Annotated in this window: 53 protein-coding genes and 2 pseudogenes (1 of these 55 cut by a window edge); 28 read left to right on the top strand and 27 right to left on the bottom strand. The window is 62.0% G+C overall.

The window, feature by feature from the left end; translation table 11 throughout:
* From ACTJKM_RS17995 to ACTJKM_RS17980, 4 genes and pseudogenes are all read left to right on the top strand, one after another.
* Positions 1–821, top strand: the 3' portion of a protein-coding gene (locus ACTJKM_RS17995; RefSeq protein ID WP_113514953.1) for an acyl-CoA dehydrogenase family protein. The gene continues 424 nt to the left of window position 1, outside the view; the window shows 821 of its 1,245 coding nt (coding positions 425–1,245); the start codon falls outside the window, past its left edge; the stop codon is at positions 819–821.
* Between the two features lie 138 nt (positions 822–959).
* Positions 960–1,976: a helix-turn-helix transcriptional regulator gene (locus ACTJKM_RS17990; RefSeq protein ID WP_058327997.1), complete on the top strand. Its 1,017-nt coding sequence runs from the start codon at positions 960–962 to the stop codon at positions 1,974–1,976.
* Between the two features lie 111 nt (positions 1,977–2,087).
* The gene (locus tag ACTJKM_RS17985) at positions 2,088–3,590 is read left to right on the top strand and encodes an aldehyde dehydrogenase family protein (RefSeq protein ID WP_082663583.1); all 1,503 of its coding nucleotides are present in this window, start codon (positions 2,088–2,090) and stop codon (positions 3,588–3,590) included.
* Positions 3,535–3,807 (top strand): annotated as a pseudogene (locus ACTJKM_RS17980) (hypothetical protein); the annotation flags it as partial. The gene ACTJKM_RS17985 and the pseudogene ACTJKM_RS17980, both read left to right, overlap by 56 nt.
* Before the next feature lie 56 nt (positions 3,808–3,863).
* Here the strand turns inward: ACTJKM_RS17980 and ACTJKM_RS17975 are convergent.
* Entirely contained in the window at positions 3,864–4,628 is a 765-nt protein-coding gene (locus ACTJKM_RS17975) for an SDR family NAD(P)-dependent oxidoreductase (RefSeq protein ID WP_058327996.1), read from the bottom strand.
* Between the two features lie 235 nt (positions 4,629–4,863).
* A complete protein-coding gene (locus ACTJKM_RS17970; protein WP_058324441.1) occupies positions 4,864–5,904 on the bottom strand; it encodes a LacI family DNA-binding transcriptional regulator in 1,041 nt (346 codons plus the stop codon).
* A gap of 253 nt (positions 5,905–6,157) precedes the next feature.
* On the opposite strand from ACTJKM_RS17970, the gene ACTJKM_RS17965 reads away from it, so the two are divergent.
* From ACTJKM_RS17965 to ACTJKM_RS17870, 20 genes are all read left to right on the top strand, one after another.
* Positions 6,158–7,441 carry an amino acid ABC transporter substrate-binding protein gene (locus tag ACTJKM_RS17965; protein ID WP_058327995.1) on the top strand — a complete coding sequence of 428 codons (1,284 nt, stop codon included), beginning with the start codon at positions 6,158–6,160 and terminating at the stop codon, positions 7,439–7,441.
* Between the two features lie 97 nt (positions 7,442–7,538).
* Positions 7,539–8,285, top strand: coding sequence for an ABC transporter ATP-binding protein (locus ACTJKM_RS17960; protein ID WP_058327994.1), 747 nt, complete (start codon positions 7,539–7,541; stop codon positions 8,283–8,285).
* Positions 8,285–9,013, top strand: a complete 729-nt coding sequence (locus ACTJKM_RS17955) for an ABC transporter ATP-binding protein (RefSeq protein ID WP_058327993.1) — start codon at positions 8,285–8,287, stop codon at positions 9,011–9,013. Before ACTJKM_RS17960 ends, ACTJKM_RS17955 begins: the two co-directional genes overlap by 1 nt.
* Positions 9,014–9,024: 11 nt before the next feature.
* Positions 9,025–9,903: a branched-chain amino acid ABC transporter permease gene (locus ACTJKM_RS17950; protein ID WP_058324445.1), complete on the top strand. Its 879-nt coding sequence runs from the start codon at positions 9,025–9,027 to the stop codon at positions 9,901–9,903.
* Positions 9,903–10,946, top strand: coding sequence for a branched-chain amino acid ABC transporter permease (locus tag ACTJKM_RS17945; RefSeq protein ID WP_058327992.1), 1,044 nt, complete (start codon positions 9,903–9,905; stop codon positions 10,944–10,946). The genes ACTJKM_RS17950 and ACTJKM_RS17945 overlap by 1 nt, the downstream gene beginning before the upstream one ends.
* Positions 10,947–10,957: 11 nt before the next feature.
* Entirely contained in the window at positions 10,958–11,743 is a 786-nt protein-coding gene (locus tag ACTJKM_RS17940) for a glutathione S-transferase family protein (RefSeq protein WP_058328014.1), read from the top strand.
* A 19-nt stretch (positions 11,744–11,762) separates the two neighbouring features.
* Positions 11,763–12,704, top strand: coding sequence for a dioxygenase family protein (locus ACTJKM_RS17935; RefSeq protein WP_082641173.1), 942 nt, complete (start codon positions 11,763–11,765; stop codon positions 12,702–12,704).
* 39 nt (positions 12,705–12,743) lie between these two features.
* A complete protein-coding gene (locus ACTJKM_RS17930; protein ID WP_058327991.1) occupies positions 12,744–13,622 on the top strand; it encodes a 3-keto-5-aminohexanoate cleavage protein in 879 nt (292 codons plus the stop codon).
* 27 nt (positions 13,623–13,649) lie between these two features.
* A complete protein-coding gene (locus ACTJKM_RS17925) occupies positions 13,650–14,654 on the top strand; it encodes a quinone oxidoreductase family protein (protein ID WP_058327990.1) in 1,005 nt (334 codons plus the stop codon).
* Between the two features lie 10 nt (positions 14,655–14,664).
* Positions 14,665–14,997, top strand: coding sequence for a cupin domain-containing protein (locus ACTJKM_RS17920; RefSeq protein ID WP_057251147.1), 333 nt, complete (start codon positions 14,665–14,667; stop codon positions 14,995–14,997).
* Positions 14,998–15,161: 164 nt separating this feature from the next.
* The gene (locus tag ACTJKM_RS17915) at positions 15,162–16,214 is read left to right on the top strand and encodes an alpha/beta hydrolase family protein (RefSeq protein WP_058327989.1); all 1,053 of its coding nucleotides are present in this window, start codon (positions 15,162–15,164) and stop codon (positions 16,212–16,214) included.
* Positions 16,215–16,955: 741 nt separating this feature from the next.
* A complete protein-coding gene (locus ACTJKM_RS17910; protein ID WP_082663582.1) occupies positions 16,956–17,990 on the top strand; it encodes a LysR family transcriptional regulator in 1,035 nt (344 codons plus the stop codon).
* Positions 17,991–18,013: 23 nt separating this feature from the next.
* A complete protein-coding gene (locus tag ACTJKM_RS17905; RefSeq protein WP_058327988.1) occupies positions 18,014–19,114 on the top strand; it encodes an extracellular solute-binding protein in 1,101 nt (366 codons plus the stop codon).
* Between the two features lie 76 nt (positions 19,115–19,190).
* The gene (locus tag ACTJKM_RS17900; RefSeq protein ID WP_058327987.1) at positions 19,191–20,171 is read left to right on the top strand and encodes an ABC transporter permease; all 981 of its coding nucleotides are present in this window, start codon (positions 19,191–19,193) and stop codon (positions 20,169–20,171) included.
* Positions 20,172–20,181: 10 nt separating this feature from the next.
* A complete protein-coding gene (locus ACTJKM_RS17895; protein ID WP_058327986.1) occupies positions 20,182–20,973 on the top strand; it encodes an ABC transporter permease in 792 nt (263 codons plus the stop codon).
* A 5-nt stretch (positions 20,974–20,978) separates the two neighbouring features.
* Positions 20,979–22,049, top strand: coding sequence for an ABC transporter ATP-binding protein (locus ACTJKM_RS17890; RefSeq protein ID WP_058327985.1), 1,071 nt, complete (start codon positions 20,979–20,981; stop codon positions 22,047–22,049).
* A gap of 13 nt (positions 22,050–22,062) precedes the next feature.
* A complete protein-coding gene (locus ACTJKM_RS17885; RefSeq protein ID WP_058327984.1) occupies positions 22,063–23,535 on the top strand; it encodes an NAD(P)-binding domain-containing protein in 1,473 nt (490 codons plus the stop codon).
* Between the two features lie 33 nt (positions 23,536–23,568).
* Positions 23,569–24,075 carry a CMD domain-containing protein gene (locus ACTJKM_RS17880; protein WP_058327983.1) on the top strand — a complete coding sequence of 169 codons (507 nt, stop codon included), beginning with the start codon at positions 23,569–23,571 and terminating at the stop codon, positions 24,073–24,075.
* A gap of 1 nt (position 24,076) precedes the next feature.
* Positions 24,077–24,655 (top strand): peroxidase-related enzyme, encoded by a 579-nt coding sequence (locus ACTJKM_RS17875; RefSeq protein ID WP_058327982.1) that lies wholly within the window; start codon positions 24,077–24,079, stop codon positions 24,653–24,655.
* Positions 24,656–26,014: an MATE family efflux transporter gene (locus ACTJKM_RS17870; protein ID WP_440638873.1), complete on the top strand. Its 1,359-nt coding sequence runs from the start codon at positions 24,656–24,658 to the stop codon at positions 26,012–26,014. It abuts the gene before it with no gap.
* Positions 26,015–26,136: 122 nt separating this feature from the next.
* On the opposite strand, the gene ACTJKM_RS17865 is transcribed toward ACTJKM_RS17870, so the two are convergent.
* On the bottom strand, positions 26,137–26,619 hold the full coding sequence (locus tag ACTJKM_RS17865; protein WP_058327981.1) for a RidA family protein: 483 nt from the start codon (positions 26,617–26,619) through the stop codon (positions 26,137–26,139).
* A 192-nt stretch (positions 26,620–26,811) separates the two neighbouring features.
* Here ACTJKM_RS17865 and ACTJKM_RS17860 point away from each other — a divergent pair, with 192 nt between their 5' ends.
* On the top strand, positions 26,812–27,510 hold the full coding sequence (locus ACTJKM_RS17860) for a TetR/AcrR family transcriptional regulator (RefSeq protein WP_058328013.1): 699 nt from the start codon (positions 26,812–26,814) through the stop codon (positions 27,508–27,510).
* Between the two features lie 250 nt (positions 27,511–27,760).
* Here the strand turns inward: ACTJKM_RS17860 and ACTJKM_RS17855 are convergent.
* From ACTJKM_RS17855 to ACTJKM_RS17780, 16 genes and pseudogenes are all read right to left on the bottom strand, one after another.
* A pseudogene (locus tag ACTJKM_RS17855) lies at positions 27,761–27,940 on the bottom strand (helix-turn-helix domain-containing protein); the annotation flags it as partial.
* A gap of 755 nt (positions 27,941–28,695) precedes the next feature.
* The gene (locus ACTJKM_RS17850; RefSeq protein ID WP_058329180.1) at positions 28,696–29,742 is read right to left on the bottom strand and encodes an ABC transporter ATP-binding protein; all 1,047 of its coding nucleotides are present in this window, start codon (positions 29,740–29,742) and stop codon (positions 28,696–28,698) included.
* Between the two features lie 12 nt (positions 29,743–29,754).
* Positions 29,755–31,461, bottom strand: coding sequence for a GH32 C-terminal domain-containing protein (locus ACTJKM_RS17845; protein WP_440660701.1), 1,707 nt, complete (start codon positions 31,459–31,461; stop codon positions 29,755–29,757).
* 2 nt (positions 31,462–31,463) lie between these two features.
* Entirely contained in the window at positions 31,464–32,357 is an 894-nt protein-coding gene (locus ACTJKM_RS17840; protein ID WP_440638866.1) for a carbohydrate ABC transporter permease, read from the bottom strand.
* Complete coding sequence (locus ACTJKM_RS17835) at positions 32,350–33,282, bottom strand: carbohydrate ABC transporter permease (RefSeq protein WP_058329177.1); 933 nt, start codon at positions 33,280–33,282, stop codon at positions 32,350–32,352. The genes ACTJKM_RS17840 and ACTJKM_RS17835 overlap by 8 nt, the downstream gene beginning before the upstream one ends.
* Positions 33,283–33,354: 72 nt before the next feature.
* Positions 33,355–34,647 carry an ABC transporter substrate-binding protein gene (locus tag ACTJKM_RS17830; protein ID WP_440660712.1) on the bottom strand — a complete coding sequence of 431 codons (1,293 nt, stop codon included), beginning with the start codon at positions 34,645–34,647 and terminating at the stop codon, positions 33,355–33,357.
* 51 nt (positions 34,648–34,698) lie between these two features.
* Positions 34,699–35,694, bottom strand: a complete 996-nt coding sequence (locus tag ACTJKM_RS17825; protein ID WP_058329176.1) for a LacI family DNA-binding transcriptional regulator — start codon at positions 35,692–35,694, stop codon at positions 34,699–34,701.
* Between the two features lie 62 nt (positions 35,695–35,756).
* Positions 35,757–36,182, bottom strand: a complete 426-nt coding sequence (locus ACTJKM_RS17820; RefSeq protein ID WP_440660699.1) for a hypothetical protein — start codon at positions 36,180–36,182, stop codon at positions 35,757–35,759.
* A 270-nt stretch (positions 36,183–36,452) separates the two neighbouring features.
* Positions 36,453–37,961 carry an amidohydrolase gene (locus ACTJKM_RS17815; protein WP_113514997.1) on the bottom strand — a complete coding sequence of 503 codons (1,509 nt, stop codon included), beginning with the start codon at positions 37,959–37,961 and terminating at the stop codon, positions 36,453–36,455.
* Between the two features lie 58 nt (positions 37,962–38,019).
* Positions 38,020–38,913 (bottom strand): ABC transporter permease, encoded by an 894-nt coding sequence (locus tag ACTJKM_RS17810; protein WP_440660698.1) that lies wholly within the window; start codon positions 38,911–38,913, stop codon positions 38,020–38,022.
* Positions 38,910–39,947 (bottom strand): ABC transporter permease, encoded by a 1,038-nt coding sequence (locus ACTJKM_RS17805; protein ID WP_113514979.1) that lies wholly within the window; start codon positions 39,945–39,947, stop codon positions 38,910–38,912. The genes ACTJKM_RS17810 and ACTJKM_RS17805 overlap by 4 nt, the downstream gene beginning before the upstream one ends.
* Positions 39,944–41,524, bottom strand: a complete 1,581-nt coding sequence (locus ACTJKM_RS17800; protein WP_440660697.1) for an ABC transporter ATP-binding protein — start codon at positions 41,522–41,524, stop codon at positions 39,944–39,946. The genes ACTJKM_RS17805 and ACTJKM_RS17800 overlap by 4 nt, the downstream gene beginning before the upstream one ends.
* 148 nt (positions 41,525–41,672) lie before the next feature.
* Positions 41,673–42,698 (bottom strand): BMP family ABC transporter substrate-binding protein, encoded by a 1,026-nt coding sequence (locus ACTJKM_RS17795; protein WP_113514999.1) that lies wholly within the window; start codon positions 42,696–42,698, stop codon positions 41,673–41,675.
* A gap of 111 nt (positions 42,699–42,809) precedes the next feature.
* Positions 42,810–43,130 carry an NIPSNAP family protein gene (locus ACTJKM_RS17790; RefSeq protein WP_057251125.1) on the bottom strand — a complete coding sequence of 107 codons (321 nt, stop codon included), beginning with the start codon at positions 43,128–43,130 and terminating at the stop codon, positions 42,810–42,812.
* 11 nt (positions 43,131–43,141) lie between these two features.
* Positions 43,142–44,767: a choline dehydrogenase gene (locus ACTJKM_RS17785; protein WP_113514983.1), complete on the bottom strand. Its 1,626-nt coding sequence runs from the start codon at positions 44,765–44,767 to the stop codon at positions 43,142–43,144.
* 3 nt (positions 44,768–44,770) lie between these two features.
* Positions 44,771–45,598: a uracil-DNA glycosylase gene (locus ACTJKM_RS17780; RefSeq protein WP_113514985.1), complete on the bottom strand. Its 828-nt coding sequence runs from the start codon at positions 45,596–45,598 to the stop codon at positions 44,771–44,773.
* A 257-nt stretch (positions 45,599–45,855) separates the two neighbouring features.
* On the opposite strand from ACTJKM_RS17780, the gene ACTJKM_RS17775 reads away from it, so the two are divergent.
* On the top strand, positions 45,856–46,488 hold the full coding sequence (locus ACTJKM_RS17775; RefSeq protein WP_058329168.1) for a TetR family transcriptional regulator C-terminal domain-containing protein: 633 nt from the start codon (positions 45,856–45,858) through the stop codon (positions 46,486–46,488).
* Positions 46,489–46,738: 250 nt separating this feature from the next.
* Positions 46,739–47,077 carry a ferredoxin gene (gene fdxA, locus ACTJKM_RS17770; RefSeq protein ID WP_057251122.1) on the top strand — a complete coding sequence of 113 codons (339 nt, stop codon included), beginning with the start codon at positions 46,739–46,741 and terminating at the stop codon, positions 47,075–47,077.
* A 152-nt stretch (positions 47,078–47,229) separates the two neighbouring features.
* On the opposite strand, the gene ACTJKM_RS17765 is transcribed toward fdxA, so the two are convergent.
* The 8 genes from ACTJKM_RS17765 to ACTJKM_RS17730 form a co-directional block, all read right to left on the bottom strand.
* A complete protein-coding gene (locus tag ACTJKM_RS17765) occupies positions 47,230–48,552 on the bottom strand; it encodes an amidohydrolase family protein (RefSeq protein ID WP_440660711.1) in 1,323 nt (440 codons plus the stop codon).
* A gap of 71 nt (positions 48,553–48,623) precedes the next feature.
* The gene (locus ACTJKM_RS17760; RefSeq protein ID WP_057251120.1) at positions 48,624–49,547 is read right to left on the bottom strand and encodes a LysR family transcriptional regulator; all 924 of its coding nucleotides are present in this window, start codon (positions 49,545–49,547) and stop codon (positions 48,624–48,626) included.
* Between the two features lie 44 nt (positions 49,548–49,591).
* Positions 49,592–50,365 carry an enoyl-CoA hydratase-related protein gene (locus tag ACTJKM_RS17755; protein WP_440660696.1) on the bottom strand — a complete coding sequence of 258 codons (774 nt, stop codon included), beginning with the start codon at positions 50,363–50,365 and terminating at the stop codon, positions 49,592–49,594.
* The gene (locus ACTJKM_RS17750) at positions 50,362–51,519 is read right to left on the bottom strand and encodes a CaiB/BaiF CoA transferase family protein (RefSeq protein ID WP_058329165.1); all 1,158 of its coding nucleotides are present in this window, start codon (positions 51,517–51,519) and stop codon (positions 50,362–50,364) included. The genes ACTJKM_RS17755 and ACTJKM_RS17750 overlap by 4 nt, the downstream gene beginning before the upstream one ends.
* Complete coding sequence (locus tag ACTJKM_RS17745; protein WP_245296250.1) at positions 51,516–52,871, bottom strand: FAD-dependent oxidoreductase; 1,356 nt, start codon at positions 52,869–52,871, stop codon at positions 51,516–51,518. Before ACTJKM_RS17745 ends, ACTJKM_RS17750 begins: the two co-directional genes overlap by 4 nt.
* Positions 52,872–52,983: 112 nt before the next feature.
* Positions 52,984–53,820 (bottom strand): ABC transporter permease, encoded by an 837-nt coding sequence (locus ACTJKM_RS17740; protein ID WP_058329164.1) that lies wholly within the window; start codon positions 53,818–53,820, stop codon positions 52,984–52,986.
* Positions 53,820–54,623 carry an ABC transporter ATP-binding protein gene (locus ACTJKM_RS17735; RefSeq protein WP_058324407.1) on the bottom strand — a complete coding sequence of 268 codons (804 nt, stop codon included), beginning with the start codon at positions 54,621–54,623 and terminating at the stop codon, positions 53,820–53,822. The genes ACTJKM_RS17740 and ACTJKM_RS17735 overlap by 1 nt, the downstream gene beginning before the upstream one ends.
* Before the next feature lie 4 nt (positions 54,624–54,627).
* Positions 54,628–55,662, bottom strand: a complete 1,035-nt coding sequence (locus ACTJKM_RS17730; protein ID WP_058329162.1) for an ABC transporter substrate-binding protein — start codon at positions 55,660–55,662, stop codon at positions 54,628–54,630.
* Between the two features lie 217 nt (positions 55,663–55,879).
* Here ACTJKM_RS17730 and ACTJKM_RS17725 point away from each other — a divergent pair.
* Positions 55,880–57,030, top strand: a 1,151-nt coding sequence (locus tag ACTJKM_RS17725) for an aldehyde dehydrogenase family protein (RefSeq protein WP_440660694.1), incomplete at its 3' end; no start/stop codon positions are given.

The raw sequence follows: 57,030 nt of genomic DNA, 5'->3' as shown, positions 1-57,030 counted from the left end.
AGCCGCGCGGGGCGTCGGATCGCTGGCTCCCCTACAATGTGCCCGAGGCGGCGATGCACACGAAAGCCGTGCTCAAGGACGGGCACTGGGTGATCAACGGCCGCAAACAGTTCATTTCAAACGGCTTCGATGCGAGCCTCTACGTCGTCTATGCGAACACGGACTCCTCCGTCGGCATGCTGCAGGGAACATCGAGTTTCCTCGTGCCGCGCGACACGCCCGGCCTCGCGGTGACGAAGTGCAACGAAACCATGGGCTGCCGCTTCATGAACAACGGCGAACTGGTGTTCGAGGACTGCCGCGTGCCGGCGGATCATCTTCTCGTCCAGAACACGGCGCTCGGAAGCGCCGGGCAGTATTTCCGTGCAGGCAAGATCATCCAGGCGGCCAAGAACCTCGGCGTCGGAGTCGCCTGTTTCGAACGCACCGCTGACTATGTCCAGAACTATGTGCAGGGCGGTCGCATCCTCATCAAGCACCAGGCTGTGGCCCTGCGGCTTGCCGACATGGCGACCCGGATCGAGGCGGTGCGCGCACTGATCGAAAGGGCTTCCAAGGCCGTCGATGAGGGTCATCCGGACATGGATGTTCTCTGCAACATGGCCAAGGTCTACGCCTCGGAAGAGATCATGAAGGTCGCCACCCATGCGCTGGAACTGCATGGCGGCAACGGCGCTATGCTGGAGTTCGGCATCGAGAAGCTGTTCCGCGACGCTGCCATCTTTCTGCACATGGACGCAACCGTCGATGTCAGCCGGATGAAGATCATCAAGACCATGTTTCCGGCGACCGCCGGCAAATACGCGGGCCCCGAAAACTAGGGCCCGACGGAGGAGATGGCGGGCTCGAGAGCGATGGTCTTGTTGCCGATCTCTTCGAGGCCGTTCCCGAATTGAGGGGAACGCTCGGCAACGCGACATGAAGCGGGTGGCTTCGGCGCAGTGGCAAGGGGAGGAAAGATGACGAGAACAGACAGACAACCGGACGGTGATCCCGATCAGGATGTGGATGATACCCTGTCGGCGCCCTTCCGCTCCTATGCGCTCGAACGGGCCGATGCGCCCCGTTTCCATATCCGCCTTGTCGAGAAGACCCAAAGGCTCTACCCGGCGCACAAGCACGATTACTTTCAGATCGTCTACTACATGAGCGAGGCGCCGACGGCGCGCATCGGTCTCAAATCCTACAGGCCGCAGCCGGGCTCGATCTATTTCATCGCGCCGATGACCCCGCATCAGACGCGTTTCAGCAGGGTGTCACGATGCGTCGTGATCTATTTCGACCTTGATTTCCTTCGGCCCGGGATCACGCGTTCCTATCCGATTTCCGAACTCGTGCGGATAGCGCCCGAACTCACGCCCTTCGCCTGGCAGGGGCATGTCGACTTCAACCTGGATGAGGCGCAATCGGCGCGCGTGGAAGAGACCTGCCGGGCGATGATCCTCGAACATTCCGCGGATCGGATCTGTGCCGGAGAGATCATTCGCGCAGAATTGACGCTCATGCTCGGCCGGGTGTGTCGGGCCTACGAGGATCGCTTCGACGAATTGTCGCCGGTTCTGCCGGCGATCGGCCGCGACAGCGGGCATATGCGCAGGATTTCCGATTTCATCGCGGAGAACTACCTTCGCTCTCCGACACTCGATCAGGCGGCGGCCTATGCCAGGCTTTCCCGTAGCCGCCTCTGCGCGCTCCTGCGGCAGCATACGGGCACCAGCTTCAATGCGCTCATTCGCGAAATGCGCATCGATGATGCGCGCGAGCGCCTGATGCTGACCGACGAACCGATCGGCCAGATCGCCTATGCCGTTGGGTACAACGACGAGAAGTACTTCCTGCGGGCCTTTCGAAAATCGGTCGGAATGACGCCAACGGCCTATCGGGCGAAGCGGCTGAGTGACCTGACTGTGCCCGCGACATCCCGGCGCGGCCTCACCGCGCAGGCCACGGGCCTCCTGCAAAGGGGCAGGAGCTAGATGGGGTCAGCAGAAACTATGCCGGACAACGGATTGTCCATTGGAGCCAGGAGCGCCTGATCGAAGTCCGGTCCGGCATTTGCGGTTGATTGCAACATGGGAGGAGTAGCAATGCTTAAAAATGTCGAGGAGCAGGCGCATGCGCCGCTCAGAGTGTCCGGCCTGTTCGTGGGCGGGCAATTTCTGGATGATGGCAGCGCCACCACATTCAGCGTCGAAGAGCCGGCAACCGGCGCGACCATCGCGCATGTGACCAATGCTTCTGAGGCCGACGTCGACCGTGCGGTCAGAGGCGCGCGCGACGCCTTCCAGGCGTGGCGTGATCGTTCCCCACGTGAGCGCGGCCAGATCCTGCGCGAGGTCGCCGCTCACATCCGCAAGCACGTGGACGAACTTGCCGAGATCGAGGCGCGCGAAGTGGGCAAGCCGCGTCGCGATGCCCTGCGCTTCGACCTCTCGTTCTGCCACGCCTGCTTCGACTACTTCGGCGGCCTTGCCGATACGATACACGGAGAGATCCTGGACCAGGGGCCAATCGAGGCGCGCATCAGCTACGAGCCCTATGGCGTGGTTGCAGCGATCCTGCCCTTCAACTGGCCGCCGATCCATTTCTCCAAGAAGTGCGCACCGGCGCTCGCCGCGGGCAATACCGTTGTCATCAAGCCCGGTGAACAGGCGCCGTTGACCGTCCTTCGCCTCGTCGAACTTGCCAACGAGATCTTGCCGCCCGGCGTTCTGAACGCGGTCGCCGGATTGCCGTCCGGCGCGGCGCTTGCCTCCCATCCGCTGGTCGAGCGCATCACCTTCACCGGTTCGACGATGACGGGACGGCGCGTGCTTCAGTCGGCCGCCCAGAACCTCACCTATGCGACGATGGAACTTGGCGGAAAGAACGCGCTGATCGTGCTTCCCGATGCCGATCTCGATGTTGCGATCGATGTCGCGCTCGAGGGCATGTTCTACAACCAGGGCGAGGCATGCACGTCGACGTCACGCATACTCGTGCACGATGCGCTCCATGACGAGTTCCTCGAGCGTTTTGCACGTGCGACCGAGAAGCTGGTCGTCGGTGACGGCCTTGATCCCGCGACAGATATCGGGGCCATGGTCGATGCGAAGCACCGTGACAAGGTGCTGGCCTATCTCGATATCGCGCTGAAGGAAGGGGCCCGCTTGGTGACCCAAGGCAAATTGCCGACCGAGGATCGCCTGAAAGGCGGCTACTGGGTCGCCCCCACGGTCCTTGCCGACGTGACACCCGACATGACCGCGGCGCGCGAAGAGATGTTCGGCCCGATCGCCAGCATCATGCGTTTTTCAACCGAGGAAGAAGCAATCCGCATCGCCAATGACTGCGAGTACGGCCTGACGGCGGCAATCTGCACGACCGACGAAGCCCATGCCGGCAGGATTGCGGCCCGGCTCGAAGCCGGCATGATCTTCATCAACAACTACATGCGCCGCGCCTTCCTCGGCTCACCCTTTGGCGGCCAGAAGGGAAGCGGCTTTGGACGGGAAAACGCTGCGGAAACTCTGCGGGAGTTTACGCGCTCCAAGAATGTGCGGTTCCCGTCGGGCAGAGGTACCATTCCGATCTGGCCGCCGAGGGACTGAGCTCTCCCTGAACCAGACATTGAACACGGTGACGGAGCCTACCGGTCCTGGAGGTGAGAGCGTCGCGTCTTGCGCGGCGAAATCCCCGGCAGTCGCGCTCGGGCGCGATACCATCTTCACCAATTGCGCGCTCATGCCTGGAGATATCTGGTGGGGCGTGACGGATGTGCCGCCGCCGGTGCTGATCGATTGGCACGGTCTCGACTGGACGCCTCACGCCGGTCGTGCAGGGCCGCCGCACGACCGGTGCGTCGCGCGGATGTTGCTGCTGCGTCAGAGCGCGCGACCGCCATCCACCTGGATGATATGGCCGGTGGAAAAACCGAGCAACGTCGCACAGGCCAGGATGGCTGCGGCAATATCGTCGACCTCGCCGATACGGGCGAGCGGGGTCGAGGCCGCGACCTTCTCATTGAAGCCCGAATCCCGCCCGGAAACGAATTGCGTGTCGACGACGCCGGGAGAAACGGCAAGCACCCTGACCTCCGGCGCCAGCACGCGGGCGAGGGCCTTGGTCATGACGTCGATACCAGCCTTAGCTGCGCAATAGGCGATATTCGACCCTATGCCGGTGAAGGCTGCGATCGACGAGATGGAGACGACGAGCCCATCGCCGGACTTTTTCAACAGAGGGGCGAAGGCCCGGATGGCTGCGAACTGGCTTCGCCAATTTACCTTGAAGATCTCGTCGACCAGTTCGTCGGTCAGTGCATCGAGATCCCGATGGGCGATTGGCTTGGTGAAACCGGCCGCATTGACGAGGATGTCGAGCCGGCCGAATTTCTGTTCGATGGTGCTGGCGAGGCCGCTAAGGGCGCTGGAATCCGTGATGTCGACGGCGTAGTGCGCGTGACTTTCCGCGTTTGCAAAGGAAGAAAGCGCAGCATCCGCGCTCAAGACGCTCTGCTCGCTCGGCGTATGGGTAATGAGAACCGTTGCGCCTGCCTCCGCAAACAGGCGGCCTGTCGCGGCTCCGATCGCACCGTTCCCGCCGATTAGGAGAACTGTCTTTCCAACCAAGGACCGCGGATACGCCATAAGTTCCTCCTTCTTGACGCGCTGTCTTCTCAATCGGCGGGAACCCGCCTGCAATTAGACGATTGATCAGTTGGCAGCTTAAGGCAATCGATTGCACGAAACAACGAGCAATCGATTGCATTTCGAAGGCACGGCTTCTACGATTCGGGCTTGAGCCTGGAGAGGCGAGGGGGCTCTCCAATGAAATCCGGCACTGTTGGCGACCAGCGCACGATCATTCGGCGGGGAACGATTGTCAGCGCCTTCGCGCAGCTACCGGCCCTGTGCTGTCGCGTTCCATGAGTTCCACCGGCAACACGGTCTCCAAGGGGATATCGTCGTCGGCGCCGGAATTCATCAGGCGCAGCAGGATTGACGCGGCGGTGATGCCGGCATCGTATTGCTGGATCCTGACAGTTGTCAGCCGTGGACGCGCCAGATGGAGGAATGGCATGTCGTTGAAACCGCTGACGGATATGTCCGACGGGCAATCGAGGCCGTTCTCCCGCAGAACGTCGATGCACCCGAGCGCCAGGCGGTCGTTTGCGCAGAGCACGGCCGTGAAATCGTGCCCGGAGGCAAGCAGGTCACGAGTGCAGCGGGCGCCTTCGTCTTCGTCGAAGCGTATCGCGGTAACGATGAGTTCCGGATCGAAGTCGATCGACATTCTCTCGGCGGCGCTGCGAAACGCCGCGAGGCGCAGCTGGCCGGTCGAGAGATCCTGCGGTCCGGCAAGATGCGCGATTCGCCGGTGGCCGAGCTTCGTCAGGTGGCGCAGCATCTCGCAGATGCCCATGTCTTCGTCATTGATGACGTAGGGGATGTTCGAACGTTCCACACGTCTGTTCAGCGTCACCACCGAGAGACCATCCTGTGCGGCCTTGGCAATCGATGGGTCGCTCCTTAGCACCGCCGCGTGAATGAGGCCGTCGACACCCCGGTCCCTGAGCACTTCGAGAAGACGAATTTCGCGCTCGCGTTCGCTATCGGTGTTGACGATGATCGACGCGTATCCGAGCGGTTCCAGAACGCTTTCGATTCCGCGCAGGATCGGCGGGAAGATGGGGTTGGTGATGTCGGGGATGACCACGCCGACCGTCATCGTTCTGTTGGTGCGGAGCCCGAAGGCAATGCGATTGGGGCGATAGTCCAACCGTTCCGCCGCCGCCTGGATCTTTGCCACGACTTCCGGCGTGATGCTCTTTCGCTCAGCGGGGTCAAGCGCGCGCGACACGGTCGACACGTGAACGCCGGTCGCGCGCGCGATGTCCTTCAGGGTGGTTCGTTTCTTTTGCATGTATCACCTCGCTCCTCCATTTAAAATCTTGCCAGGAGTTTTGCAATCGTTCGCATGGGTGCTTGACAAAGCGCAGACGGTACGCATAATCGCGAACGTGCAATCGTTTGCACATCCAGTTTTCGGCAAGGAGTTGAGGAGCTGCCCTGCCGTCGATCGAACACAAGGCGTGAGTGGCGTCCGGCGGAGCTGGGCGATTTGTCTTTTACTCGAATGCAAACGATTGCACGCAAAACCTCTGGGAGGAGAAGAAATGGGAATCAATCGGCTGATCGCGGCAGCAACCATCAGTGTGCTTTCAGCAAGCACCGTTGCCAGCGCTGCGGAAACAATACGGATCGGAGCGTCGCTGCCGATTACCGGTGGCCTTTCGGTCAGCGGCGAGAAGCACAAGCGGGGCTACGAGCTCTGCAACAAGCTCGTCAACGAAGCGGGCGGTGTTCTCGGCAAGCAGGTGGAATTGATTGTTAGCGACAATCGCTCTGATCCGGCAACGGCCATCAACCAGTACGAACGCTTCATCAATGTCGACAAGGTCGATGCCGTCTACGGCACCTTCTCGAGCCGCCTGACCTTTCCGGTCGGCAACGTTCTGTCCAAGTACAATATGGTTCACCCGGTTCCCTCGGGCGGGGCGCTCCGGATCTATGCGCAGGGCTACAAGAACCTCTTCTACTTCCAGGTCAATGCCGCCGAATACACCGGCAAGGACGTGATCGGCCTCCTGAAGGAGATCAAGGACCCGGCAGATGCGCCGAAAACTGTCGCAGTTGTCCACGCGGACGACTTCTTCGCCAACGCGATCGCCACCGGTCTCCTCGGCCAGAAGGTGATCGATCCGGCCAACGACAAGGAAATCGCCGACCTCGCTCCCGGTTACTTCAAGGAAGCCGGTATCGAAGTGGTGATGGAGGAAAAGTGGCCCGAAGAAGGGTTCAATGACTGGCTGAACCTTGCAAATTCGATCAAGCGCTCCGGCGCGGAAATGATCGTCGGCCTGACGGCTTCTGCGGAAGAAGCGGTTCAGCTCATGCGCGCTCTGAAGACCGTCGGTGCATCAGCAAAGCTCGTCTATCTCAGCCAGGGCGCGCAGACGGAATTCATCGAGGGTGTCGGCAAGGATGCGGCCGATGGTGTCGTCATCCACACCACCTGGCACAAGGATGTTCCCTTCAAGAGCACGCTCGCCGGAAAGCCGTTCGACAATGCGGATTTCGTGAAGGCGTTCGAAGCCGAATACGGCGTCGAGCCGGATGAGGACAGCGCCATTCCTTTCGCCGTCTGCCAGGGCATCGAGCAGGCGATCGTCGGGGCCGGCACCACGGATAACGCCAAGATGGGCGAATGGCTGCACGCCCGCACCAAGGAGCAGCCGGTTCAGACGGTTCTCGGTAATTTCAGCTGGGACGATCTGGGGCTTCCGGTCGACAAGGCGCACATCATGACGCAGTGGCAGGACGGCAAGCTGACCTTCGTTTATCCGACCGGTCAGTTCGAGGGCATCGTGCCCTTCCGCTATCCGAAGTCCGGTTTCTGACCGTTTGCGAGATAGGGGAGGGCGTTCCGCCTGCGGCGCGCTCTCCCGATCGGCAGGCATCTACTACTGAGATATCTACTGAAAGGAGATCGCGCGGATGCTCGAGGTTAAGAACCTGTGCAAGCACTACGGCGGAATTCGCGCCGTGGATGGCGCAAGCTTCACGGTCGAGAAAGGCTCGATCACGGCACTCATCGGCCCGAACGGCGCCGGCAAGACCACGGCCTTCAATTGCATCAGCCGCACCGTCGTTCCGACTTCCGGCGAGGTCTGGCTGGACGGAGAGCGGATCGACAATCTGCGCCCGCACAAGATCACCGCAAAGGGTCTTAGCCGGACGTTCCAGATCTCACGCAATCTCGCCGACATGACGGTGCTGGAAAACGTGATCGTCCAGGCACGCTGCCGCGGGTTTACGGAGCTGTTTCGGCCCGCAATCTCGGCGGAGGAGCGGGACAAGGCGATGTCGATCCTCGATTTCCTCGGGATCACCCGCATTGCCTACGAGGACGGGCACAACCTGTCCTACGGCCAGAAGAAACTGATGGATCTGGCCGCGCTGCTGATGGCCGATCCCAAGATCATTCTGCTGGACGAGCCGGCCGGCGGCGTCAATCCGACGCTGCTCGAGGAGATCGTCGGCCACATCAGGGCGCTCAATGCCAAGGGGCTGACGGTCCTCATCGTCGAACACAACATGGACCTGATCATGCGGCTTTCGCACCGCGTCGTCGTCATGGCGCACGGGCGGGTGATCTGCGACGGCACGCCCGATGTGGTGCGTCGCGATCCGCATGTGCTCGAAGCCTATCTGGGCGGCGTACTGGAAGAGGAAGCGGCCTGATGAGCGATCTTTTGCAAGTCACCAACATCACTGCCGGCTACGGCGACGGCCCTGCCATCCTTGATGGCGCCCGTCTGACGGTCGAGCCTGGCAAGGTCCACTGCATCATCGGCCCAAACGGCGCCGGCAAGTCCACGCTGTTGAAGGCGATCTGCGGCATGCTGACGATCCGCAAGGGCGATGTCGTCTTCAAGGGCGAGCGTCTGAACGGGCTGCGTCCGGACCAGATCCTTCGCAAGGGCATCTGTTTCGTGCCGCAGGAACGCGCGCTGTTTCCGAAGATGACGGTGCGCGAAAACCTGCGCATGGGCGGATACGTGCTCGACGACGCGAAACTGCGCGACCGCCGCATCGACGAAATCCTCGAGCGCTTCCCGGTTCTGCGCGAACGGGCCGATCAGCATGCCGGAACCATGTCGGGCGGTCAGCAGCAGACGCTGGCCATGGCGCGGACGCTGATCGTCAAGCCGGACATCGTCATGTTGGATGAACCCTCCCTCGGCCTTGCGCCGAAGGTGGTCCAGGAGATGTTCGACATCATGAAGATGATGTCCCAGGAGGGCGTCACGGTTCTGCTCGTTGAGCAGAACGCGATGATGGGCCTCAAGAATTCCGACTGGGGCGTTGTCCTCGACCTCGGCCGCACCCTCTTCGAAGGGTCGGCCGAAGCGGTACTGGCGGACCCTCGCATCCAGGAACTTTACCTCGGCGGCCGCAAGGTCGCGTAGCGGAGGACGTGATGACAGACATTCTTCAGATACTGATACTCGGCCTCGCGCTCGGCGGCGTGATCGCGCTGATGGGATCCGGCCTTTCGCTGGTCTTTGGCGTCATGCGCATCGTCAACCTGGCACACCCCTCACTGATCATCTGCGGCGCCTATGTCAGCTACTGGGCATTCAAGCTTTGGGGTCTCGACCCGATCGCGACGTTGCCGATCGCGGCACTGATCATGGCTGCAATCGGCGTGCTTCTCTACCGCCTCATGTTCGAAAGCCAGGCAAAAAGCGCGCGCTACTCGGAAATGACAGTGCTTTTGACCTTCGCACTGGCCATGATCGTCGAAGGTTTCCTCGGTGCCGCCTTCACCAACACCCAGCGCGTGACCTCGCCCGATTACGCGACGGATGCCTTCTTCATCGGCAGCCTGTTCATTCCGAAGGGGCAGTTCTATGCCGGTGCCGTTTCGCTGGCGATCATCGGTGCGCTGACGCTGTTCCTCAACTACTCGCGGCTTGGCTACGCCATCCGCGCAACGACCCAGAACCGCGAGGCTGCCGAGCTTCTCGGCGTTAATGTCAACCTGATCAGCATGGTGGCCTTCGCGATCGGGATCGGGCTTGCCGGCGCTGCAGGCTCGTTGGTGAGCTTCGTCTTCAGTTTCTTCCCCGCCAAGCAGTGGGAATGGATCGCGATGCTGATGTCGGTCGTCGTCCTCGGCGGCATGGGCAGCGTGCTCGGTACCGTCGTCGCCTCGCTCCTTCTCTCGGTCATCGCAGCCTTCGTCGGCACCTGGGTGGGCGCCACCTGGTCGACCATGACCTTCTTTCTCGCACTCTTCGTCATCCTGCTGATCCGTCCCCAGGGCCTGTTCGGCGAAAAACCGGAGTTGGCATAATGGCCGCAAACCTGCAACAAGCCGACGCGAGCTCGGTGCTCGAGGCCCGTCGCATTCACAATCAGAAGCTTGCGCGCCAGCATGACCAGACCCGCGCCACATGGTTTCCCCTGGCCGTGCTCGGCGTTCTGCTCGCCCTGCCGCTCCTGCAACTGACCGGCAACTACAACTACCTGCTGCATCTCGTCCTGTTTACGGCCTCCTATGCGGTCATGGCCAGCGGCTGGAACATCATCGGCGGCTTCGCCGGCTACATCTCGCTCGGACACGCGGTCTTCTTCGCGATCGGCGGCTATTTCTCAGGCGTGCTCCTGGCGCGATACGGGATCTCGTCGCTGCTGACGGCACCGCTCGCCGGGCTGGTGGCTGCCGTCTGCGGTTATCTCATCGGCCTCATCACGCTGAAGGTTCGCGGCCCGAGCTTCATCATCTCCTCCATCGCGCTGCTGATGATCGCCCGTATCCTGTTCGATCACTGGGAGTTCATCGGCGGCGCCAATGGCTTGTCGCTGCCGGTGACCGACCTGCCGGTGGAGACTGCCAAACTGCCCTATTACTATGCCTTCGTGCTGATGGCTGCCTTCACCGTATGGGCGACCTATCGCATCAAGCATTCCAAGTTCGGGCTGGGCCTGCGCGCGCTTTCCAAGGACGAGGTCAAGGCGGAGAGCGCCGGCATCAACACCCGCTTCTACAAGGTCCTTGCCTTCGCGTTGTCGGCATTCTTCGTCGGGATGGCGGGTGCGGTCTGGGGCGAATACCTCACCTATCTCCGGCCGAACATCTTCCTGATCATCCTCGTTTCGGCAAACCTGGTGTTGATGTGCATCCTCGGCGGCAAGGGCACGATTGCCGGGCCTGTCGTGGGTGCGATCCTGATCGTGGCCTTCAACGAAATCTTCGTGGCGACGCTCGGCGCGTCCGAGATCAACATCATGGCGACCGGTTTCGTCATGGTCCTGGGACTGATGTTCTTCCCCAACGGCGTGATCGGGACGCTCGCCCGTAAGGGCAAGCTGCCCCGCGTCCTCAACTGGGATTGATGGAGGCGACCATGCAGGACTTCATTCTCTACAACGCTCCTCAATCGACGTGCAGCCAACGGGTGCGATACGTTCTGCACGCGAAGGGCCTCGCCTTCGAGGAGCACAAGCTCGATCTCTTCACCGGCGATCAGCTGAAACCCGAATACCTCACCATCAATCCGAACGGGGTCGTGCCTTCGCTCGTTCACCAGGGCCGTGCGGTCACCGACTCCGCCGTCATCATGGAGTATCTCGAGGACATTCTCCCAGGTGCGTTTCGACCACGGGACGCCTTCGGAGCGGCGAAGATGCGGGCGATGATGCGCTTCATCGACGAAGTACCGACACCTGCGATCCGGGTGCCTTCCTACAACCTTGCCTTCCTGCCGCACTACCAGGCGATGACGGCGGAGGAGTTCCAGGCGGTCTGTGACGCAAAGCCGCTTCGTCGCGAGTTCCTGATGAAGATGGGGCGCACCGGCTTCCCGGAGCAGGAAATGAACGAAGCACTTGGCCGCCTGCAACGCGGTGTTCAGCGCATGGCGAGCTGGCTCTCCGACAATGGCGGACCGTGGATCATGGGCGATGAGATGACGCTGGCAGACATCGCGGTCATGCCGGTGATCGTGCGGATGGAGGACATCGGTCTCTCGTCGATGTGGACGGAGGCGCCGGCGATCCAGCGTTGGCTCGACGCCATCCGCGCAACCGACGCCTTCACCGAGACCTACTACTACGGGTCGCTGCTGACCGAAAAATACCCGCACCTGAGGTCGGCGAAGCCCGAACTTCGGGTCTCCCAGTCAGGCCAGTGACGCGGAAAGGAGAACAGGGATGAACAGCCATATCAGCCCCGAAGTAAAACTGATCTCGAAGGAAACTGACGTCACGCCGACGGTGCTTGCCGCCATGTCGCACGGAGACGATCCGCGGCTCAAACAGCTCATGGATGCGATGGTCAGCCATCTGCATGCATTTCTGCTGGAGACGCGTCCGACGGAGGCGGAGTTCGAATACGCCCTGCGCTGGATCACGGCGCTCGGACAGGCGACCAACGAAGCGCACAACGAAACGGTGCTTGCCGCCGACGTGCTCGGCGCATCGACGCTGATCGATCTGATCAACAACGACGGCATGCAGGGCGAGACGCTGTCGGCGCTTCTCGGGCCATTCTATCGCGGTGGCGCGCCGAAATGTGTGAACGGCGACTGCATCGCGCGCTCCGATACGCCTGGGCCGAAGCTCTATTTCACGGGTCGTGTGACGGGTCCCGCCGGTCGGCCCGTCGAGGGGGCGAGCCTCGACGTCTGGCAGGCGTCCCCGGTCGGGCTCTACGAGAACCAGGACGAGACGCAGGACGACTTCAACCTTCGCGGCCGGTTCACGACGGATAGCGATGGAAACTTTCATTTCGTGTCCGTGAAACCGGCAGGCTATCCGGTTCCAACCGATGGGCCGGTCGGCGACCTCCTGCGGGCACAGAAGCGGGCGCCGATGCGTCCGGCCCACATCCACTTCATCGTCTCGGCACCCGGCTACAAGACGCTCGTCACCCAGATCTTTTCCGACAGTCACGAAGCCCTGGTAACCGACGTTGTTTTCGGCGCGAAACAGCAGATTGTCGGGAAATTCTTCCGGCACGACAGCCCGGACTCCGAATTTCCGGGCGCCCAGGCGCCATTCTACAGCTGCAACTATCACTTCAAACTGGTGGAGGGCCAATCGATCCTGCCGGAGCCTCCGATCTCCGGAAAGAAGGTGGCGCATCATGGCTGACGGATCAAATAGATCACTCCATGGGAAGGGGAGCCAGTGATGCAGCAGAACGTCATCATTACCTGTGCGGTCACGGGCAACCTCACGACCCGGGAGAACACCCCCGCACTTCCCGTCACGCCCGAGGAGATCGCCAATTCCTGCCTGGAGGCGGCCGATGCCGGTGCGGCGATCGCGCATATTCACGTGCGGGACCCGGTTACGGCGAAGCCCTCCATGGAGCTTGGATACTACCGCGAGGTCGTCGAGCGCATACGGGCGAAGAACACTGCGCTGATCCTCAACGTGACGACCGGCCCCGGCGGGCGCTACCACCCGAGCGATGAGAACCCAGCGATCGCCGGACCACGGACCACGCTGATGCGGCCGGAAAAGCGGGTCGAGCACATTGTCGCGCTGAAACCGGACATCGCCACGCTCGATCTCAACACTATGACCTTCGGGTCGGAAGTCGTGATCAACACGCCGGCCAGCGTCAAGATCATGGCCGACATCATCAACGACGCGGGTTCCAAGCCGGAGCTCGAGGTCTTCGATACCGGGCATATCCAGCTCGCACAGGACCTTTTGAAAGCGGGCGTGCTGAAGTCGCCGGCGATGTTCACGATCGTGACCGGCGTCAAGTACGGCTTCCCGTCGACCACCGACGTCATGGCGACCGCCGCCCGAATGCTGCCCGGCGACGCCGTCTGGACCGGGTTCGGGGTTGGTCGAATGTCGTTCCCGATGGCCGTCCAGGCCTATCTGCTCGGCGGTCACGTCCGCGTTGGCCTGGAGGACAACTCCTACATCGCCAAGGGCGTGCTCGCCAAAGGCAATGGCGAACTGGTCGAACGGGCAAGAGACCTGATCGAGAAGCTCGGCGGAAGGATCGCCGAGCCTTCCCAGGCCCGTGAGATCCTCGGACTGCGCGCATAAGCATTGATATCTGCAAGGAGGCATACAATGAACATTCAGGTGGACGCCAAGATCGCCCGGGCATTGAGGGTGACGGAAAAATCCCCCGATCTCGACAATCTCAAGATCGACGTCGTCGACGTTGCGGTCCCGCGACCGGGACCGGGCCAGGTGCTGGTGGAGATCATGGCGGCAGGAGTAAACCCCAGCGACGTGAAAGCATCCCTCGGACACATGCCGCACGCCGTCTGGCCTCGCACGCCCGGTCGCGATTTCGGCGGCATCGTGCGCGAAGGTCCGTCGTCGATGATCGGCATGGAGATCTGGGGTGGCGGCGGCGAGCTCGGCATCACCCAGGACGGCAGCCACGCCAAATGGATGGTGCTCGATCAGAAGGCCGTGCGTGCCAAACCCGCGAATTTCACGATGCAGGAAGCAGGCTCGATCGGCGTGCCCTTCATCACCGCCTATGAGGGCCTGCGCGAAGCCGGCGGCGTGCAGCCGACGGATGTCGTGCTCGTCTGCGGAGGCAATGGCAAGGTGGGGCAGGCGGCCATCCAACTGGCGACCATGGCGGGGGCCAAGGTCTTTGCGGTCGAATACAACGAGCAGCCGCTGCTGGCGCATACCAACGCGCCCGTCGAGATGCTGAACAGCGCCAAGGATGATGTCGCCGCGATCGTGCGCGAGAAGACTGGCGGCCACGGCGCCGACATCGTCTTCAACACGGTCGGCAGCCCCTATTTCGAAATCGCCAACAACGCGATGGCAAAGCAGGCTCGACAGGTGTTCATCTCCACCTTCGATCGCGCAGTGCCTTTCGATATCTTCAACTTCTTCCGAGGCCGCCACAAATATATCGGCATCGACACGCTGGCACTGTCTTCCGTCGAGGGCGCCCGCATCTTCGACAAGCTCAAGCCGAAGTTCGAAGAGGGCAAGCTGAAGCCGTTCCCGATCAATCCGGCGACCGTCTACGGCCTCTCCGATGCCGCCAAGGCCTATGCTTCGGTGTTGCGCGGCACGCCCGAGCGCGTGCTGCTGGTGCCTTAAGGAGCGGGCGATGCAGGTGACACGCTATGGCGGCGCCAAGCCATACGAGGCGGCAGAGCATTACGGCATGCATTGTCTGCGGCTTCAGGGAAAGGAGGCTACGACGACCGATACGATCTGGATCGGCCTGTCGCACCTCCTGCCTGGTGGCCATACGTCGCTGAAAGACGCCACGGTCGAAAAGATCTACATCGTCGTTGCGGGCGAGGTAACGGTCGAAACCGGCACCGAGAGCGCCACACTGGGCTTTCTCGACAGTTGCCGGCTGGCACCCGGCGAGGCGCGCGCGCTCGTCAACCGCACCAATGCGCCGGCGTCCATCCTTCTCGCCATGCCGACCTGAGCGCGTCGCCGAGGAGTGGGGAGCTTTGATGGGTCATCGGGTCGGTACAGGCTGGGGTGCGTGAGCCACGCATCCCCAGCGACGGTCGATTTTGTATCGCGCCGGGAGCAATGGTGATCGGTGACGTCGGCTCGATGAAGGTGTCAGCATACGGGAGGACGTGCATGGTGCAGAGTGAAAACCGGTTGGCCAACGTCGTCGAGCACTGGCTCCCGCGCATGGAGGTTGCCGGGATACCGTCGGTGACGGCGCGCGCGGTGATCGAGCGCGCCGGAGTATGGCCAAAGTGGCTTTCGACGTGGAGCGAAGAGGGCGAGCGTCAGGCCGAACTCGGCGATATGGCTCTTGCTGTCGGTCGCCACTTAACAGCGGGCGAGGCCTATGCCCGCGCAAGCCTTTTCTATCATTTCGGACAGTTCATGGCGTTCGAGGACCTTGAAGCCAAGGCGAGGGCAGCCGCTCGGAAGGTGGAACTCTACCGCCTCGCCGCTCCCTTGCTCGATCCGCCGGCCGATATGATCGCCGTACCGTTCGAAGGCGGGGTCCTGCAGGCGTCCCTGCGGGTCCCGAAGGGAGAAAGCCGCTATCCGCTGGCGCTGATCATTCCCGGCTCGGACTCGACCAAGGAGGAGTTCCCGGCATTCGAGCGGCATTTCCATGCCCGCGGTGTTGCCACCATGATTTTCGACGGACCCGGGCAGGGCGAGGGGCGTTCGATGGGAGCGTTGCGCCCGGATATTGGTCCGGCCGTTCAGGCGGCAATCACATCGGTAGAGGCGCATCCGAGACTTTCGGGAAAGGTCGCCCTCGTCGGCATGGCCTTCGGCGGCTTTCTCGCCCTGCGCGCGGCTGCGTCGGTGCCGACAGCGGCTGGCATCGTCTCCATCAACGGCTTCTTCGATCTCGGCGGGTTCTGGGGCGAACTGCCGCAAGTCTATCGAGACAACATGCGCTTCTCACTTGGCGGCGAGGACGTCCGCGAGCGCGCGGATTGCTTTACGCTTAGGGGCTGCGCTCCGCCAACTGTGCCGGCTCTCATTCTTCACGGCGGCCGTGACAGGATCTTCCCACCCTCCGAAGCGGCGAAGTGTGCCGACATCTGCTCTCGTGGAGCCGAGCTACAAATATTCGAGGAGGGCAATCACGTCTGCAACAACATCCCTTGGCTGTATCGCCCGCTCGTCGCCGATTGGGTGGCGGAGCGTTTGAGCCGGTAACAGCCGCTAGGCCCACTAGCGCGGCCGTCTCGCTTGGCCCGACCGAGGTCACGGGCAAGAGTCAACGCCGTTTGCATAGCAGCCTCTCGCGGACGGCCATTCCTCACAAAGCGCAATCAGTGCCGTCGGCGAAAGCTTGTCGAGCGCAAGGTTGGGCAAAAGGCCGTTGTCGCTCACGAGATCGCGGCCCATCGCCGCCGAGAACAGGCTGGCCTCGAGCAACCATACCGGTTGGCCGACGATGCGACCGAGAAGGCTGGTCAGCTTGATGACGGCCGGTCAGAAGCGTCATGCCCCAGACGTTGATGGGCAAGCTTTGCCCTCCGTGCCAGCCGCCGCGGCAGATAGAGCGCACCGAAGGAGCTGTGCGAACTGATAATGGCCGGCTGCCCGGAGTTCAAGTGCGGCAGAGCCGCGTACGTGCTCCGGATGGCGACCATAGTACCGGCTGACGAGCGGCCTTGGCGAGGAAAAGCCGTCGTGCAAAAAGCGATCCCGCCCGCGTCCGCGTCGAGAATTCCGATACGCAACCCCCTCCCTGCAATCCGCTTCAGTTGGGCTCGAAGGCCGACCCTCACGGTCTTTGAGACGAACTGACAGCCGATGTATCCCGTTAGGAGCCGGCTGGTCGGACTTTCTCCGAACGGCTCCAACATAGAAAACTTGTCTTTTGTCACTAGCGCATAGAATGCGTTTTATGCAGTATGAGTCAGTCACAATGCATGGAGCGCATGATAATCCATGGAAGTTCGCGATCTCGAGGCCTTTCTCGCAGTCATGTCGACAGGCAGCATCACCGGCGCCGCCCGCATGCTTGACCGATCGCAGTCGCAGGTGACGCGGCTTATTCAGGATCTGGAAACGTCGCTTGGATTTGCGCTGTTCGAGCGAAATGGTCCCAAGATCTCCCCGACCGACAAGGGGATTGCCTTCCACGAAGATGCCGAACGCTTTCTTAGCGGCATCGGCCACCTGCGCAATCGAGCCAAGGCGATTGCCGGCAAGGAACCCGAGCCGATCGAGATCGCCGCAACGCCGGCTTTTGCGAGTGGCATCATCCCGATCGCGCTTGCGGAACTACCCGAGCATTTTCTGCCGCACACAATCCAGCTTCGCAGCATGCCGGCGGAAGCGGCCGTGCAGTCGGTGCTCGCGCGCACTGCGGATTTCTGCGTGACCTCTCTGCCGGCCGATCAGCCGGGGCTGGAAGTGCAGGGGTTTTTCGAGGGGCGCTGCGTGGCCGCGGTAGCGCCGCATGATCCTCTGGCTGCGAAGGACGTGATTTCGATCGCGGACCTCGCCGGACGCACCCTCATAACCATGGCCAATCCGTTTCGTTTGCGCCGCCGTGTCGATGAAGCACTGGAGGCGGCCAACGTGCGGCCCAATCGCGTCATCGCCACCAATGCGGCCAACAATGCCGTGCAGATCGCATCGCTCGGGCTTGGCGTCGCGATCATCGAGCCAGCGACGGCCTATGGCCTGCAATCGGCGCCCGTCGCAGTTCGCCTGCTTGATGTCGAGATTCCCTTCCTTTGGGCGATCCTGTCGGCGGCCTCGCGCCCGCTCTCGGCCGGCGTCCAGGAACTGGTTCAACGCATCGCGCGGATCGCATCGGAGCGCATGCCGGATTTCACCGTCCACGATCCGCGACAGATGGCGCGCATCGCCGAAAAGACCTTCGCCGGCCGAAATGCCGGCGATGGCACGCTGTCGGACAACCGGCAGCGAAATAAAGGGGAGCAAAAGCTCGACACGCCCGAGAACGAAAACTGAGCTCGTAAAATGAGGAGAACGACATGAAAAATTTGCACGTAACCCGCCGCTCGACTTTGAAACTGCTGGCGACCGGCGCAGGCATATTGGCCGCGCCATCGATCATCCGTCCCGCCTTTGCTGAGAGCAAGGTCGTCAACATCACGACCTATGACAAATTCGTACCGCAGTCCTTCATCGACCAGTTCCAGAAGGATACGGGCATCGAGGTCCGCATCCGGCTGACCGACGACCAGGGAAAGCAGTACAACCTGCTGACCGCCGAAGGTGCCACGCCTTCCACGGACATCGTGACCGTTACCGGCCACCGCCTGTCTCAGTTCATGAAGTCCAACCTGCTGGCGTCCCTCGACACCGCGCGGCTCAAGAACTGGGACAAGCTTGCCGCCGCCTATAAGGGTGCGCCGCAGCTCACCGTCGACGGCAAAACCTTCGGCGTGCCGCTGCTCGCAGGTTTTGAGGGTCTCGTACGCAATACGGAATACGCCAAGGCCTCCGATAGCTGGGGCATCATGTTCGACGACGAGAACAAGAACCTGACGTCGTACATCGTCAGCGACTTCCTGTCCATCGTCATGCGCTACCAGGGCAATGACGGTGACTATGTGACCTATGGCGACAAGCCTGATGTGGCGCAGGCCGCTACGAACCAGGCTCGTGACTTCCTGATCCAACACAAGGACAAGGTGCGCAAATACTACGATGCGGGCTCCGAGCTGCAGCAGATGTTCGTCAACGAGGACATCTATCTGGCGCAGGCCTGGTCCGGGCCGGCCGCCAAGCTCGTCATGGACGGCCATCCGATCGAGATCTCGGTGCCCAAGGAAGGGACCTTCGGCTTCCTCTATTCGTTCAACGTCGTCAACAACGCGCCGAACGCGGACGCCGCCTACACCTTCCTTGATGCGATCCTGTCCTCGCCGGAAATCGGCGCGGCGATGACCCGTCAGTCCGGCTTCTCTTCGGCCTTCGACGGGGTCGATAAGGTGCTGAACGACAAGGAGCGCGCGGCCCTGTCGCTGCCACCCGAGCAGGTCGAACGCATCCAGTTCTTCAGCTCGATCAACCGCGACATGAAGAACGACATGATCGACAAGGCCGCTGCGGAGATCAAGGCAGCCTGACTGCGGCCTTCTGGGTGACCGGTCTTCCGGCCGGTCACCCATAAAAATGGACTCTTCCAGAGCCGGGAACAAAAGAATGCTGGATACGACAACGCAACCGCGATCCGTGGGTTTGCCGACGGCACCGCGCTACGCCGGATGGATCGGCAGGGCGGCGAGTTCGGGACTCTATCGCAACACGATCGGGCTTCTCGTCGACAGCCGACGCGTGCGTCTCGCCGTGCTTGCGGGCGTGCCGCTTGTTTGGATCGCCATGCTGCACATCGGGCCGATCCTGCAGATGGCCAATATCAGCCTTCTCGCCAACTATCCGCCGCAACCCGACAAGAGCAGCGAGTACACGCTCGCAAATTACGGGCTTTTCTTTTCCGACCGGCTCTATTTCGTGCCCTTCGTCCGTAGCCTGGTCTTTGCCGCCGTGGTCACGATCTCGACGCTGGTGATCGTCTATCCCGTCGCCTACTACGTCGCTAAGGTGGTGCAGCCGAAGAACCGGATGCGAGCATTGTTGCTGTTGCTCATTCCCTTCTGGGCCGGCGAGCTGATCCGTACCTTCTCGGTCATCATGCTGCTTGCCAATCGAGGGGCTCTGAACGTGCTCCTGCGGGAATTCGGCTTCATCGACCGGCCGATCCCGATGCTCTACACCTTCTTTTCGCTGAGCTTCGGCGTCATCTACCTGCTGGCGCTCTACATGCTCCTGCCGCTCTATTCGGCGATCGAGAAGATACCGACGCCGTTGATCCAGGCGGCGGCCGATCTCGGCGCCGGGCCTTTCCAACGGTTCCGCCGGGTCATCCTGCCGCTCTCGAAAGACGGCATCGTCTCCGGTTGCAGCCTCGTCTATCTGACCGCCGTCGGCGTCTTCGCCGCGCCGCTGCTGCTGGGCGGCCCGAATTCAGTCATTTTCCCCGAGGTTATCGCGACGCTGTTCCACGGGTCGAACGACAAATGGCCGGAGGGCGCTGCGTTCTCGATGATCATGCTGGTGGTGTCGTTGACGACCGTCGGGCTTTTCATGCGGGTGGTCGGCGGCCGCTCCGTCCGGTTGATGTGAGGGCGGGCTGATGCGAACCTATTTCAAAGACCTTCCCAAGACCGCGCTCGGCGCTTCCTACTGGATCTTCGCCGTCTATCTGGTGCTGCCGCTGGCGCTGATGATGGCGATGAGCTTCAAGGATGCGAACTTCATCGCCTTCCCGATCGGCAACTGGACGCTCTCCTGGTACAGCAAGGTGGTTCAGGACAAGCAGTTCCTCGAAGCCTCGCTCTATTCGATCGGCATTGCGCTCGCCACCACCATCTCGGCGACGATCATCGGCGTCTGGATCGCGCTCCTCGTTTCGGCGGAAAACATCTGGGGCAAGGCGGTCATCTTCGCGCTCGCCTGTCTGCCTGCGGTCGTGCCGGGACTGATCAACGCCATTTCCATGCGCATATTCATCCGCACCGTCGACATTCCGACCGGAACCTTCGCGATCATCCTCGCGCATGCGGTTCACGCGGTGCCCTTCGTCGTCATCATGGTGCTGACCCGGCTGCGTTCGATGCCGGCCAATCTCGTCGACGCGGCGCGCGATCTCGGAGCCGATCCCTTCATCGCCTTCCTGCGCGTCACCATCCCCTATCTGATGCCGGCGCTCTTCGGCGGCATGATCTTCTGCGTCCTGACCAGCATCGACGACTTCGTCCGCACCTTTTTCCTCGGCGGCTACCAGCCGACATTGCCCATGCTGATCTTCGCCAAGGTGCAAGGGGGCATGTCGCCGGAGATTAACGCCATGGCAACGATCGTTCTCGTCGTCACCACCGGCATCGGCATCTATGCCGAGCATTTCACCCGCCGTTCCAGGAGCTGACGCGAATGCAGCCTGTCGTCCATTTCAAGAACGTCAACAAATCCTATGGGGCCCTTACCGCCGTCGACGATCTCGACCTGGCGATAGAGCCGGGCCAGTTCGTCACGCTGCTCGGCCCGTCCGGCTGCGGCAAGTCGACGACGCTGCGCATGCTCGGCGGTTTCGATAGCCCGACCTCAGGGGAGATCTATCTCGAAGGCAAGCCAATCACGCACCTGCCTCCCAACAAGCGCAACGTCAATATCGTCTTCCAGGACTACGCGCTTTTCCCGCACCTGACGGTCGGCCGCAACATCGCCTTCGGCCTGGAATTGAAGGGGATGGAGCATGCGGCGATCCACAAACGGGTCACCGAGCTTCTCTCCCTCGTCTCGCTCCAGGACCATGCCGAGCGGATGCCCGCCCAGCTCTCCGGGGGACAGCGCCAGCGCGTGGCCCTGATGCGGGCGCTGGCGCCCGATCCGAACGTGCTCTTGCTCGACGAGCCGCTTTCGGCGCTCGATGCGAAACTGCGCCAGCAGATGCAGATCGAGCTGAAATCGATCCAGCAGAAGACCGGCAAGACCTTCATCTTCGTCACCCACGACCAGGAGGAGGCGCTGACCATGTCCGATGTCATCGTCGTGATGAACAAGGGCAGGATCGAGCAGATGGGCGGCCCCGATGAGCTCTATGCCCGGCCCCGCAGCCGCTTTGTCGCGGATTTCATCGGCCAGAGCAATTTCCTCGAGGGTGCCGTCGTCTCTGTTTCGGACGGAATCGCTGCTGTCGAATGGCGCGGCAATGTCGTGCACGCGGACGTGAACGGGACGTCGCCGATGCCCGGTGAACGCGCCACGTTGGCGCTTCGGCCGGAGGCGCTTTACTGCCTGTCGAGCAAGCCCGAGGGACGGCCGGCGCTCAAGGGACGCGTCGATCAGCGTGTCTTCAAGGGCGCGCACACCACGCTGACCGTCGCTCTCGAAAACGGCAGCAGCCTGCTGGTCCAGATCGATCCCGTGGCGCTTTCGCATATCGAGGGTGACGACGTGTGGGTGGGCTGGCGCGACCGGGACGCCGTCCTGCTGGCGAATTGAACTGGAGACCGGAATGATCAACAATCTACAACAACAGCAACGGCTTGCGGAGCTGAACGCGCGGGTAAGGCAGGATCTCAGCTATCTCAACTACCCGCCAGCCAATTGGTCGAAGCCCGTCACCACCTCGGCTGGCGAGCCAGTGAGCGATGTGGTCGTCATTGGTGGCGGCATGTGCGGGCTTGTCGCCTGGCATGCCCTGACGCGCGCCGGCATCGCCAATCTTCGCGTCGTCGATCGCGCGCCGAAAGGCTATGAGGGGCCATGGGTTACCTATGCACGCATGGAAACGCTGCGCTCGCCGAAGATCCTTCTTGGCCCGGCGCTCGGGGTTGCCTCGCTCAGCTTCCGTGCCTGGTTCACGGCACTCCATGGCGAAGCGGAATGGGAGGAATTGTTCCGGATCCCGCGCCCGATGTGGATGGATTACCTCCGCTGGTATCGCGATGTCATGGACATTCCGGTCGAGAATGACACGCACGTCACCCGCGTCGTGCCGCGCGCCGACGGGCTGCTGGATCTTGAAATTGCCGGTGGGGCAAAGCCTGCGATCGTCACCCGCAAATTGGTGATGGCCACTGGCCGCGACGGCCTGGGTGAACCGACCATTCCCGACTTCGTCAAGGGCATGGAGCGGCATACCTCCTGGGCGCATTCGGCCGACGACATCGACTTCGATCGACTGAAGGGCAAACGCGTCGTCGTCATCGGCGTCGGCGCTTCGGCGGTCGACAATGCGGCAGAGGCGTTGGAGCAGGGGGCAGGGGAGGTGCGCCTTCTCGCCCGGCGCAAGGAGATGCCGACGGTCAACAAGCTGATGGGCATCGGCTCCTACGGGGTCACCGCAGGTTTTGCCGAGATTTCACCGGAATGGCGCTGGCGCCTGATGGACTATGCGGCCAAGCAGCAGACGCCGGCGCCGCACAACTCGACGCTGCGCGTCAGCCGGCATGCGAACGCCTATTTCCACTTCGACTGCGGTATCCGGTCGATGAAGGAGGAGGGCGGTGAAGTCGTCATCACCACCACCAGCGGCCGCATCTTCCGCACCGATTTCGTCATTCTCGGCACGGGTTTCACGATCGATCCCTCGAGCCGCGGCGAGCTAGCGCCCTATCAGGACCAGATCGCCTGCTGGGAGCACCGCTATACGCCGCCGGCAGGGGAGGAGAATCCCGGACTTGGGCGCTTCCCCTGGCTGAACGGAGACTTCTCCTTCACCGAAAAGGAGCCGGGTGCAGCACCCTGGCTGATGGATATCCATTGCTTCAACTACGGCGCATCCGTCAGCGTCGGCAAGGTCAGCGGCGATATCCCTGCCATTAGCGAGGGCGCCCTGTGGTTGGCGCGCGGTGTTGCCGCCTCGCTCTTCATTCGTGACGTTGATTACCATTGGGAAGCGCTCATCGCCTACGAGAAGCCGGAACTCGACGGGACCGAATGGGTCGATGCCGATGCGCCAACGCCGGCACAGAAGACGGCATGAACCCCTCCGAATTTCAGACGACTGGAAAAGCCAATGACCGCTCCATCGACAAATGACGTGATCGATACCGTACTCGGCCTTGATCGCTTCCCCGACCTTCAGGCGCTGCGCGAACAGCGGGCAAAGCTGAAGCACCTGAGCCAGACGAGCTATCAGGCGGCCCTGCGTCCCGCCGAACCACGCAATTTCTCCTATGCGCTGAGGGCTGCGCTTGCTGCACGCATGGCGGCACTCTGGAAGTCGCATGAGCTTTCCGCGCATTTCCGGGAATTGCTCGAGAGCGAGGAGGGGGGCTCCGCCCTGGTGTCGATCGCCAGTCCAGGCAACGGGGCCGAAGGTGCGGATACGCGCCTTGTTGCGATCCTCGCCCATGTCGATCTTGTCACGCTTTCGCCGAAGGAGGCGACGCGCGCCAACATCGAAAAGCTCACCGCCGCAGGGCTCGACGACCGGGACATCGTTGCGCTCGCCGGCCTCATCGCTTTCGTGAACTATCAGGTGCTGGTGGTGGCCGGCCTCAAAATGCTGAGGGACAACTGAGATGTCGCAACCCGTACACGAATTCACTGTCGAGGCGCTTGACTGGAAGCCCTACGTCAAGCCGGTCGATGTCGAAACGGCGACGGTCGAACAGATCGATGCGCTGAAGATCACGCCATCCAACAAGAAGATCTCGGACTATGTCCTGGTGCTCGCCAACGAGCCGGAAACCTTGAAGGAGCGCACGCCGCTCTTCAACGACATCATGTATAGCGAGGGCGGGCTCTCCCGCGGCGGGCGGGAGATCGGAGCGCTCGCCGCCTCCTTCGTCAATCGCTGCATCTATTGCGCGTCCGTCCACGCGGCGCGCTACATCCAGCTCGAAAAGCGGCCGGAGGTGGTGGACGAAATCTATGACCGCGGCCTCGACGCGAACTTGCCGGATTTCGAGCAGGCGCTGTTCAATTTCGGCGTCGACCTGACGGCCCATCCCGACAATGTCGGCGCCTACCAGTTCTACCATTTGCGCGATATCGGCCTCGACGAACTCCAGATCCTCGATCTCATTCATGCGGTCGCGATCTTCGGCTGGGCCAACCGGCTGATGCATACGCTCGGCGAACCGCACCGGCTGGATTGAGTGGGACACGCGCCTTCCGACAAGGCGGGCCTTACAGTCCGCCCCTTCGACATCGCCCATCGCGACGTGCTCCGCATCGCGTTGCCGATGATGATCGCCTATTTGTCGAGCCCACTCGTCGGGCTCGTCGCGACCGGCGTCATTGGTCAGTTGCGCGACGAGGCGCTGATCGGGGGCGTGGCGCTTTCCACCGTCATTTTCGACGTCATCTTTGTCACCTTCAACTTCCTGCGCGGTGCGACCACAGGTTTCACCGCGCAGGCGCTAGGGGCGGGTGACCGGCGCGAAGAGCAGCGTATGCTCGCCAGCGGTCTCATTATTGCGCTCGTCGCGGGGTTGGCGCTGCTCGCGCTGCAGAAGCCGATCGGCGCGCTTGGCCTTGCCGCGATGGGAGCGGAAGGGAAGGTCGCCGAGGCGGCGGACACCTATTTCGCCTGGCGTGTCTGGTCGGCGCCCTTCGTGCTGTTCAATTTCGTGGTCTTCGGCTGGATCATCGGACGTGGCGACGCGCTCTGGGGCATGATCCTGCAAACTCTGCTGAACGGGCTGAATGCCGGGTTGAGCATCTACTGGGCCCTGGGCCTCGGCTGGGGCGTGGCGGGTGTTGCTGCCGCCTCGCTGGTGGCCGAGGCGGTTACGGCGCTGGCTGGACTTTATCTCGTCTGGGCGAAGACCGACCGAACCGCATGGAACCTGCCGAACCTTGCCGCTTTCCGTCGTGCCTTTTCGGTCAATGGCGACATGATGATCCGCTCCTTCGCGCTTCTGATCGGCCTGTCCTTCTTCACGCGCCAGAGCGGCATGCTCGGTATCGAAATTCTTGCGGCGAATACGATCCTTCTACGCTTCTATTTCTTCGGCGTCGCTTTTCTCGACGGGGTGGCAACAGCGGCGGAGCAGCTTGCCGGCCGCGCCGTCGGCGCACGCTACCGGCCGGCCTTCGATCGTGCGGTCGGACTGACGACATTGTGGGGCTTCGTCTTCGCCGGCCTTGTGGCACTCGCGCTGCTTGCCGCCGGGGACTGGGTGATCGGCATCACCGCCCCAACGGAGAGCGTGTCCGCCCTCGCGCATGGCTATTTGCCCTATGTCGCAGCACTTCCAATCTTCGGCATCGTCGCCTTTCAGATGGACGGCGTCTACATTGGCGCCACCTGGTCGCGACAGATGCGAAACCTGATGGTGGCGTCGCTGGTCATCTACTTTGCAGCCTGGGCGGTCCTGCAGCCTGTCTTCGGCAATGACGGACTATGGATCGCGCTGATCCTGTTCCAAAGTGCCCGCAGCGTGGCCTTTCGGCTGATGCTGCCGCGGCTGGCCGACCGTACGTTTCAGACAGGAACGGTAGCGCCTGGCTGATTGCGTCGCCCGGGTGCGTCGTTCCAGGGCAGGGCGCAAGTCCAGTGGTGCGGGTTGCATCTCACGCCCCGCCGGAAGCGATGCTCTATAGACAATTTCTCGCGGACCTTGTCCGCGCATTCCTACTGCAGAACGACGACGGCTTCGACCTCGAACAGCATAGGATCGATTGCAAGCTTGGGAACGGGAACCAGAGTCTGTGCCGGCAGCGCCGTGCCGAACATTTCCTTGACGTTCTCGGTCAACACGCCAAGCTTTGACATGTCGTGGTCAACCACGAAGATCGTGAGCTTGGCGACCTGATCCGGGCGGGCGCCGAGCGCATCGAGGGCCGCGCGCAAATTCGCATAGGCCTGCTTAACCTGAACGGCGAAGTCGGGTGATAAAGCACCCGTGCCGTCTTGGCCGCCCTGTCCGGAAATGCAGGCCACCCGGGCACCGGGGGGCGTGACCACCGCGGTGCTATAGCCGTTCGGCGTGGGGTCGTAGAGGGTCTTGGGATTGACGATGGTCAGCTTGCTCTCATTCGCCGTTGCCGCACTGGGGATTCCGATATTCATGATGATTAGCCCTCCGATAAGCACATGCTTGACTGTGCGTGACATCATTTTCTCGCTCCGAACGCCATGAGCACGGCTCTCGCGCCGGCATGATTTGACCATGAGTCCGATCCTTGATGTATGACTCGTACGCTGTACGATTTATTTGCATCGTACCGCGTACGAGTCAACGGGTGAGGGTCGACATTCATCGTGTTTCCGGCCAAATTCGATGGACTGATTGACGAGGAAGACGGAATGGCGGCCAAAAGTAGCGGCACGCGGACGAAACGATCGCAACGCGCGAATGTGAAACGCCAACCCGGGCAGGAACCGCGCAGTGACGGCTCGCTTTCTCTGGAACGTATCGTAGCGACCGCTGTGGAACTGCTGGACGCTGAGGGCGTCGGCGGGTTGACGATGCGTCGGTTGGCCGAGCGCTGCGGATCGGGGGTGATGAGCCTCTATTGGCACGTCGACACAAAGGAGGATGTCTTCGATCTCGCGCTCGATTCGGTGCTCGAATATCGCGGCCCTTGGCAAACTGGCGAGTCCAAGGACTGGCGTACAGAAGTCGTCCATATGCTCGAAGACTGGCGCGCCAGCATGCTGCGTCATCCTTGGTCGGCATCGCTATTGCCGAGCCGGGCACTTGGCGCAAACGTCCTCGGCCGCCTGGAACTGCTCGGCACGACCTTGTCCAGAGCCGGTGTCGCAGACGCAGAGCTGAACGTGACAATCTGGTCGCTTTGGAACCATGTCCTGGGCGCCACTGTCACGCTCGCGAGCTTCGACCGATCGGACGAAGACAAGGCGGCCGCGCAGCAGCGCCTTACGCAGCTCAGCGAACGCTATCCGACGATCGAGCGCTCGCGGCTGTTGCTGGACAACGATTGGGACGGCACCTTCAGGAAGGGCCTCGATTTCCTGCTCGATGGGCTGACCCCGAAACAGTGAGGACGCTCGCGAGTGTTACGCGCACCCACATCTTGCCGTTAGACTATTGAAAACACTGAAGAATTTGGACTGGTGCGCACGGTAATTTGCCGGTGCTCACTAAGACTTTGCCAAAGAACCCGATGGCGGTCGAACTGAGTGCTTCTTTCCGGAAAGGCATCTGCGACCGCGGACCAAGCAGGCCATGCTTTCAGGAGTTCGCTGTGCGGGATCCGGCGCGTGTCAGGCGTACGCGATGCGTCGTGGCAGATGCCTTGTGCCGGATCGACGCTGCACCGCCAGTGCTGATCCGAACCAGCAGACGACGCACCTGGCGCGCGCTTAAGCCCAGGACATGCGCCGCCGACGCCAACGTCATGCGTCCGGCGATCACTTTCGACAAAACCTCAATCCGCTGCAGATCGCGTTCGCTCATCGCAATCAATCCCATCCGCAATCTCCCAGGTCAGCAAAACCCGGGGAGAGTGACATTCTTACTTTGCAGAAACAGGACACTTTAACTTTGCGGCTACACAGGCATGTCACATAATATACATTATGGAACTATCGGATATGCCGGAAAACATGGATTGCGGCTGATCCTTGCCTTGCCGCGCTTGACCCGGCCTCCCGCGAAACGCGTGCGCGACGCAAACCTCAGCGCAACAGTTACCCTGGGAACGGTCGATGCAGTTCAGTCGCCTACAATGTAACCCAACTCTGGTTCGGTCATGGACGTTTCCGATGCCCACTTCACCCTGCGAAAGATACCTCAGCATATGCGATAAGAGCGGACATAAGCGTTTTCGCCCGTCTCGTCTCCTTCGCGCAGCCAACGACAACCGGCATGATGCCGATCACCCGTTCGTCGCCACTCCTGAGAGCGCTACGATATCCCTTCCTCGCGAACGCATGCCAGCGATCGAAATCGGATCGGCTTTGTCCATGCTGGCAGCGGTAGTCCTCGCTACCTACGTAGAGCTAGAGGTCATTACCGGCACACTGAACCAGGTGGTCGACGGGTTGTTCGTCGAGGTATCGTCGGTCCTCTGGTGACGTCACACGGGCCATTGGAACGGAGCAATGTTCCGAACCAACGTCCACCGCCGCATCGATCTCGGCCTCCTTATACGCTCCAAAGGAGCTTGGCGGATGAGATGTCTCTGCCCGAATGGGTCAACGGCCTCTCGCGACATGAATGCCGTTTCAGTTAATCCTGGCGCCTCCTGCAGAGAAGAGGTGAATCTTCTCTCCTTTTGGCGCGAGGTGGACCTGCTGTTCAGGGCGAAGGTCCGCGCGTCGATGCAGAACGATAGCGGCCGTCTGCGTGCCGACGCGCACCGAAAGATGGGTTTCAGCGCCTGTCGGCTCAACCGTCAGGACCGTTGCTGGAATGCCCTTTTCCGCAAGCTCGAGGTCTTCCGGGCGGATGCCGTAGGTTCGGGCTTCTTTGCCGCCCAGGAACCCCGGTAGTGGCAGGGAAAGCCCGCCCTCGATACGGAAGCCGCCGTCGCCGATGTCGCCTTCAAAAAGGTTCATCGCAGGCGAGCCGATGAAGGTTGCGACGAAGGTGTTATCTGGGCGGTCGTAGAGGTCGAGCGGTTTGCCGATCTGCTCGATGCGGCCAGCGCGCATGACGACGATCTTATCGGCCATGGTCATAGCCTCGATCTGGTCGTGCGTGACGTAGACGATGGTGGTACCGAGTCGCTGGTGCAATTCCTTGATTTCGCTGCGCATCGTCACGCGCAGCTTGGCATCGAGATTGGACAGCGGCTCATCGAACAGGAACACCTTCGGATGGCGGACAATTGCGCGCCCCATGGCCACGCGCTGGCGCTGGCCACCGGAGAGCTGCTTCGGCAAGCGATCGAGCAGCGGTTCCAGCGCCAGAATACCGGCGGCTTCCCTAACAAGCCGGTCGATCGTCGCCCTGTCGCGGCCCTGCAGTTTCAGGGCAAAGCCCATGTTCTCGGCGACCGTCATGTGCGGATAGAGTGCGTAGCTCTGGAACACCATGGCGATGTCCCGCTCCTTCGGCGCCACCTCGTTGACGATGCGCCCGTCGATGCGGATCTCGCCGCCGCTGATGTCCTCCAGCCCCGCCAGCATACGCAGAAGCGTGGACTTGCCGCAGCCGGACGGGCCGACGAGCGTGACGAACTCGCCATCCTCGATATTCACGGAAACGCCGTGGATGACGGAGGCTGCCCCATATTGCTTCAAAACGCGATCGATCGTTACCGATGCCATTGTCTTCCTCCCTTAAAGCTTGAGTTGCCAGATTTTTGCACTGGCGGCGGCACCGGTTAGCGTCGCCGAACGAGCGGCGGAAAAACCCGGAATGCGCTTGGTGCCGGTCCAGCGGCCGTTGTCGGCGAACACCTCGATGGAACCTGCGTCGAGAAAGATGCGCAGCTCCGAAGGCTTTGCGCCGGATGCGAGGTATCGCGGCGGCTCTTTGCCTGTGCCGGCATCAAAGAGGATCGCCAGGCCGTCGCCATCAAGCTTCACGCCGAGCTTGACGTCCGGGTGGTCGAAGGCGAGTTCAAACGCAGCGCCGGGCTCGGGCAGCAAGAGCACGATCTCGACCGCGCCGCTTTCAAGCGGAACCGTCTCGCCGGCAGCGAGCGCCGCTTCGTCGAGCAGCATGTGGCGGAGGCTCTCCGCGGCGACGCTCGGCGGCGTCAGAACGGCATCTCCGTCGAGAAGCACGCGACGCGGCAGCGTCATTGCGGTCGGGAAGTCGTCTTTCTTGGAAAAGTCCGTCCAGTTGGCGAGCCAAGCGATGCCGACCGGCTCGTCGCCGTCGACGAAAGCCTGGAAGGCATAGGCGTCGGAACCGAAATCCAGCTCCTGCTCGAACTCGGCCAGGAATTTGCGGCCGTCAAAGCGGCCGACGGTAACCGACGTCAGGTTACGCCGGCCGGTTGCGGGATCGCGGCTGGTCAGCAGGCCGAAGATCAGCGCCCAACGGGTATCCGGATCGTCCGCCTTCCCACCGAGCGGCACAATGCAGGGGCATTCCGCTGCGGTCATACCAAAACGGTCCTCGCGATGAATGATGCCGAGAAAGGTCCAGCCGGCGGCACCCTGTCGATCCGTCGTCTCATATAGCAGAACGACGCCGCCCGACCTGTCGCGGCTGCCGAGCAGCATCTTCCAGCGGCCGTCCGGGCCCCGGAAGACATAGGGATCCCGGAAGTCGGTGGTGAGGTTCAAGCCTTCCGGACGGACCGGCAGAACCACCTCGGATGCACCGGCGACGATGCCGTCGCGGCTGAGGGCGGAGAGCTGGATCTGCTCTTCCGGCTGCCGATCGCGAACGTGTTCGGTATAGAAGACGCGGATCTCCTCCCCCTCAGGTCCGGAAATGGGGATGGCCGAGCCGGAAAAGGCGCCGCCGCGGCCGTCGTCCTTTTCGGACAGATGATCCGCCGGAAAGAGGAACATCGGCAGGTGCGTCCAGTGGATCAGATCTGTCGAGACGGCGTGTCCCCAATGCATGGTGTTCCAGCGCAGACCGTGCGGATAGTGCTGGTAGAAGAGATGGCCGCGGCCGGCGAAACGGCCGAAACCGTTCGGGTCGTTCATCCAGCCGAAGGGCGGCCGGAAGTGGTAGCCGGCCGGCACCTGAGGCGGTGCGGTACGCATGTCGTGGTGCAACACGCGGATCCCCTCCTCCAGCACCGTCTGTGGCTGGAATGCGTAGACCACCGAGAGCGCGGTCGTTTCCGCATCATAGGCAAGTACAGTGTGGCCACCGGTCCCGAGCGTCACTGCGAAGAATTCGAACTCCTCGGCGCGGCGCGTGGACGGATCGGCGATGTCATTGCGCTCGACACTCACGAAGAGCTTCGCCTTGCCGCCAGTTTCGCGCGCCTTGATCCAGAGATGCAGCACCGTGCCTGCGGCAAACGCGGCCTCAATGATTTCAAGCGCGGGGCTCGCGGGTTTTGTTTGGGAAGTCATAGTCAACCTTTCACGGCGGAGCCGACGAACGAGCTTACGAACCAGCGCTGGAAGGCGAGGTAGAGAATGAGGACGGGGATCATCATCAGGACGGACGCGGCCATGGCGCGGTCCCAGTAGATGCTGTCCTGTCCAAAGAAGGTGGCAATTGCGACCGAGATCGGCCTTGCATGGTCGGTCTGCGTTACGAGTGTCGGCCAGAGATACTGGTTCCAGCTCTCGATCCCCATGAGGATCGACACCGTTGCGAGCGCCGGCAGGCTGAGCGGCATGTAGATCGAACGGTAGATGCGAAAGGGCGAGGCCCCGTCCATTTCCGCCGCTTCATAGAGTTCCTTCGGCAGTTGCGCGAAGAACTGGTAGAAGAGGAAGACATAGAGCGGGCTTGCTACCCAGGGCAGGATCTGGACGGCAAAGGTGTCCGTCAGCCCTGCCCGCGACATCATGACGACGAGCGGCATGATGATGCTTTCCTGCGGGATGACATAGAGCGCAACGACGAGCGCAAGCAGGACCGCCTTGCCGCGCAGCGAGCCCCAGGCGAGCACAAAGCCTGCCATGGAGTTGATGATCAGCCCCGACACGACGGTGACGACGAGGATCACCAGCGAATTGAACAGGTAGCGGCCATAGGCAAGCTCGCCGGAGAAATTGGCGATCTCCCTGTAGTTCGAGAGCGTCGGGTCGCTCACCCAGAAGGCACGGAAGCTGCCCATGTCCGCAAGGATGCGGAAGCGGTCGTCCTTGAGGCTGGCAATGAGCAGCATGAAGAGTGGCGAAATCATCACCAGAGCAACAATGAAGATGCAGACGGTCTGGACGGCGCGCAGGCCCGTCTTGCTGTTGCCCCGGGATATGGCCAGCGGGGCGGGCTGGTTGAGCACGAGATCAGACATCGAAGCGCCTCAGGAGTTTGCGCTGGAGAAGCGCGATCAGAAGAACGATGACGAAGAGAATGACGGAGACGGCAGAGGCATATCCGAGCTTCTGTTCCTCGAAACCGGCGCGCACCATGTAGTGCACCACGGTCTCCGTGCTTTCCTTGGGCCCGCCCTGGGTGAGGATTGCTACTTGGGTGTAGAGCTTGAAAGCCTGGATCGTCGTAATGACCAGCACGAAGACATGGGTGGGACGCAGGCCAGGCATGGTCACGTGCCAGAAGCGGCGCAGCGCGCTTGCCCCATCGATGCGGGCGGCGTCGTAAAGCTCTTCCGGAATGCCCTGCAGGCCGGCAAGGTAGATGATCATCTGGAAGCCATAGGCCTGCCAGGCCGACAGCAACACGATCGAGAACATCGCCCAGTTCGGGTCGCCGAGCCAATCGATCGGCTGGATCATTCCAGCGGACAAGAAGCCGACGATCTGATTGAGCGGACCGCTTGGATACTGAAACAGCGTGCCCCAGATCACGCAGACGACAACCATGGAGGTGATCGCCGGCAGGAAGAACATGCCGCGCAGAAGATTGCGCATCGGCAGCTTCTGGTGGAGCAGCAGCGCCGTCAGGAAGGCCAGACCGCACTGGACCGGGAGCACCCAGACCGTGAAGCGCGTGACGTTCCACAGCGACGTCCAGAACAGCGGATCGGTAAAGACGCGCTGAAAGTTCAAGAGGCCGACGAAGCGCACCGGCGTCGGGCGCGGTACGAGCGGCTGGTTGGTCATCGCCGTCCAGAAGGACAGAAGGAACGGCGTGATCAGGAAGATGGCGAGCAGCAGCACGGCGGGCGCGATCATCGCGACTTCCTGCCAAAATCGCTGCCGGTCACGTCGCCTGCCGGCGCGCGGAATGGCCGGCGCAGACGTCTGTTGCAAAGTCATGGTCTCCTCCTCATCGCTCATCCTCCCGAGATGGCGCAGGGCCGGTCAGAGTGACGGCCCTGCGATAACGCCTTACTGCTGTTCGTCGAACGGCGGATAGCCGGCGTTGTCCTCAATGTCTTGGTCGATCTTCCTGGCGGCGGCAGTCAGGGCTTCCTGTGCGTCGCCGCCATTGAAGATCTTGTCGACCGCCTGCATGAAGGCCGAGGTAATCGTCGGATAGGCCGGGTGCGGCGGACGGGCGACCGCGGACTTCGAGGCCTGTTCGAAGGCGACAGCAAGCGGTCCGCCTTCAGCGTAGAGCGGGGATTCCGCTGCAAAGCTCTTCAGTCCCGGATAGGCCGACTGGGTCTTGGCGTAGTCGCGATAGTCCTTGTCCTTCAGAAGGAAGCTCAGGAACTTGCCCGCGGCCTCAGGATTTTCGGAGGTCGCCGAGATGCCCCAGATCCAGGTGCCGTTCGGGCTGACGCCCTTCTTACCGATCTTTGGCAGCGGCATGACGACGATATTGTCCTTCATCGCGGCGGCGGCTTCCGCATAGAACCAGTGCCCGCCCATGGCGAGTGCTGCCGGCTGGCCTTCGGCATAGAACTGGTTGGTACCCGACGAGGTCGGAACGACCCAGCCGTTCTTTACCCACGTCTGCATCATCGTGAGCGCTTTGACGCAGGCTTCGCTGTCGAGCGTACCGCTCGCCTTCCACGCCTTGCGATCGATCAGATCACAGCCAGCACTTTCGAGCAGCGGGCCATAGGCATAGGTGATCCACTCGGTCTTGATGCCGTAGCCGCGGAAGGTGTCGATCGGCCACTTCACGCCTTCGAGCTTGGAGAGCTTTTCGAGATATCCTTCGAATTCCTCGCGGGTCCAGGCGTCGTCGACGGATTTCGGAATGCGTGCGCCGATGGCTTCGAGATATTTCTTGTTGCCGTAGAGGACGACCGAGGAGTCGGTGAGGCCGATCGCATAGAGGTCCTTGTCGATCGGATAGGTGCCCTGGGCGATGTTCGAGCCGGTCATGTCGTCGAGGACATCCTTATCGACGAGCGGCTTGATCGGCTGCAGGTATCCGGACCAGACGTAGTTGGCGAGGAACGGTGCGTCGAGTTCCATTACGTCCGGCAACTGCTTGGCCATGACGGCGGCGCTGAACTTCTCGTTATAGGCGTCGTGCGGCGCGTAGATCAGTTCGATGTCGACATCAGGATTGGCGTCCTCGAAGCGCTTGGCGACATCGCCATAGGCCTTCACCCAGCCCGGATCGCCCTGGTGCATGACATGAATGACGGTTTTTGCGTCGGCAATACCGGCGCTCCCCAAGAGCGCCGTGGCGGCGCAGAGTGTATTGCGTAAACGATTACCCAAGTGCGCAGTCATTGTTTTCTCCTCCTGTTGAATGCGATCATAAAACTGAATTCAGACGGATGCCCGCTCAACCAGATGGAAGGGCAGCTGCCGCAGATGCGGCGGCTCAGGTTGCCCGGCGAGCAGGATCTCCATGGCAAGGCGGCCCATCGCGCGGTGCGGCAGGGCCATCGTCGTCAAGGGCGGATCCAGCCGCGAGGCAAGCTCGACCTGATTGTCGAAACTTGCCACCGCAATGTCGTCCGGGATGCGAAGGCCGGCACGCGCAAGCGCCGCATAGACTTCCATCGCCACCCGGTCGTTGCCGCACAGGATGGCGTCCGGCCGCTGACCGGAAAGAAGTGCCTCCACATGGGATGCGACAAGGCTTGGCGCGCGATCGCTGTAAACGCTGCGGCGCACGGCCGGAAACACGCCGAGCGGATCGACGCCTGCCTCCTCCAGCGCCGCGCGAAAGCCCTTCTCGCGCAAGGAGCCGGCCAGAATGCCCGGCAAGTTGATGAAGGCAATACGACGCCGGCCGGCGGCCAGCAGGTAACGCACGATCTCACGTGCCCCGCCCTCTTCGTCCGGGACCAGCGACGTGACACGGCCAGAGGCCTCGCGGCAGTTGATCATGACCCCGACGGAACCGGCCAGCGTTGGCGGCAGATCGACGTCCTTGTGATACATGGCGGCGTAGGCAACGGCGCGCGGCCGGAACTGCTGCACTTCGTCGAGCACCGAGCCAATCGACTGTCCGCTGCTGTGGTTGATAGCGAAGACGGCCATGCCGGCGCTGCGCGCAGCCCCATCGAGTCCTCGGACGATTTCGGTGGCGAAGGGCGAGGTGATCAGCCCATCGGACACGACGCCGACCAGCGGAAGCCAGCCCTGACGCACGCCGCGCGCGGCCAGGTTCGTTACATAGCCGAGCTCCTCCGCAATCGCCTTGACCTTCTGACGGGTCTCCTCCGACATTCGAGCGGAGCCGCCGTGCAATGCGCCGGAGACCGTCTTCACTGAGACGCCCGCACGCTCCGCGATGTCAGAAAGGGAGATTGTCACGTTGGTCCCTTGTTGGGTTATCGATTACCCAATAATTCAAACTCGGCCCCATTGTCAAGCGGTCACCCGGCTTCAAATGAAGTGCCGTCAGACATATTAACGCCAGCGTTCTTGTAAATCGCGAAGCCTGCGCTGTTCGAATTCACAGTGCCAGATGAAGTAACCCTGTATGTGACTTTTTCGCCGGCGAGGACGCTAAGGCGAGCCTGCCACAACTCGCTTGTATTCGAGAGGGAAACGCCGCTCCCCCACGTTGCGTTGATCGCACTGCAACCAGACGATTGCGCGTGCGCACTCTGGAAAAAAATCAGGCTGATCAAAAAGGCAGCAATGAAGGCGAACCAGGCGTTCCCCCGCCTATGCGCGGCATTGGTGATGGCCCGGAGCATCCAAGCGGCGGCGGAAAGAGCCAACTGAAACCGCGCGAGCACTTTCAGCCATGTGAACGCCATGCCTGCAAGAGCAAGCACAACTATCGTCGATGTCATCGGTTCCCCGTCCGCCTTCCCCCCGAAGGCCGTCCAAATCGCGCAAGCACCCGCAATCCATGCCCAGGTGCAGCCGAGCTTTCGTACAGTGAAGAACTTTCGCCCAGCTTGCGAGCCAGAAAATCGCAAGTTATGCGTGCAGTATCATCCATAGATTGTTGTCATGGTTCGCGCTACACGTAAGATGCGGTTTGCCCAATTTTTTTCTACGGAGCGTTGCAACAGAGCTGGCCACGTCACTGGGAAAAACCGTCTGTCGTCGAGGTCGCGTCATACGGCATCGCCTTGGTATCGGTTGAGAGAAATGTCCATCGCGGTCGCCATTCGATGGACCTCTGCCAGGACGGGTTCGAAGATCGCGTTGCGGCGCTCAAGCTCGGCGTGTTCGGCAAGATATGCCGGCACGAGTTCGGAAATTTCATCGAAAACGGCCTGTTCATCCACCGTGGTCAGGCGTCCCCCCTGCATGACTATCCGTCCGGCAACCATCACTGTTTCCACCGACGATCCGTTTTCCGAATAGACAAGGTGTTTGGCGACCTCGTTGAGCGGCATGAAAGGATAGTTGCGCATATCCAGGACAAGAAGATCGGCCGACTTGCCGACTTCCAGGGAACCGGTCACCTGTTCCAGCATTGCCGTCTTGGCGCCACCGATGGTCGCCATGGTGAGAATTTCGTCCGCCCTCAGCCATTTCTCGTAGTCAGGACCGGCGGCACTATGAACGAGACCGGCGACGCGCATGACGTCGAAGATGCGAGACGTATCGTTCGACGAAACGCCATCCGTGCCAAGACCGATCGTCACACCGGCATCGAGCAGGCGGCGGATCGGCGCGATCCCGGCCCCAAGCTTCAGGTTGGAGATGGCGTTGTGGGCAACGGAGACGCCCGCCTCCCCCATCAGCTCGATGTCCTCGTCGCTGACCCACACCGAATGCGCGATGGTCGTATTGCGTTTCAGAAGGCCGAGATCATGCATATAGGCGATCAAGGACTTGCTGTGATGAACGAGCCCAGTCACCGCCTGTGTCTTGGTTTCGAGGACATGCGTGTGGAACGGCACGCTTCTCTCCACCGCCAGCTCCATACAGGTCGCCATGAGATCGGGCGTGCAGCGCTGCGGTGCTGAAGGGGCGATCATGAACTGCAGGCGGCCCGACATCCCGTGCAGGCTGGAAAAGGCAGCGCGGCAATAGTCCGCGTACGCTCCTGCCGACATAGGCGGACCAAAATCGAGAAGATCCTGCATCGCCGAGGGCATTATCTCGCGCACAAAAGGCAGCGCATCAAGCGTATGCACATTCATCGCCGCGCTGGAAACATTGGCGCGGATTCCGGCATCGTCGTAGGCGCGAAAGACGGTGGCAAGTCGGGCGAGATCGTGCCGGGGCGGGTCGAAAAAATCGTCGCAGAGCGTCGTGACGCCGTTGCGCAGCGATTCCATCGCCAGCAGCAGGCTGCGCAGGTACAACAGGCGCTCTCCGATCGGGTCGTTCATCAATAGCGGATAGGCATAGAGCAGCCACAGTTCGAGCGGCATGCGCTCATAGCGCCCCCGCAGGAATGTCTCACTGGAATGCGTATGGGCATTGACCAGTCCCGGCAGGACCAGCTTGCCGCGTGCCTCGATAATTTGGGCGTCGGGCCTGGCGGCAAGGCCCGACCCGATCGATCTGATCTCGGTGCCTTCGATCAGGATGTCAGCGGCAAATGGTGTTGCGCCGTGAGCGCGGTCCATCGCAACTATCGTCCCATTGCGGATGAGAATTTCGCTCATGACAAATGCCCCGGAAACCATTGAATGACCTGAGGATAGCGTCCGCCGCACATCATGATTACTGATCCCTGAGCTCGGCGAACGAGCTTGCAGCCTTCGCGCCGCCACGAAGCTTTCCGGACAGCCAGACGCCGAAAACCGTCGCGAGATAGGGCAATGCTTGCAGGAGATCGTGCGGAATCCTGTCGCCGAACGTCAACTGCGCCCGGATGCCGATGGCGCCGACGATGGCAAAGAACAAGGCGGCGAAGGTGGCACCCACGGGATGGGCCGCGCCAAAGATGACTGCAGCAAACGCCATGAAGCCGCGACCGGCCGTCATGCCCTGGGCAAAGAACTGCAGGCTGCCCGCGGCCAGTTCCGCGCCGCCGATAGCACACAGCACCCCACCGATCGAAAGCGCCAGGAGCCGCATGCGCGACGGGTTGGCGCCGACGCCGCGTGCAGCGAACGGATGCTCCCCACAGGCGGCTAGCCGCAGGCCGAAGCGCGTTCGCCGCAACAGCACCCACATGGCAAAGACGACGAGCGGCATGGCGACAACCGAGACCGACAGCACGCCATAGGAACCGAAGGCCGGCCCCAATTTTGGAATGCCGAAAGGTGCCGTTACGGTTGCCTGGCTGCCGAAGATAGACTGGACCGCAAGCGCCGTTCCGCCGATGCCGAGACCAGTCAGTCCGAGGCCGGCGATAATGGGATTGGCCTTCAGCCTGTCGATGACGAACCAGAGAAGCACCGAGGCCAGCACGCAGGCGATGATGGCGATGAGGATGGCCGCGCCGACGGACTTTGTGAGCATGATGCCGAGAATTGTCGCGCAGGCGCCGATGATCATCAGGCCCTCGAGACCGAGGTTCCAGACCCCCGCCCGCTGCGCGATAACGCCGGCGAGCGTGACGTAGATCAACGGCGTTCCGGAGCGCAGGATGGCGATGAAGATCTCATTCATGTCTTGCGCCCTCCGAGACGCAGCACCCTGTCGATGAACGTCGACCTTGCGGTTATGAACAGCGCGATCGCCGCATTGACGATGTCGATCGCCGCCGACGGCAGCCCCGCCATGATCGGCAGATAGAGTGCCGCCGAGGCAAGGCCGCCGAAGAACACGGCAGCAACCGCCGTTCCGAGAACGGAGAGATTGGCGACAAGCGCGATCAGGATCGCGGTGAACCCGTGCGCCGGCAGAAAGCCCGATGCGATGCGGCCGTTCGGCCCCATGAACTCGATGGTGCCGGCAAGGCCCGCAAGGGCCCCGGAAATGAGGAAACTGGAGAGGCCGAGCTTCCAGAGGCGCGCGCCCTGCCACTCCACCATCGTGCCATTGCGGCCGGCAAGGCTTGCCAGGACGCCGAAGGAAGTTCGGTTCACCAGCAGCCACATGAGGATGCCGACGACCACCGCGATTGCGATGATCGCCGGGGAGAGACCGAGAGAATCCGAGATGCGATAGGCCGCATCGAGCGGGCGGCTCGATGCCTGCTGGCCGGAACCCGAGGGATCCTTCAGCGGCCCTGAGGTGACATAGACCAGCAGCAAGCCGGCCATGAAGTTGCCCATCAGCGTGGTGATGACCTCGTCTGTGCCGGAGCGCAGGCGCAGCAATCCCGGCCACAGCGCCCAGAGAGCACCGCCGAGCATGCCGGCAAGAAGCAAGGTCGGGATTACCAGGAAGGCTGGTCCGCCCTTTACCGCTTCGGCAGCGAAGGCGGCGCAGATCGCGCCGACATAGAACTGGCCCTGGGCACCAATGTTGAAGAAGCCCGCCCGGAAGGAAATGCCGACGCCGACCGCCGTTATGAACAGCGGCAGCGCCCATCTGAGACTTTGCTCGATCGCGCCGCTTCGCAGGAATGCCCCATCGAGCACCGCCCAAAGCGTCACCGGAGCATTGTAACCGGCAAGCTGGAACACGAGCGCGCAGAGGATGAGCGCGAAGATCACAAAGATCAGACTGCGGACGACGGTGATGAGACTGTCTTTCATGCGCTTGCCCCTGCCACGGCACCGGTCATGGCCGCTCCCACCAACCCTATGTCGAAGGGCGCACGGAACTCGCCATTGAGGCGTCCCGACAGCATCACCACGACGCGATCCGATATGTCGAAGAGCTCGTCGAGATCCGACGAGATCAGCAGTATCGCCGCGCCACGGTCGCGCGCCTGCCGGAGCGCCTGCCAAACGAAGGCGGTGGCCCCGATGTCGAGGCCGCGGGTCGGCTGGGCCGCGATGATGAGCTTTGCATCGGGATCGATTTCCCGGGCGAGGATCACCTTCTGCGCATTGCCGCCCGACAGGGACCCCGCCTTCTGCGCGGAATTGTGGTAGTGAACGCTCCATTCCTTGAGTGACCGGTCGCAGGCATCGCGCACTGCCGAGGGACGGATCAGCTTGAGCAGCCTGCCCTGCAGCAGCTCCCTCGCGCTCCAGTTCTGCCAGAGCGAACTCGTGAGGCTGAGACCTTCGACGTTGCGCTCGAAGGGAATGATCCTAAGACCGATCGCGCGACGGGCGGCGAGAGGTTCGCCAGTCACGTCATGGCCTGCAAGCTGGATCAATCCACTCGTCAGATCGGCGAGAGCGGAGATAGCCCGCACTAGCGTCTTCTGCCCGTTGCCCTCCACTCCGGCGATGCCGACGATCTCTCCCGGACGGATCTCCAGATCGACACCATCGAGAGCAATGCCTCCGCTGTCCGGCCGAGTAGAAGCGGCCTTCATCGAAAGGATGGCAGGGCCGGTCGCATGCGCCGATTGATCTGAGTCCCCACGGATCGGTGACTTCGTTCCGACCAATGCATCGCGATCGTGCCGATCGAGCGTCTTCGCGACGGCCTCACCGACGATGAGGTTGGCCAAACGCTCGCCCGAAACCTCAGCCACCGGAAGCGGCCCTTGGACCTTTTGGCCGCCCCGCAGCACCGTGACTGTGTCGGCGATGCCCAGCACCTCGCGGATCTTGTGCAGGATGAGGATAACTGTCACCCCACGTTCCCTAAGGCGGCGAACGCGCGCGAACAGCATGTCGATGCCCGCGGGAGACAGGACTGCGGTCGGCTCGTCAAGAATGAGGACGCGCGCATCCGTAACCAGGGCCCGCGCGATCTCTATGCCCTGCTGCGTTTCGATCGGCAGATCCCGGATCCGCCGGTTCAAGTCGACCTGGACGTCGAGCCCTGCAAGATGCGCCCGCCATTTTTTAGCGAGCCCCTTGCGGCTATAGATGCCACCCTTGCCCGTAGCGCCAAACTCCATGGTCTCGGCGACGGTGAAGGACGGTGGTAACGCAAAACTCTGGTGGACGAGCTCCACGCCCGCGGCCCGGCTTTCGCTGACCTGCCCCGTCCGGATGTCGTGTCCCATCACGTTGACGGCGCCGGAGGTCGGCTGGACGAGGCCGGCCGCCACGCGGGCAAAGGTGGTCTTGCCGGCCCCGTTCTGACCGACGACCGCATGGATCTGGCCAGGAGCGAACGAAGCTGAAACCTCCGACAACGCCGTCACGTCTCCGAATTTGACGGTGACGTTGCGGCACTCCAGGGCCGATTTCGGAGAATTGGACATGCTATGGTTCCCATCGAGAGCGGGAGGTTCGCGGCCGTCAACAGGGCTGGAAACGATCCGCGAACCCCAGTGACCTCCCCCAAGAGGGAAGGCCTGTGCCGACGTCCTTCGAAACTTCGGGCTGGCTCGGCGAGCCAGCGCCAGGAGATCAAAGGGTGGTGTTGAACGGAACCTTGATCGACCCATTCAGGATGCCGACACGAACCTTATCGACCTCGATCAGCGCTTCCTTCGCCTTGGCGTTAAGATCCGCCGGCCCCTGTTCGGTGAAGACCGGCGAGAGAATGAAGTCGATGACGCCGGTGCCAAGGCCCGTATGCTCATGCGCACCACCCTTCCACTGAGGTCCGACGGCCTTGGTGGCCTCGTTGTAGAGCGAGGCGCCGAAGTCCAGGCTGACGATGGATATCAGTGATTTCGGGCCCAACTCATACTGTCCTGGCGCGAGGCAGCTCACCATGCGCCCTTCCTTCTCGTTGGCAGCGGCAATAATGCCGCCGTCGGTGGCCGCCGCATCGGTCTGGATGTAGTCGATGCCGTCATTGTACATCTGGGTAGCGATTTCCTGACCCTTTGCAGGGTCCTGAAACGAGCCTGCAAAGGCGGCGATGACGGAGGCATCCGGTCGAATGGAATGCACGCCGGCCTTGAAGGCGTTGAAGTCTGCGTTGAGAGGCGGAATGGAAACGCCGCCGATGAAGCCGGTCTTGCCGGTAGACGACATCTTGGCCGCGAAAACTCCCGACAGATAGCAACCAAGATAGTAGTCGTAGGAAACGGTCACCACGTTCGGGATTGCTGGCTCGAAGGGGTCGGCGAAAAGCTGGATCCACTTGGTGTTGGGATAGGACGGCGCCAGCGCCTTGAAGGGCTCGGCCACTTCGTTGAAGGTCGAGATGATGATCGCCGCGCCCGCATCTCCCAGCGTGCGGTAGACGGTCTCGTAGGTCGCCGGATCCTGCGCGTAGACAGCGCGGTATTCGAAGCCCTTTTCTTCCGAAAGCTGCTTGAGCATGGCGATCATCTGGTCCACCGGACCATTGTCGCCGGCAGCCTGCGTATGGACCAGCGCGACCAGTCCCCCGGACGCACGGGCGAATTCAGGGACGACGCTGGCTGCAAAGGCCAGCGCCGCGGCACCCGCGCTCGCCTGCAGGAATGTCCGGCGCTGCATCATGTGCTGTGTAATCTTCCCAGTCTTGTCTGTCATGATTGTTCCCTTTTTATCTTGTCGTTTCTCAAGCGCATGCCAGGGCGCAGGTGATCCTCCGCGCCGTTTCCCACCTCAGAGCGGCGGGGAGTAGGAGGCCGGGTTCATGATCATCACCTCCTGCTTCTGGATCGCGTCCAGCGCCCAGACTTCGGAAATGAACTTCTGCCAGTCCGGATCGGCATACATGGCCGCGCGGCGCGCTTCGCGGTCAGCGAGGCTGTCGTAGGCCCACATCAGCACGGTCGTGTGAAGCGTTCCCAGTTCCGAGGCATAGAGACCGACGAACTTGTTGAGATGGCGCTTCTGCACGGGAAGGCCGTCGGCCTCGTACTTCTTCATCCACTTGTCGACCGTGCCGGGCTTGAAGGTGTAGGTGCGGTGTTCCAGGATCATCAGATTGCTTCCTATGCGTTCAGGACGAATTCGGCGCATTTCTCGCCGATCATGATGGCTGGCGCGTTGGTGTTGCCGCTTGAGATGACCGGCATGATCGAGGCGTCCGCGACACGTAGCCCTTCGATGCCGTGCACCTTGAGTCGCGCATCCACCACAGCCATGGGATCGTTGCCCATCTTGGCGGTTCCAACCGGGTGGAAGGTCGTCATGGCGGTCGCCCGCAGCCAGCTCGTCAAAGCGGCATCGTCGAGCGCTTCCGGCCCCGGTGCCAGCTCCTTGCCGCGATAGCGGTCGAAAGCCTTCTGGCCGACAATGTCACGGGTCAGCCGGATGGCATCGATCATCGTGCGGACGTCGAAATCGTCACGGAGGTAGTTGGCCTGGATCTTCGGCTTATCCGTCGCGTTCGCCGAGCGCAGCGTGATCTCGCCGCGACTCACCGGATTGACGGGGCCGACGCGGATCGTGAACCCGTGGTTGGCCTCCACGGCCTGCTTCTTCCGGAACGGATTTGGGAAGTGCAGGTTGGCCGTCTTTTCCAGCGCCGGCATGAAGTGCAGCTGTATGTCGGGCGCAACCAGGCCATCGTTCGAGCGGATAAAGGCACCGGCCTCATAGGGGAACGTCGTGGTGACGCCCTCACCGAACAGCATGCCCTGGGCAACGGCGGGGATGAGCTTGTCCGCCCGCAGGTCGCTGAAGAGCGTGATCGGCTCCCGGCATTCCCAGCTCATGACGCAGTCGACGTGATCCTGGAGGTTCTTGCCGACGCCCGGCAGGTCCAACACCGGCTCGATGCCAAGCGCCCGGAGCTCGTCCGCGGGTCCGATTCCGGACAGAAGCAACGCCTTGGGCGAATTGACCACCCCTGAGGAGAGGATCACCTCCCGCCCCGCACGGGCGCGTCCCAGCGCGCCGTCCTTCAGATACTCGACGCCGCACGCCCGGTCGCCTTCGATAATCAGACGCGTGAGCTCCGCCCCCGTCAGCACCGTGAGGTTCTTGCGGCCGAGCGCCGGACGCAGGAACGCCCATGATGTGGACCAGCGCTTTCCCTTGCGGATGGTGAAGTCGTAGCGGCCAAAGCCTTCTTGCGTCTCTCCGTTGAAGTCATCGTTGGCCGGATAGCCGGCCTGGATGCCCGCCTCGCAGAACACGTCCATCAGCGGATTGTTGCCACGGGCTCGGCAGACGGTGAGTTCCCCGTCGCCACTGTGGAAGGCGTCCTTGCGCTGGATATGCGTTTCGGAGCGTCGGAATGCCGGCAGCACTTCATCATAGGACCAACCGTGCAGTCCGAGCTGCGACCAGCGATCGTAGTCGTGGCGATTACCGCGCACGTAGATCATGCCGTTGATGGTGGAGGTCCCGCCCAGCACCTTGCCGCGCGGCCAATAGAGCGAGCGGCCATTGAGATAAGGCTCGGGCTCGGTGTGATAATGCCAGTTGTAGATGCCCGAATGGAACAGCTTGCCCATCAGCATCGGCAGCCGGAACAGCGGGTTGCGATCCTTGCCGCCAGCCTCGATCAATAGCACGCGGTTTGCCGGGTTCTTCGACAGACGGTTCGCGAGAACACAACCGGCCGAGCCCGCACCGACCACGATGAAATCATATTCCGGGTTACGCGCCATGGTTCACCACGCGATGGGCCGGCCGCCCATCGCCTCCAAATAAGAATTGCAGAGAAGGAACGGATTTTCTCGGCCGAGCACCTTGTCGGCAAAGGCGGGATGCTCGCGCTGAACATAGGCGACATGGCCGAACTGCCCCTCGGCAACGCCGACTTGCGAGAAGATGTCAGCCGCAGCCGCACCGAAACCCAGGAAGACAACGGGCTCGCCTCGCGCCACAAGCATTTCGATCACGCGCAGCATCAGCGGCCGCCAGAAGGAAAGATGCCCACGGGACTGATGCGGATCGATATCGACACGGAAGCGAGAGAGCGTCAGCGATGCGTTGAGCAGGAGAACACCCTCCCCCACCCAGCGGTCGGTGATCAGGCTCGGCGCCTCGAACGAACCGGTGGGATCGCACAGCAGATGCCGCACATCCGGCCAGCGGCCGAAATCGCACGCCAGACTTTCATCACCAAGGCGCGCGGCCGCAATCAGCTGCATATAGGCGCGGATGCTCTTCGAGAACATCTTGTCCAACTCGCCCCACCCAGCCAAATTGCCGGCCTCGAAGGCGCGCCCCGTCGCAAAACTCGGTTCGGGATAAGGATCCTGCCCAAGAACCAGGCAGCGCACGCCATCGGGTGCAATTCCGTCGAAGGCCGCCAAGGCGTGCGCACCCTTCGGCTGACCCGGAAAAGACTTGCCGCGGCGCGCCGGGAAGATCGGTTCCCATGCCTCCAGCTCGAGGTCCGCATCAATACGGCCAAAATCGTCGCCGACGGGGCCGAGCGCGGCGCGCCAGGCATCTGGCAGGTCGCCCTCCCAGCCTGCAAGCGTTTCCGCCATTGCCTCTCTCAAGCGCATCGGCATTACGGCTCCCCTTCCGTTCATTGCAGGGAGACTAGACAAAAGCTGACCAAAGTGTCAACTTTCAAAAAGAAGAAAATGACGAATCGGTCAACTTTTCTTGACTACATCGTCAGCTTCTGGCGAAAGGGCGATACGCTTGCATTTCGCTGGAAAACGCGGCAATTGCAAAGGCGATCTCGCCACCACGCATGATTGCCTGGTAGGAAGCGACGGCGAGATGGAGGCGGAACCATATGGCAAGGGCAGTACGAGATCCCGAAGAGCGCATCCGCGAACGTAACGTGCGGCTCATCATCAAGGCGGGGATCGAGATATTTGCCCGCAAGGGCTTCGATGGCACGCGCATCGCCGAGATTGCCGAGGCTTCGGGCCTGCCCAAGGCAAACGTCTACTACTACTTCTCTTCCAAGGAGGAGATCTACACCGCCATCATCGCGCACTTGCTCGCCAGTTGGGATGATGCACTGAAATACATTTCGCCGGAGCGCGAACCGGCGGAGGCGTTCAGGCTCTACATCAAGGCGAAGCTGGAATACACGCGCAAGAACATGGCCGAGTCCCGGCTCTTCGCCAGCGAAATCATTCAAGGCGCCCGCTTCCTGACCAAGAAGGATCGCGAACACATCCGTCAGGTAACGGATACTCATGTCGCGGTCATCGAGGGCTGGATCGCCGCTGGCAAGATGCTGCCGGTCAATCCACGTCATCTCTTCATCATGCTCTGGGCGTCAACCCAGTTTTACTCGGACTTCGAACCCGTCGCCGTCGACGCGCTCAAAAAGCCCCGTTTGAAAGCCGATGACTATGAAAAGGCGGCGGCCACGATCACCGAGACGATCCTGAGAGGCATCCTCCGGCAGCCCTAAGCCCGGCAGGCGAACAAAGGCGCTTGCGCACGATCCTGTCCGCATCGCTCCTGGGCTGTACGGCCGGGTGATCAAGCTCGTTTCAGGTTGGCGCTTACCGCAAAACTTCGCCACGCGGCGACATCAAACGAGATCGAATAAGCACCGGACGTTGCCTTTTTGGCAATCGACGTTGCGAATATCTGTGCTTCTTCGGCAAGGGAAACTCTGAATAATTGGCCGTGCAAGCAACTCTTCAGAGACCAGCAAGATGGCATATGTCATTACCGAACCCTGCATCGACGTGAAGGATGGCGACTGCACCGCGGCCTGCCCTGTCGACTGCATCTACGAGGGCGGCCGCACCTTTTACATCCACCCCGACGAATGCATAAATTGCGGGCTCTGTCTTTCAATCTGCCCCGTCGATGCCATCGTCTGGGATCACGAGATCGCCGACAACCAGCGCCATTTCATCGCTGTGAACAAGGAGTTCTTCGGAGCCGACGTCACCGGAATGGGTTCACCGGGCGGGTGGAGCAAGGAGTGCTCGACGGTGCAGGACCATCCCTTCGTTGCCGCCTTCGAGAAAGCGGTAACCGTCGCATAACCGAACCTGATCCACAGGGTAAGACAGGGCAGCTGCGCAGACGCAGGTCGACGGTTGGCCAGAGAAACGAAGCTTGGGGCCGGTAGAAAGCCGTCCCGTCTAGGCCCGCGCCGCACGTATCCCGAGATGTTTTGCGGCCTCGCCGCTTGGGCTCACCAGCCGGAATAATAGGCCCGCGTCGCCGCGGCGAGCTTGGTCACGAGTTCACGCTCGCAGTTCAGCCTCGGAAGGTCCGCACGCGCCTGCTGCAGGAGTTCGGCCCGGGCACCTTCGAAATCGACCCGGGTCAGCTTCCCATCGCACATGACCTCCTGCCCGCCGACGTAGAGCCCCTTCGCGTGCGCCGCCGTCATCCGGGTGAGCAGCACCTCCCCCTCATCCAGATCGTCTATCACGCTGTCGGCGACCAGTGCGCCATAGTCGACGAGCACCAGGTCTTCGTTTGCCGGCGCGTTCACAACCTTGGCGCCGACATGGATCGCGGCATCGAAGACGCGACGTGCCGTAAAGGTCCGCGCCAGGTCGTTGCCGCCATGCAACAGATGGGTGAGGCGCAGTTCACGCCAAAGGTCCTGGTCGTCATCAAACCCCGTGCCGTCGAGGCCGAAAGCGAAAGCGGGCCCGCTTGCCGGAATGGCAGCGAGCGGCGCCACGCCTGAACGCAGGCGCAAGTTTGCCGACGGGTTGGAAACGAGCTGCACGCCCCTTGCTGCCAGCAACTCCAGCTCATCCGGCCGCAGTTGAACGCCATGGGCAACGGCAAGGCGGGGCGAGAGGAAGCCGATATCGTCGAGGTATCGGACGACCCCTTGCGGAAAGCGCCTGTCCAGCCACAGCCTCTGCCTTGGGCTCTCGAGGAGATGCATGTGAATGCGACGACCCGTTGCGTGAGAGGCCTCGGCGATGCTTTCGAGCATTGCATTGGAGCACCACTGCGGCCCGATCGGGCCGTATTGGACATCGATCAACGGGCTCGTGTTGGTTGCAGCGGCCGCGTCGGCCGCTGAAATCTGGACCGAAGGCGGAGCATATTGGGGGATCGAGGCACTGAGTTCATCCCAGTCTGCCGGAGCGAGATACGGCCGCAATCGCTGCGGGCCGCCGTCATAGGCCCACGGGTCGTAGTCGAGAAGCGGGCAGGATAGCGCAAGTCTTATGCCGACATCGCGCGCCGCGCGCATCACCGCACCAGCCTCCTCCACCAGTCGGTCGACATTCAGCGAATTGTGACAATGCATGGTTGCACAGACGCCCGTTTGCGCCAGCCGGGAGAATGCCACCAGCGCTTCCAGGTAGGGATCGGTGCGTGGTCGGAGCCGAAGGCCGGGTATCCACACCTCCAGGGCATCGTCGACATTGCCGAAATCGAGCGTGCGGATGCCGTATCCGTGGTCATGCGCGTTGACGGGTGGCGGCATCAGGAGGGCATTGGCCGGGATCGCAGCCGAGGAGGCGCCGTCAGGCAGATGCCGCAAGAGGTTTGGCTCACGCCTTGCGGCCTCGTGGCCAGGACGCAAAAGAAGTCGCCCGGGGACGTGGTGTTCACTCAAGGATTGATTGCCTCCATGATCTGGTCGCTGAACCTCAGCAGTTCCGCACCAACGAATTCGATGACGGCTTCGGCCGCGTGGGTGCGCTGCCGGCGTCGCTGCACGAGAATTCCGATATGCAGGTTCTGAAGGCGCGATCCGGAAAGCGGTATCGGAACGACATCGCCCGCCTTGATTTCCGCGAGGAAGCCGATCGGCGTGAAGAAAGCCACTCCCTGCCCCGAGATGATGAATGGCTTGAGCATCATCTGGCTGTTCGACAGCACAAAGGGCCGCCCGGTTCGTTCGAAGACCGAGAGTTCGATTTCGATGAGCGAGCGGATCGGCTGCGTATCGAGTTGCAGAAGCAGGTCGTACTGAGCACATTCGGCGAGCGAGACCTGCCGCTGCTTCGCCAACGGATGTCCCCGTCCGACGAAAGCCATCAGCGGCATCGGTACGCGAAAGAGCATCTCCGTGTCGTCTGGACGGGCGAGATCAAAGGTCAACCCCATGTCGACGTCACCTTCGGCGACCAGGCTGCTGATGTTGCCGTGACCGGCGGTGTGGATATGGAAGCTCACGCCTGGATGGATGCTGTGGAACGTGTTGACCATGTCCGGCAGGAACTGGATGGCCAGGCTGTCCAGACAAGACATCTGCACGCGACCGGCCTTTTTTCCCTGCAAGGCGCCGAGGTCGCTGCGCAAAAGCTCGAAATTCTCGAGCGTGACCCGGGCGTGGCGCAGCACGTTTTCCCCGGCGACGGTCAGCCTCAGGCCGTTCGAGAGCCGTTCGAACAGGGCGATCCCGAGCTCGTCTTCCAGTTTCTTGATCTGCCGGCTGACCGCCGAGGATGCGACGTGAAGCTCCTCGGAGGCCTTGCGAATGGACCCGGACCGCGCGACCGAGACGAAATATTTCAGGATGCTGGCGTGCATTCGATTGGAACCTCCCCTCCCCTGGGCTCCGACCTATAACACGCTCATCGTCCCCTCCAAATGGGCGCGCGCTTCTCCTGGAAAGCACTCACGCCTTCCAGCGCATCTTCGCTTTTGAGCGCCTTCACGAGCGCAGGCGTGCGCAGGCCTTGTGCTTCCGCCGGCGACAGATGCCCGGTGCGATTGACGGTCTGCTTGATTGCTCGGAGCGAAAGCGGCGCGCAGGCGACGATTTCGGCCACCCAGCGGGCAACGGCGGTATCGAGCTCCTCTGGTTCAGCTATCTCGTTGACGATGCCGAAACCTTGCATCTCGGCTGCGGAAAACCGCCTGCCGGTCAACAACACGCCCATTGCGAGATTGTGGGGGATCCTGCGCTGGAGAAGCACCATGCCGCCATCAAGCGGCAGGCGTCCGACGCGGGCCTCGGGCAAGCCGAACGCCGCCTTCGTCGAGGCAACGACGATATCGCAACCGAGAACCATCTCGAACCCGCCGCCGAGCGCATAACCGTTGACCCTGGCGATAACAGGAACATCCAGCGAGCGGCGAAAAGCCAGCCCGCCAAAACCGTTCGGCCGGCTCTCGCTCCAGTAGTCGAGACCCGTCGTCTCGGCACCCTTCAGATCAGCCCCGGCGCAAAATGCCCGATCGCCGGCACCCGTCAGCACGACGCAGCTTATGTCGTCGCGCGCTTCGATCTCCTGCCAGATCGCCTCCAGTTCGCGTTCGGTTGCTGCGTCCACCGCATTCATCCGTTCCGGACGGTTCAATGTGACGCTTGCTACGCGGTCTTTTACGACGAACTCGACGCTCATGCCGCATCTCCCCGGCGAACGGAAAGCCCCGAGAGGATCTCGTCATTGTGCTCGCCGAGCTTCGGCGGGGCGATGCGCACCGTGACGGTCGCCGCCGACATGTCGATCGGCGAGCCGACCAGCCGGATCGGGCCGGCCTTCGTTTCGCCGGCGTGAAGGATCATACCGTTGATCACCGTCTGCTCGTCGTCGAGGGCTTCGGGAAGCGAGCGTACCGGCGCGCAGAGAATGTCCACTTGCTCCAGCCGGCCGAGCCAATGGGCGCTGCTGTTCTTCGCAAACGCCTCGCGGAAGACCTGCTGCAATTGCGGGCGGCGCTGCATCTGTGCGTCGAAATCGGCAAATTGCGGCTGGAGGGACAGGTCCTCGATCTCCAAGGCGGAGCAAATGTCGCGCAGCGGATTCTGTTTGAAGGCACCGACCATGACGATGGCGCCGTCGGTGGTTTCGAACACGCCTGTCAGAGGGAAAGCGCCCCAGTTCAGGTCCTTCTCCCGCATCATGTGCGTGGTGCCTTCCTGCATCTGCATGGCGAGCATGGAGCTGTAAAGACTGACCGCAACCTGCTGGCCGTGGCCGTTCTTTTCACGGTGCAGCAAGGCAAGCAGAATGCCCTGGACGAGGTGCATGCCGGCCGAATAGTCGGCAAGCGGCGTCGCGTAGATCGACAGCGGATGGCTCGCGTCCGACTTTCGGCGCATGACACCGGAAAGCGCCTGCGCGAGAATGTCCTGCCCGCCCTTGTGCCGATAGGGGCCTTCAAGGCCAAAGCCCGTACCGACGGCGTAGATCAGCCGCGGATTGCTCTTCCTGAGCTCTTCATAACCGAAGCCCATGCGCTCCATGACATCGGGGCGAAAATTGTTGACGACAACATCGGCCGTGTCGATCAGGGCGCGCACCGCGGCACGCGCCTCATCCTGCTTGAGGTCGAGCGCCAGGCTCTTCTTGTTGCGGTTGAGCGACGAGAAAACCGGATTGTTGAGGCCGTCCGGATCCGATCCCAGCGACCAGCGTGAAAGATCGCCGATCTTGGCCTTTTCGATCTTGATGACCTCGGCGCCATAGTCGGCCAGCATCTGCGTGCAGCACGGGCCAAGCATGACCTGGGTGAAATCGACGACGCGGATACCGTCGAGGGGAAGAGATGTCATTCGGCTGCCTCCAGATAGGTTGCGTTTTCGGATGGTACGTCGCCGGGATCGGCGCCCTGGGCCCGCAATTGCTTCTGGATTGCCCTGACATCGGCGTCTCGCACCTTGACGCCGGCATTGAGCGCCACGGTGGCAGCGACGCCTGCCGCCTCGCCCATTGCCATGCACGGCGGGATCTCGCGGCTCGACTTTTGCGCCTGGATCGTCGCCGAATAATGCCTGCCCGCGACGATCAGCTGGTCGACTTCCTTCGGCAGCATGGCCCGGTAGGGCGTGTAGTAGTCGCGGCCGCGGCACACCGTATCGGCGAAGTGCTGTCGGTTCATCACGTCATCCTTGGTGACGACGTACTCGCCCTGCAGCAGTCGCGACTGGCGCACGCCCGTCTGCGGTGCGAAGTCGATCACATGCGCATTTTCGAAGCCCGGCAAGTTGGCCCTTGCGAAGTCGAGCAGGCGGGCGATGCGGCCACGACCCTCAAGTTCCGCGTAGGTCAGGTCTTCGACACTCAGACCGGAGAGCTTCGGCATGTGCGGGCAGTTCAGCCAGATGACGCCCGGCAGCGGCGTCTTCAACCACCAGAACGACCAGCAGCCGCCGATCAGACGCTTGGCCTCATGGTCGAGTGCCTTGAACCTTTCCGGCTCTTCGAATTCGAAGCGCTCTGCTGCGGCGGTGTCGATCCCGCCCCAGCGGGAAACGGTCGTCAGGATGAAATTGCCGTCCGTGTGCTGGGCGCCCGCGTCGGCAGCAACGTCGAGGTCGCCCGATGCGTCGATCACGACGTCACCCATGATGGCCTCGCGGCCGGATTTCGTTTGGCAGACCACGCCCTTGATCGTCCCGTTCTCGACGATCGCCGAGGAGAACCAGCTGTGCGTTCTTAGCTTCACGCCGGATTCGCGAAGGATGTCATAGGAGACCCGTTTGAACGCGTCCGGATCAAAGGCGGCCGCATAGCAGATCGGATGTGGCGCGGATGGCGTATGGAAGTCGAACAAGCCCCAGCGCGCCCACTTTTGCCAGGCTTCCGGCGTGTCGCGAAAGTCGAGCTGGCGGTCGCCGTCCGTCGGGGTGACGCACAGACCGAGCGTCTTCATCCGTTCGATCATCTCCATGCAGATGCCGCGCACGGTGATTTCAAGCCCGTTGACCATGTCGTCGAGCACGAGAACCATGCCGCCAGCGGCAAGGCCGCCGACATAGGGGTAGCGTTCGAGGAGCGTGACGCTTGCCCCAGTGCGCGCCGCCGAAACCGCGGCGGAGATGCCAGCCGGTCCGCCGCCGACGACGACCACGTCGGAGCGGTCGACGATCCTGGCATTGCGCAAGGGTTCTCTGATTGTTTCCATAATCGTTTCCTCCATAGGGGACCTGTCCGGCGAAATGTGAGGAGCTCACAGCCAGTGACTTCGTCGGTTGACCGGACCCGGATATCCAGGTCCGGCAGCAAGGGGTTTGGGGTCAGTGGTCCGTCGTCGGTTTCCAGCGGACGATCTTCGCTTCCGCGAACGAAACGGCGAAGAAGAGAACCACGGCAAGCGAGGCCGCAATCACCACCGTCGCATAGAGCAGAGGCGAACGGAAATTATAGGTCGCCTCGATGATCAGGGCGCCGAGGCCGTAGCTGGAGCCGATCCACTCCGCGACGATAGCGCCCATCACGCTGCTGGTTGCCGCAATTTTCAGCGCGGCGAAAAGGAAAGGCAGCGAGCCTGGCAGCCGAACCTTCCAGAAGATTTCGGAGTTGCTGGCAGACAGGATGCGCATCAGGTCGAGCATTGCGGGGCTCGCCGACTTCAGTCCCTGCACCATGTTGACGAGGGTCGGGAAGAAGCAGATCAGGCCCGCGATGATGATTTTCGGTGCGATGCCATTGCCGACGAGCAGCACCAGGATCGGCGCCAGTGCGATGATCGGGATCGACTTGATGATCACGGCGATCGGATAGAAGGCTCGCTCGGCGAGCGGGCTGTGGACGAACCAGACCGCTAGAAGGACGGCAATGACATTGCCGAATATAAAGCCGAGAACCGCTTCCATGAGCGTCGGCCAGAAGTTCGTCCACAGGATGCCGGCGTTTTCGCCGAAGGCCTTGATGACGTCGACTGGTCCGGGCGCCATGAACGTTGGCACCGAAAAGCCCCAGACGACGAGCTGCCAAAGCAGGATGCAACCAAGGATCGCAAGCGTCGCTGGCAGATGTCGCAGGGCAGCGCTGACGGCAGCGTCGAGCGCCCTGAACCTGTTGCCGTCGGTCAAGTCGCGGCCATCCGCTTGTGATGGAAGTGCATTTGCCATCAGCATTCTCCCAAAAGTTTGCGCAGGTAGGCGGTAACCTGAATGAACTCGACCGTGTCGCGCATCGCGAGAGATCGCGGATAGGGCAAGTCGACCTTCATGAACTCCTTCACTCGGCCCGGATGGGCCGCGAGCATCAGCACATGTTGACCGAGAAAGACCGCCTCGGGGATCGAATGGGTAACGAAGAGGATGGTGGTCCCGGTTTCCTGCCAGAGGCGCAGCAACTCTTCGTTCAACTTGTCGCGCGTGATCTCGTCGAGCGCGCCGAAGGGCTCATCCATCAACAGGATGCGGGGCCGGGTCACCAGCGCACGCGCGATCGCCACGCGTTGGCGCTGGCCGCCCGACAGTTCGTGCGGCATCGCCTTTTCGCGCCCCTTCAGCCCGACGAGGGCGAGCAATTCTTCCGGATCGGCATAGGTCGCGCCCGCCTCGCGTTTCCCCACCAGCAGCGGGAGACGCACATTGTCGATCACATTGCGCCATGGCAGCAACGTCGCCTCTTGGAAGACGAAGGCGAAATCGCGGCCCTCGCGCGCCTTGCGCGGCGTCTGGCCATGCACGGACACGGAGCCATCGGTGATGTGCACGAGATCCGCGACCGTGCGCAACAGGGTGGACTTGCCGCAGCCGGACGGGCCGAGCATGGTCACGAGCGAGCCGGCAGGTATCTCGACCGAGACGTCAGAGAGTGCGGTGAAGCCGGAGTCATCTGCGCCGAAGCGGATATGAAGATTCTTCACCGACACGGCGGAGCTACCGACTGCTGCCTGGTTGGGTCTGCTACGCGTTTCCAGCATCGCCTTAACCTACGCTCTTGCGGACATCGGCTGTCGCATCCAGGATTGCCATCGTGTAGACGTCGTTTGGATTCGGGACGGGGCCCGTGAACTGTCCGAGATCCGCATAGGTCTTGATCTGCTCTTCCCAGTTTGCCTGGTCCATGCCACCCCATCCCTCGGTGGCGGTGGTTTCGTTGAACACGAACTTCATCAGCGGCCCGATGGCCTCCAGCTCGCTTGCCTTGTCCAGGTTCGGGTAGGATTCGAGCAGGATGTCGACGGCCTCTTCCTGGTGATCACGCGCATAGCCCCATCCGCGTGCCGAACCCGACACGAATGCAGCAAGATGGTCCGCGTGATTTTGCAGCTGGTCGTCGGTGGTATAGTAGACGTTGGCATAGAGCCGGATACCGCCATCCCAAAGGGTCAGGTCGACTCGGTCATCACCCAGAACCTTCAAGGCGTTGACGTTCGTGAGCCAGCCACAGACCGCATCGGCCTGGCCGGTCACGAGCTGGTTCATGTCCGAACCCATGTTGACGATCTTGACCTGGTCTTCCGATATCCCGTTCTTGGCGAGGAGCGCACGAAGCAGAATGACCGAAGTCGGGATCGCTGCGATCGTCTTGCCGATCATGTCCTGAGGCTTGGCAATCGGGTTTGCCTTGCGAGAGAAATACGCGAAGGGATGTTTCTGGTAGCCGGCTGCGAATGCCTTGATCGGCGCGCCGGCCGAACGTGCCAACATCACCGATGGGCTGGAGGAGATCTGGCCGATCGTCGACTGGCCGACGGCGACGCCAGCAACGCCGTCGACATTCGGTCCGCCAGGCACGATTTCGAGCTCGATGCCCTTCTCGGCATAATAACCCTTCTTGCGGGCAACGAGTTCTCCGAGAAGCCCGTTGGAAGGCAGCCAACCGAGCTGCATTCGGATCGTCGTGGAATCGGCGGCTAGGCCGGGTGAAACATTGATAAGGCTATGGGTCGCAGCAATCGCGCCCATTGCGGCCGCATTCGAAAGGAAACCTCGGCGGTTCATCATAAAACGAGACATATCGTTCCCCTTGCTTGTTATGGGATCGATGATGATGGAATTTGGCATCTCATAAAGCACAATTTTTAGCGGTTAGTATTGCCGATATGGCAACGCTCAAGGGCCATTCAGGTTTGCCGTTTCGGCAATGGCGGGCTCGAAAGATTGTGCTTTGTGCGAGTTCGATCCCGTCCGATAAGCGAAACGATCAAAGTCTGAACGCCGCGGAGGTATAGATATGGTGCAGAAAAACCTGATCGATGGGGAATGGATCGCCACTAGCGAAGTGTCCCGCAACATCAATCCCTCGAACACCAACGACGTGGTGGGCGAATATGCCCGTGCGTCTGCCGACGATGCGAGAGCGGCGATCGCCGCTGCAAGGGAAGCGTTCCCGGCCTGGTCGCGCTCCGGCATCCTCGAGCGCCACGCGATCCTGAGAAAAACCGCCGACGAGATCCTCGCCCGCAAGGACGAGCTCGGAAAGTTGTTGTCGCGCGAGGAAGGCAAGACGCTCGCCGAAGGCATCGGCGAGACGGTGCGTGCCGGCCAGATCTTCGACTTCTTCGCCGGCGAATGCCTGCGACTGGCGGGCGAAGTTCTGCCGTCGGCGCGACCCAATATCGGCGTCGAGATCACCCGCGAGCCGGTCGGCGTCGTCGGCATCATCACGCCCTGGAACTTCCCGATCGCCATTCCCGCCTGGAAGATCGCGCCGGCGCTTTGTTACGGCAATACCATCGTCTTCAAGCCGGCCGAACTGGTGCCCGGCAGTTCCTGGGCCATCGTCGACATCCTCCACCGTGCCGGCCTGCCGAAGGGTGTCCTGAACCTCGTGATGGGCAAGGGCTCGGTCGTCGGCCAGGCGATGCTCGACAGCCCGGATGTGCACGCCATCACCTTCACCGGCTCGACCGGCACCGGCAAACGGGTGGCGCTCGCCTCGGTCGAGCACAATCGCAAGTACCAGCTGGAGATGGGCGGCAAGAACCCCTTCGTCGTGCTCGACGATGCCGATCTGTCGGTGGCGGTCGAGGCGGCGGTCAATTCCGCCTTCTTCTCCACCGGCCAGCGCTGCACGGCGTCTTCCCGCCTCATCGTCACCGAGGGCATTCACGACCGCTTCGTGGCCGCAATGGGCGAACGGATCAAGGGGCTGACAATCGACGACGCGCTGAAGGCCGGCACCCATATCGGCCCGGTGGTCGATGAGGGCCAGCTCAACCAGGACACCGACTATATCGCCATCGGCAAACAGGAGGGCGCGAAGCTCGCCTTTGGCGGCGAGCTGCTGAAGCGCGACACGCCCGGCTTCTACCTGCAGCCAGCGCTGTTCACCGAGGCGACCAATCAGATGCGCATTTCGCGGGAAGAGATCTTCGGGCCGGT

The sequence above is a fragment of the Ensifer sp. 22460 genome (assembly GCF_052044935.1).
In the GTDB taxonomy this organism is placed as follows: Bacteria; Pseudomonadota; Alphaproteobacteria; order Rhizobiales; family Rhizobiaceae; genus Ensifer.
Note: the sequence above shows the minus strand (reverse complement) of the source record. Positions and strands in the feature narration are given on the sequence as shown.

Excerpts from the sequence above, each read along its gene's own strand:
- ACTJKM_RS17990 (WP_058327997.1), top strand. The coding sequence starts at position 960 with ATGACGAGAACAGACAGACAACCGGACGGTGATCCCGATCAGGATGTG.
- ACTJKM_RS17985 (WP_082663583.1), top strand. The coding sequence starts at position 2,088 with ATGCTTAAAAATGTCGAGGAGCAGGCGCATGCGCCGCTCAGAGTGTCC.
- ACTJKM_RS17975 (WP_058327996.1), bottom strand. The coding sequence starts at position 4,628 with ATGGCGTATCCGCGGTCCTTGGTTGGAAAGACAGTTCTCCTAATCGGC.
- ACTJKM_RS17970 (WP_058324441.1), bottom strand. The coding sequence starts at position 5,904 with ATGCAAAAGAAACGAACCACCCTGAAGGACATCGCGCGCGCGACCGGC.
- ACTJKM_RS17965 (WP_058327995.1), top strand. The coding sequence starts at position 6,158 with ATGGGAATCAATCGGCTGATCGCGGCAGCAACCATCAGTGTGCTTTCA.
- ACTJKM_RS17960 (WP_058327994.1), top strand. The coding sequence starts at position 7,539 with ATGCTCGAGGTTAAGAACCTGTGCAAGCACTACGGCGGAATTCGCGCC.
- ACTJKM_RS17955 (WP_058327993.1), top strand. The coding sequence starts at position 8,285 with ATGAGCGATCTTTTGCAAGTCACCAACATCACTGCCGGCTACGGCGAC.
- ACTJKM_RS17950 (WP_058324445.1), top strand. The coding sequence starts at position 9,025 with ATGACAGACATTCTTCAGATACTGATACTCGGCCTCGCGCTCGGCGGC.
- ACTJKM_RS17945 (WP_058327992.1), top strand. The coding sequence starts at position 9,903 with ATGGCCGCAAACCTGCAACAAGCCGACGCGAGCTCGGTGCTCGAGGCC.
- ACTJKM_RS17940 (WP_058328014.1), top strand. The coding sequence starts at position 10,958 with ATGCAGGACTTCATTCTCTACAACGCTCCTCAATCGACGTGCAGCCAA.
- ACTJKM_RS17935 (WP_082641173.1), top strand. The coding sequence starts at position 11,763 with ATGAACAGCCATATCAGCCCCGAAGTAAAACTGATCTCGAAGGAAACT.
- ACTJKM_RS17930 (WP_058327991.1), top strand. The coding sequence starts at position 12,744 with ATGCAGCAGAACGTCATCATTACCTGTGCGGTCACGGGCAACCTCACG.
- ACTJKM_RS17925 (WP_058327990.1), top strand. The coding sequence starts at position 13,650 with ATGAACATTCAGGTGGACGCCAAGATCGCCCGGGCATTGAGGGTGACG.
- ACTJKM_RS17920 (WP_057251147.1), top strand. The coding sequence starts at position 14,665 with ATGCAGGTGACACGCTATGGCGGCGCCAAGCCATACGAGGCGGCAGAG.
- ACTJKM_RS17915 (WP_058327989.1), top strand. The coding sequence starts at position 15,162 with ATGGTGCAGAGTGAAAACCGGTTGGCCAACGTCGTCGAGCACTGGCTC.
- ACTJKM_RS17910 (WP_082663582.1), top strand. The coding sequence starts at position 16,956 with ATGGAAGTTCGCGATCTCGAGGCCTTTCTCGCAGTCATGTCGACAGGC.
- ACTJKM_RS17905 (WP_058327988.1), top strand. The coding sequence starts at position 18,014 with ATGAAAAATTTGCACGTAACCCGCCGCTCGACTTTGAAACTGCTGGCG.
- ACTJKM_RS17900 (WP_058327987.1), top strand. The coding sequence starts at position 19,191 with ATGCTGGATACGACAACGCAACCGCGATCCGTGGGTTTGCCGACGGCA.
- ACTJKM_RS17895 (WP_058327986.1), top strand. The coding sequence starts at position 20,182 with ATGCGAACCTATTTCAAAGACCTTCCCAAGACCGCGCTCGGCGCTTCC.
- ACTJKM_RS17890 (WP_058327985.1), top strand. The coding sequence starts at position 20,979 with ATGCAGCCTGTCGTCCATTTCAAGAACGTCAACAAATCCTATGGGGCC.
- ACTJKM_RS17885 (WP_058327984.1), top strand. The coding sequence starts at position 22,063 with ATGATCAACAATCTACAACAACAGCAACGGCTTGCGGAGCTGAACGCG.
- ACTJKM_RS17880 (WP_058327983.1), top strand. The coding sequence starts at position 23,569 with ATGACCGCTCCATCGACAAATGACGTGATCGATACCGTACTCGGCCTT.
- ACTJKM_RS17875 (WP_058327982.1), top strand. The coding sequence starts at position 24,077 with ATGTCGCAACCCGTACACGAATTCACTGTCGAGGCGCTTGACTGGAAG.
- ACTJKM_RS17865 (WP_058327981.1), bottom strand. The coding sequence starts at position 26,619 with ATGTCACGCACAGTCAAGCATGTGCTTATCGGAGGGCTAATCATCATG.
- ACTJKM_RS17860 (WP_058328013.1), top strand. The coding sequence starts at position 26,812 with ATGGCGGCCAAAAGTAGCGGCACGCGGACGAAACGATCGCAACGCGCG.
- ACTJKM_RS17850 (WP_058329180.1), bottom strand. The coding sequence starts at position 29,742 with ATGGCATCGGTAACGATCGATCGCGTTTTGAAGCAATATGGGGCAGCC.
- ACTJKM_RS17845 (WP_440660701.1), bottom strand. The coding sequence starts at position 31,461 with ATGACTTCCCAAACAAAACCCGCGAGCCCCGCGCTTGAAATCATTGAG.
- ACTJKM_RS17840 (WP_440638866.1), bottom strand. The coding sequence starts at position 32,357 with ATGTCTGATCTCGTGCTCAACCAGCCCGCCCCGCTGGCCATATCCCGG.
- ACTJKM_RS17835 (WP_058329177.1), bottom strand. The coding sequence starts at position 33,282 with ATGACTTTGCAACAGACGTCTGCGCCGGCCATTCCGCGCGCCGGCAGG.
- ACTJKM_RS17820 (WP_440660699.1), bottom strand. The coding sequence starts at position 36,182 with ATGACATCGACGATAGTTGTGCTTGCTCTTGCAGGCATGGCGTTCACA.
- ACTJKM_RS17815 (WP_113514997.1), bottom strand. The coding sequence starts at position 37,961 with ATGAGCGAAATTCTCATCCGCAATGGGACGATAGTTGCGATGGACCGC.
- ACTJKM_RS17810 (WP_440660698.1), bottom strand. The coding sequence starts at position 38,913 with ATGAATGAGATCTTCATCGCCATCCTGCGCTCCGGAACGCCGTTGATC.
- ACTJKM_RS17805 (WP_113514979.1), bottom strand. The coding sequence starts at position 39,947 with ATGAAAGACAGTCTCATCACCGTCGTCCGCAGTCTGATCTTTGTGATC.
- ACTJKM_RS17800 (WP_440660697.1), bottom strand. The coding sequence starts at position 41,524 with ATGTCCAATTCTCCGAAATCGGCCCTGGAGTGCCGCAACGTCACCGTC.
- ACTJKM_RS17795 (WP_113514999.1), bottom strand. The coding sequence starts at position 42,698 with ATGCAGCGCCGGACATTCCTGCAGGCGAGCGCGGGTGCCGCGGCGCTG.
- ACTJKM_RS17790 (WP_057251125.1), bottom strand. The coding sequence starts at position 43,130 with ATGATCCTGGAACACCGCACCTACACCTTCAAGCCCGGCACGGTCGAC.
- ACTJKM_RS17785 (WP_113514983.1), bottom strand. The coding sequence starts at position 44,767 with ATGGCGCGTAACCCGGAATATGATTTCATCGTGGTCGGTGCGGGCTCG.
- ACTJKM_RS17780 (WP_113514985.1), bottom strand. The coding sequence starts at position 45,598 with ATGGCGGAAACGCTTGCAGGCTGGGAGGGCGACCTGCCAGATGCCTGG.
- ACTJKM_RS17775 (WP_058329168.1), top strand. The coding sequence starts at position 45,856 with ATGGCAAGGGCAGTACGAGATCCCGAAGAGCGCATCCGCGAACGTAAC.
- fdxA (WP_057251122.1), top strand. The coding sequence starts at position 46,739 with ATGGCATATGTCATTACCGAACCCTGCATCGACGTGAAGGATGGCGAC.
- ACTJKM_RS17760 (WP_057251120.1), bottom strand. The coding sequence starts at position 49,547 with ATGCACGCCAGCATCCTGAAATATTTCGTCTCGGTCGCGCGGTCCGGG.
- ACTJKM_RS17755 (WP_440660696.1), bottom strand. The coding sequence starts at position 50,365 with ATGAGCGTCGAGTTCGTCGTAAAAGACCGCGTAGCAAGCGTCACATTG.
- ACTJKM_RS17750 (WP_058329165.1), bottom strand. The coding sequence starts at position 51,519 with ATGACATCTCTTCCCCTCGACGGTATCCGCGTCGTCGATTTCACCCAG.
- ACTJKM_RS17745 (WP_245296250.1), bottom strand. The coding sequence starts at position 52,871 with ATGGAAACAATCAGAGAACCCTTGCGCAATGCCAGGATCGTCGACCGC.
- ACTJKM_RS17740 (WP_058329164.1), bottom strand. The coding sequence starts at position 53,820 with ATGGCAAATGCACTTCCATCACAAGCGGATGGCCGCGACTTGACCGAC.
- ACTJKM_RS17735 (WP_058324407.1), bottom strand. The coding sequence starts at position 54,623 with ATGCTGGAAACGCGTAGCAGACCCAACCAGGCAGCAGTCGGTAGCTCC.
- ACTJKM_RS17730 (WP_058329162.1), bottom strand. The coding sequence starts at position 55,662 with ATGTCTCGTTTTATGATGAACCGCCGAGGTTTCCTTTCGAATGCGGCC.